The sequence below is a fragment of the Nocardia neocaledoniensis genome (genome assembly GCF_029868625.1).
Taxonomy (GTDB): domain Bacteria; phylum Actinomycetota; class Actinomycetes; order Mycobacteriales; family Mycobacteriaceae; genus Nocardia; species Nocardia neocaledoniensis_A.
Genome location: NZ_JARWOJ010000091.1, coordinates 1 through 57,671 on the forward strand (window position 1 = coordinate 1; position 57,671 = coordinate 57,671).

Below are 57,671 nucleotides of genomic sequence, written 5' to 3' on the forward strand. Positions count from 1 at the left end.
TCCACGGGGTTATTCGCCACACCCCGCGCCGGGCGCGCGGGGGGTTTGGTAACCCGCACCACCCGGGGGGCGGCGCCCGCCCAATCGCCGGCGGCCCCCACCGCCACTGCCAGCGACAGGCTCAACAGCCACGCGATGTCGGCCACCCAGCCCGGCTGCTGGAAGAAGTTGGCGACCGATCCGATCGTCACGTAGAGAGCTCCACCCGCGAGCGTGAGCGCGATCAGCAGATAGACCGGCCGCGGCCGCAGACCGAGAGCCGCGGCGTTATCGGGTGCGCGGGTGGCCGTGGTCATTCGTGCGACCGCGTGCCCGGCGATGCCTGCTCGTTTGGCACGCGAGGCCTCATCGCTGCTACGCAGGAGCTCGCGCAACTCGCTGGCCAGCCAGAACAACAGTCCCACGCTCATGATGGCGGGAACGAAGATGTGCAACCGATCGACGCCGAGCAGCGCGGCGCGCGCGCGGTCACGCGCTGAACTGGTCATCATCGGAAGGTCCTTCGTCGAGAAGTGTCACGGTCCCCGCGGTGCCGTCGACTTCCACGAGGCGGCCGTCGAGGGCGCGGGCGACGCCAGGGAGGTTGAACACGGCGGGCACGCCGAACTCACGCGCCAGGATGGCGGCGTGCGACAGAGGGCCGCCTTGCTCGATCACCATCGCGCCGCAGCGCATGAGCAACGGAGCCCAGGAGGGATCCGTCGTTGTCGCGAGAAGAACCTCGTCGGCGTTCAGCGGCTGATCCGGACGAGTCACGCGACGTGCGACACCACGGAACCGGCCGTTGCCCGCGGCCCAGCCGCGCAACTGACGCCCCGTCGCGGCCTCGGCGGGTGCGGCGCTGTCGGAGTCGCCACGGAAGCGCTGTGGCAGCGGGTCGAGCTGCTCCTGGCGGAGCACCCGGCGCCGTCGGCGATCCAGCACCGCGGGCACCGGCACCTGCTTGGTTCGCGCTGCCGCCCGGAACTCACCGGCGGTCAGCAATTCGACGTCCGAGGCCGACTCGAGTACACCGTCGCGCACCAGACGACGCCCGAGATCGAGATGAACACGGCGGATCTCCCCGCCCAGCAGCAGAATCGCGGCCTTGGCTCGTTCGCGGCGCTCGAACTGCGCACGAGCCTCGTGGGTGAGTCTTTCCACCTGACGCAGCCGCACCCAGCGACCGATGTCGGTCCTCGGGCGCCGCGGCCCCGCATCGATCATCTCCATGACAGTGTCGACCGCGGCCGACTCCACCGCATGCGGTGACCCGGTGGGCGGTTCCTGCCCGGACTCGGCCCAGGTCGGGCCGACTGGTATCGCCATGGATGCGCGCGGACTCGGGACGATGACCGACTCGGGGACCGTGGCTGCCGCAGCCAGACGTGCCGCGTCCTCGGCCGGGCCGAACCGGGCGAGGAGCAACCGTAGGCCTTCGTGAATGGCGCCCGCGTCCGCCGCGACGGTGATCTCGGCGGCCATCGCCCGGGTGGCCAGATCGATCAGCGCGAGATGGTAGCGGCACAGCTCGTCTTCGCCCAAATTCGCCAATATCGTTGCCGTGCGGTCGATTTCCTCCGCTGCGTGGATCGCGACGTCGGCATCGAAGACGGCGCGGCGACGGACACGCGCCGCGCGAGCTCGGTGACGTATGGTCGCGACGCGGTCGGTGAGTCCTCGCGACGCGGGATTGGGCGCGATCGCCGAGCCGGTGGCCCCGGCGTGCAGGGCCGCACGCCCGTGACGCCGAACCAGCAGGCGGTGCGGCGCGGTCATCGTGTCGAGCGGCCGCGTGCCGAGTCCGTCGAACATCGCCCGTAGCGCCTCCTCGACGACGAACGAACAGACGTCCCAGCGCAGCGGCGGCAGCACGCCGGGGAGCATTTCCGCGATGCCCTCGGTGGTGAAGTCGCTTCCCGTCAGGTCACGCGCGGCTGTATCGAACGGATCCTCATCTGCGGCGCGCACAGTGATCGGCCGGGCCTGGACGATCCACAGCCTGAGCCCGTCCCAGGCCCACTCGATATCCTGCGGGCACCCGGCACGCTGCTCGATCTCGCGCGCGACCGCGACCAGTTCAGTGGCTTCGGCCGGGGCTTCGGTCGGCACCTTCCCATCCGACACGAGCAGGACCCGCGGCGTCTGTTTGCCCGAGACCAGCGTCTCCGCCAAGCCGTGCACGGTCTCGATCCGCGCTGTCCCGGTGGCGCCGGTGGGGTCCTGGGTGAACAGGACCCCGGCGCGGACCGGCGGCACCATCGCCATGATCAGCGCGGCCATCGCCACATCCGCGTCGCCGATACCGAGTGCACGACGGTAGGCGCGGGGCGCCGGGTGATGCAACGAGGAGAAGACCGACAGCACAGCGCTCTCGACGGCCGCCCGGTCGGCGGGGTCGACATCGAGAACGGAGTGGTACTGACCGGCGAACGACGAAGCGTCCATGTCCTCCACCGTCGCCGAGGAGCGCACGGCGACGGGCTTGCCCGCCCCCACCCGCGCCGCGACCGCGCACACCTCGTCGAGGATGGTCCGGGGAAGCCCCGCGCGGGAGAACGCGGCATCGACCTCCGACGCGAGCGCCGATTCACCGCGCTCGAGACGCGTCAGCAATTCGGCCACCTCGGGTCGGCGGGCAACGACGCGGTAGGCCGCGGCCGTCACGCAGGCCGCCGCGGGAACCCGGACGCCCCAGCCGATCAGTCGGTCCAGCGCCGCGGCTTTGCCGCCGACGAGGCTGCCGCTCAGCCCGGTGCCCGACAGGATCAACACCTCGGCCCGGTCAGCCGACGCGGCGGCGCCCAGTGTGTCGACGCTCGTCATGCCGGATCCTTCTCACTGGTGAGACCGCTCCGGTAAGCGGCGACGGCACGATCGGCTACCCGCTCCACCGGTTCGTCGCCCGCGGCGGCACGATCTTCGAGCCATCGAGCCAGATCGTCACGGAGACCGATGGATCGGCGCGTGCCGGACAGCCGCAACGCCGCCGCGGCGGTGAGCACGATGCTCGCGCCGAAGACGACCACCAGATCCCAGTTGCGGCCGGTGGCGGCATCGATCAGCCCGATGAGAGAGATCACGCCGACCGTGATCATCAGTCCTCTCGCGTGGTCGCCGGCCCTCATCGCGCGGATCCCGGTCCGGTGCGAACATTCGTCATCATGATCTCCTCGAATCGGACGGGGGCGATCGGTCAGCTGCCGCCGCGCCGGCGTCGTTTCCCCAATTCGACCAATCCGCTGGTCATTTCGTTAGGGACCCTGGTCCTGGCCACAGATGCCTTTCGCCACCGGTGATCCCGGCATCCCGGCCCCGCCGTTGTCACCGGGTCAACGGCCGATGTCGCGATGCCGGACGCCCATCGCGGCGACACCGGTCGCGACGACCGTCACGGCGAACAGGACCGCCGTCGCCAGCGCGTCGGGACGGTGCAGCGGCACGAGCGGCAGGTGCCGCAACGGCGAAGCGCCGGCAAGCCATCCGGGCAGGTCGAACGCGTCGATGAACAGCAGAGCGACCACGACGTACCCGTAGTAGGTCCACCCGAGAAGCGACGCGATCCGCGGTGCCCAGCCGAGGAAGACCGCCGCCGCGGCGACGACGACCCAGACCGCCGGCAGGTACGCCAGCGCCGACGCCGCCAGCCGCAGTGCCTGGAAAGGTTCGCCGACGCGGAGGCCGTGGGCCAGGCCCTCACCGAACCCACCCGCGCCGAGCACCATCGCGCTGCCCGCCGCCGCGACCGTCACATAGCCCAGGAGCCAGCGGGCGCGGCCGACCGGTCCCGCCAGGATCAACTCCGATCGGCCCGTGTCCTCCTCCGACCGTGCGCGCAAGACGGCGGCCACGCCGCACGCGGCGGCCAGCAGCGCGCTGATCGTCAGTGTGAAGGCGAGATACGAATCGACCGCGTCGTCGACGGCTCCCCCGAGATAGGCCGCCAGTTCCGGGTTGTCGGCCAGGAACTGCTCGATGCTGTCGGCGAAGGAGCCGTAAGCACCGCCCAGCACCGCGGCCCCGAGGGCCCAGGAGAGGACGGCGCCTCGCTGTAAGCGCCAGACCAGACCGATGGGGGACCTCAGCAACGGCGAGGCCTTCGCACGTCCGGTTCGGTAGCCGAACAATCCGGCGCCGAAGTCGCGACGTCGCGACAACCAGAGCGCGGTGGCGCTCAAAGCCACCGAGGTCGCCGCGAACAACGCCAGCGGCCACCAGCGGTCGTCGACATAGGGGAACGTGCGCTGTCCCCATCCGATCGGTGAGATCCACGCGACCGCGTCCGTGCCGGTGTCGCCGACGGCCCGCGCCACGTACATTCCCGCGATCAGCGCGGTGACCGTGCCATAGACGCTGCGCGGGTTCTCGAAGATCTGCGCCGCGACCGCCGTGGCCGTGGCGACGGTGAAACCGATACCCGCGATCGAGATACCGACCAGCAGTGAACCCGACACCGGCAGGCCGCTCACCACCGCGGTGCCGAACACCACCACGGCCGCGACGGCGTCGACCGCGAGCGCGCCGAGGAGCGCGGCGACGAGGATGGCGCGCCGGCCCACCGGCGCCGACCGGATCAGCTCGGCGCGTCCGGTCTCCTCGTCCGAGCGGGTGTTGCGCCCGATGAGGAACATGTTCATCAGCGAGACGACGATCGCCAGATAGGCGAAGATCTCGAAGACGACCTCACCACCCACTGTTTCCAGCAGGCGGGTGGGGCCGCCCATCGCCACGACGGCCGCGTTGGCCTCCATCGTGGCGCGCAACTGCGCCAGCTTGGCGGGAGTGTCGTAGAAGTTCTGGCTGCTCACCGCTTGCAGACCCAGCAGGGCCGCCGTGCCGAGCAACCACCAGGGCAGGATCCGGCGTTCCCGCCGCATCGTGAAGCGGAGCAGGGTGCTGACGCCCGCTGTCCCGGGATCGGCGACCGCGGTGCTCACGACGCCCCCGCCGTGGCCGGGTCACCGGTGTAGTGACGCAGGAAGATGTCTTCCAACGTCGGCTTCGCACTGGTCAAAGAGACGACACCGAGCTCGGTCAGCGCGCGCAGCACACGCTCCAGGTCTGTGGCGTCGACGTCGAAGCGGGCGTGCCGGTTGTCGACCGTCAGATTTCGCACGCCGGCCACGCGCGCCAGCGCGGTGGCCGGCCGCTCGGTCTCGACGTTGATCGTGGTGCTGCGCAGATGTCGCAACTCGGCCAGCGTTCCTGTCTCCACGGTGTGGCCGCCGCGGACGATACTGACCCGATCGCACAGCGCCTCGACCTCGGCGAGCAGGTGACTCGACAGCAGCACCGTACGACCCTCACCGACCAGCTCGCGAACGCACAGCTGGAATTCCCTCTCCTTCAACGGGTCCAGGCCCGCGGTGGGTTCGTCGAAGAGGAACAGCTCCGCGTCCGAGGCCAGCGCCGCGACCAAGGCCACCTTCTGGCGATTCCCCTTCGAGTAAGCGCGCGCTTTGACCGCCGGGTCCAGCTCGAAACGGGCGAGCATCTCCGCGCGTTTGCGCGGGTCGATGCCGCCCCGCAGTTCGGCGAGCAGATCGATCGTCTCGCCGCCCGTGATTCCCGGCCACAGGGTGACCTCGCCGGGCACATAGGCCATCCGGCGGTGTACAGCCACCGCGTCGGTCCATGGATCCGAGCCGAACACGCGAACCGTTCCCGAGTCCGCGCGCAGCAGGCCGAGCAGGATCCGGATCGTCGTCGTCTTGCCCGCCCCGTTCGGCCCGAGGAAGCCGTGTATTTCGCCGCGGCACACGGTCAGGTCGAGCGCGTCCAATGCCACGGTCGGACCGAAGGACTTGCTCAGCCCCGAAATGCTGATGGCAGGATCGTGAGTCATCGTCTGATCGTCCCGCGCCGCCGGATCCCGGTGGAGTGCCGAAGGACCCGCCGCCGACCGCGTTGGTCACTGCCTGACGACCGCGTCGCGTCGGTGCCATTGGTCCCCGCAAGACAGGCATACCGGCTCTGCTCTGAGTCGGCCTGTCCGAGCGAAGCTGGCACCATGACTCCCACACCTTCACCCCATGTCGCGATCCTGTTCGCCACCGCGCAGGGCTCCACGCGAGACATCGCGGAGTTCATCTGCGAGGAACTGGTGTCCCGCGGCGCACACGTGGAACTGCGCGACATCGAGCACGCGCCGGACCTGACGGGCATCGGCACCGTCATCATCGGCAGCGCCATCCACGACATGGATCTGCTCCCCGAGGCCAATGCCTATATCCGGCACAACCTGCCCACCTTGACCGCGAGGGAGGTCTGGCTGTTCACGGTCGGACTCGGCCCTGCCCTTCGCGGGCCGGTCGGCCGGTGGGCGGGACGCCAGATTCCGCGCAAGGTCGGCGCCGCCATCAGCGCGCTGCACCCTCGCGAGTACGCCGCGTTCGCCGGGAAGTACGAACGCGAAGGAGTGTCCTGGCGCGCCCGCGCGATGTTCCGGCTGCTCGGCGGAACCCGCTACGGCGACCTACGTGACTGGGATGCCGTGCGGCGCTGGGCGGGCACCGTCGCCGACAGTCTGCAACTCCCCCAAGCCTCCGCCATCAACACCGCCCATCCCTGACCGTGCCACGCGATCGCACCGGTAGCGACGGTCCACTCGACCGGGCGCCGCCGGTGCGGACGGCGGTTCATCGCTCCCCGGACAACACGGGCGTGGCCAGGAGGGCGGCCAGGAACCAGCCGGTCACCGCCGCCATCACCGCCGCCATGAGGATTCCTCCCACGAGGCCGATGACGACGACGAGACCGAACGGCTGACCCGGCTGCCACAGCGGAGTGGTGAGGGCGAAGAACGCCGCCAACCCGCTCAACCAGGCCAGCGCGGTGCCCACGATCCAGCGATGCGCTCGCGCAACGAACCGCTTCAGCACGGCCCACTGCGCGACCCCGATCGACGACACCAACGCCGCCGCAGCCATCAGACTCAGCGCCGCCGACACCGCGACAGGCCAGCGCGCCACCGTAGCGCCGACCGCCACCGCGGTCAGCGCGATCGCCCAGGCCACCGTAGCGCCCAGGGCGGTCGCGGTCGTCCACACGCGCGCCCGCAGGCCAGGCACCACCCGCACCAGAACCCGCGCCTGCGCGACCCCGAGCACTGCGCCTTCCACGGTCCCCGCCGCGAGCAGCGCCACGATCGTGACACCGAGCGAGGCATCGCGCACCAGCGTTCCGACCACCGCGGGAGCCGCGAAACCCAGCGCCTCACCGACCGTCACCGAGGTCATCCAACGCCGCCAGAACGCGCTCGGCGTCCGCTCCGCCTGGGTATCACTGTGTCCGCGCCGGCGCCGGGGCAGCTCGATCACCACCAAAGGATCGTCCACCGGAACCGCACAGCGGGGGAAAGTCTGTTGATAATAGGCCGCCAGCTCCTCGTGCTCGAGCGAACCCGGGTGGGCGACATGCGCCACACCGTCCGCCCAGCGGCCGCGCAGCCGGATCGATACGGGGTGTGGCAGAGCGAAATTGCGCCACCAGGTCTTGGTCTCGGAGCGCCCCACCCGGACGACGGCGAGATCGCCCACCCGCGCGTACGCCACCGGTAGCGCGATGCGTCGTCCGGTACGCCGTCCCCGGTAACGCAACTCGGCCATGGTCGGCACGCACCGCGCGATCCACGGTATGCCGAGAGCCGAGACCAGGAACGAAGCCCCGATGCCAGGGGCGTGAAAGTTCGTCGAGACGCTCATGATCGGATCATCGCCTCGCCACCACGCGCGTCGCCAGAAGCCGAAGTCCCTGTCCCGAGGGCACTTCGGACGCTGAGCCCGCTCACACGCCCGTGTATCGAGCACCGTGGCGCCGGATGCCGAAGTTCGCACGACGGGACCGCATTCGTTCTCCCCGTGCTTCGATACCTGGCTCTCATTCCGAGGACCCGGCGGCATCATCGATGTCCAAGATGCTGTCGACAGGGCGCCGAGCGGTCCGCGGGGGCGGCGGCGTCCGGGCCCCGCCGATCCGGACCAGCACCTGCGGATGACGCTGCCCCACCAGCTCTGCCACCATCGCGCGCGACGACGGCAGCTCGGTCACGTGGGAGACGGTGCAGGTGGACAGGTCGTGCACCGTGCACTCGAGCAGTATCGCCGACAGCGTGTATCCACAATCCAAGACAGCCTCGGGCGAGTCGCTCTCGGTCGACAGCACGATCACCCTGGCCGCGTCGTCGGCGTCGGAATCCGGGGAAACGGCCGAACCGACGGGAAATTGCCGCCCCAGCGGAACGCGGCCACGGTCCGCCGCGGAGGGCAACGCGGCTGCGGGGACTCCCCCGCCACCCCGGTCTGGGCCCGAGGTCCACCAGCTCAGTTCGGCACCGTATTTCGGGTCGTATCGGCGTAGTCGCCCAGTCAGCTCCGAGATCCGGTGCAGCGCGCCGACACCGTCGCCGTCCAGGAAGGTCACCCTCGTGTGTGACCTGTCGCCGAGGAACTCCAGCACCTTCGGCGTAGTCACCCATTCGAGCGGCGGGTCCATGGGCATCCGGTCGCTGTATCGCCGGTCGATCGCCGCGGCGAGCTCCTGGTCGGCTTCTCGGGGCTCGTGCCGCGTCCTGGGTTCGATGGTCGCGACGTGGGCACGCACGGTCGGTGAGGGCATACGGGTGATCCGGGTATCCCAGCCCGCCGCCGCCCACGCGACCTCGCCGTGGTGCAGCATCACCCCGCAAGCGAGAATGCCTTCCCGGTTGAACGAGTCGGTGGCGGGCAGCAGCCGGTCCGGGTCCACGAGCAACGCGGCTCCGGTTCCGTCCCAGCGCCACCGCCAGGGTTGGCTGTTGTGCAGCGAGGGGGCTCGGGCTGCCCGCTCGTATACGGCGCGCACTGTCGCCAGGTCAGGTCTTCGCGCGATAGTCATCGAGAACCCCGTTTCGTTCCGCGCAGGTCAGAGGGGTACGCCCGCACCGAAGCCACTCGCGAGCAGGAGATCATGCGCACGGCGTGCGGATTCGGCGGTCCGCGTGGAGGCGTCGGCCTCGGTGGGCAATTGTTCGAGCCCGTGTGACAGTGCCATCACGGCCTCGGTGAGTGTCGTCACGTGCTGCTCGAGCCGCGTCAAACGATCCGGCTCGGGGCGTTCTTCCCCGTCGAGCGCGGGCACGTGCAGTTCGCCCGCGATATCGGTGGTCGCCCCGTACAGGAGGCGGAACAGCGTGATCGGCATCCCGGAGAACACGCGCGGGAGCAAGCCGGGCGAGAACTTCGCGTCCAGCGCGTAGGTCACCGCCGCCACCACGCCGGGAACGTCCGCCGGCTCGATCCCGGCTTCCCGGGCGAACTGCGAGCAGAACTCCCGCAGGCCGTGGCGCACCGGAAGGTGACTCGGTACCCAGTTCTCGAAGTACACCCCACGCAACAGTTCCGGCAGCTGCGCGGACAGATGCGCCGAACTGTCGATACCGACCCGATCGCGCACCGTGTGCAACCACGCACGCAGTGCTCGCAGGGCGAACCGGCGATCGTCGGTGTCGAGGCTCTCAGCGACGGCGCGGAGCCACACATGGGCCGTATGAACGGTCGGGGCCAGTGGATCGTGATGATTCGACATGGATTCTCCTGCTTGTCGACACGGGTGCGGCGCACGCGGCACCGGAAGTCGGCGCGATACCCCACGGAAGCCGTCTACATCAGGGGCTCGAGCCACACCGTCCACCACGCTGTGCCGGTGTGGCTGGGTGGGGACCTCGTTGTCACCCATCCCGGGGTCGTGCTCGATAGCTCCATCCTCGGCGCAGGGCCGAGCCGACCCCAGATCCGAAGGACACCGCCGTGAGGGCTGAAGGCCACCCGCGCCGGGGACTTCGCATCGCGCCGACCGGGACCCGGACGGGTAGTCCGTGTCCTGCTCCGGTTCCACCGAGGGACCAACGCCCGCACCCGCGCGGGACCTTCGACCGTATCGGGGCGATGTCGGTCCCAGCGAGGCTTGAACCGACATCGACACCGACCGGGAACGGGGACCGAGATGGGCGAATTCGTCGCAGATTTTCGGGAATTGCGGATGACGGACGCCGACCGCGCCGGCGGCAAGGGCGCGAACCTCGGCGAACTCGTCGCCGCGGACCTGCCGGTACCCGCCGGTTTCGTCGTACTGGCCGCCGCCTACGAACACGCGATCATCGACAGCCCTGTCGGAACAACTCTGGGGCAGCTACACGACCAGGCCCTGGCAGCGGTAAGCGACACCGCTCAGCTCGCCCACCTGTGCGAGAAGATGGCGGAGATCGTCCGCTCTGTCGACCTCGATGACGCGATCCGCGAGTCCGTCTCGACGGCCTATCGCGCGCTCGGCGATGAGATTCCGGTCGCTGTGCGCTCCTCGGCGATCGGCGAGGACAGCGCGGGCGCTTCCTTCGCGGGGATGAACGTGACCCGCACCAACATTCGCGGCCGGGACGCGCTACTGGCCGCCGTGGTCGACTGCTGGGCGTCGCTGTTCAGTCCGCGGGTGCTGACGTACCGGGCTCGTCGCGGGATGCGCGGCCGCCCGGCGATGGCTGTGGTCGTGCAACGGATGGTCGATGCCCGATCCGCCGGGGTCGCCTTCACCGCGGACCCCGCGACGCGGCGACGCGATCGCGTCGTCGTCGAAGCCGCGCGGGGGCTGGGCGAGGTCGTCGTCTCCGGAGCGGTCGAGCCCGACACCTACCTGCTCGACGCGACGGGCCCGACCCTGCTGCACACCAGGACCGGACAGCAGACCTATGCGATCGTCTCCGGTCCGCACGGTGACCGCCGGGTCGAACTGGATGCCACCGACGCCGCCTCTGCGGTCCTGACCGACGAGCAGGCCAGGGAGGTCGCCCGACTGGCGCTCTCGGTGCAGGCCCACCACGACGGCATCCCGCAGGACGTCGAGTGGGTCTTCGACGACACGGGTGCTCTCTGGATCGTGCAGGCGCGACCCATCACGACGCCGACCGAGAAGGCCGGCGAGCCGAGCGCGGGTCCCGCCGGCCACGCGGCGCTGGTCCAGGGCATCGGCGCGGCGCCCGGTATGGCGTCCGGGTTCGTTCGTGTGCTGGCCTCGCCGGAACTCGGGGAGCAGCTGCGCAAGGGCGAAGTCCTCGTGGCGCCGATGACGAATCCGGACTGGCTACCGACCTTGTCGCGTGCCGCGGCCGTGGTAACCGACAGCGGCGGCATGACCTGTCACGCCGCCATCGTGGCACGTGAACTGGGAATTCCCTGCATCGTCGGTGCCCGCACCGCAACGTCGACTCTCGTCGACGGCACCCGGGTGACGGTCGACGGTTCCACCGGGCGGGTCACAGCCGGCGCCACAGAGGTCCCGCTACGGCCTTCGGCCGCACACGTCGAACCGCGTAGATCCGCCACCGAGACCACCGCGACCAAAATCTACGTCAACCTGGCCACTCCCGATACCGCCGCGGCCGTCGCCGCGCAGGACGTGGACGGCGTCGGTCTGTTGCGCGCCGAAACCTTGCTGACCCGCGCGCTCGACGGCCGTCACCCCCGCGATCTCCTCGCACGGGGCGAACAGCAGCAGTTCATCGACCGGCTGGGTGAGTCACTGAGCCGAATCGCCGCGCCGTTCGGCGCTCGACCGGTGATCTATCGCACCACCGACTTCCGCAGCAACGAGTTCCGCGCGCTGCGCGGCGGCGAACGATACGAGCCTGTCGAACACAACCCGATGATCGGCTACCGCGGCTGCTATCGCTACGTCCGTGAGCCCGATCTGTTCGGCGCCGAACTCTCGGCGCTTGCCCGCGCCCGCCAGGACAACCCGAACCTGCACGTGATGATCCCGTTCGTGCGTACCCGCTGGGAACTGGAAGCGTGTCTGGAACTCATCGACGCCAGCGCTCTGGGACGGCACCGTGGCCTGCACCGCTGGGTGATGGCCGAGGTGCCCTCGGTGCTGCACTGGCTGCCCGAATATGTCGGCCTCGGCATCGACGGTGTCTCCATCGGCAGCAACGACCTGACTCAGCTGATGCTGGGTGTCGACCGCGACTCCGAAGACTGCGCCGAGCTGTTCGACGAATCGGATCCCGCGGTGCTGGACGCCATTTCCCGGATCGTCGGGACCGCACGGCGCCTGGGTATCACCTCGTCACTGTGCGGCCAGGCGCCCTCGAACCGGCCGGAGTTCGCCGAACACCTGGTGCGCATGGGCATCACCTCGGTGTCGGTGACGCCGGACGCGGTCGCCGCGACGCGCCGCGTCGTCGCGTCCGCCGAACGCCGAGTCCTTCTCGACAACGCGCTGGCCACTCCCACGGTTCGCCCACGCCCGGCCTGAGCACCCATCTTCGACAACCGACAGGAAAGGCTCGATCATCATGACCGATCTACACGGACGCAGCGTCGTCGTCACCGGCGGCGCGCGCGGCATCGGCGCGGCCGTAGCGCGTACCCTCGTCAAAGCAGGAGCGGGGGTCGTCGTCGCTGACCTGCTCGAACGAGAAGGACACGAGACCGCCGCCGCGCTCGGATCCCAGGCGATGTTCTGTCATCTCGACGTCACCGACGAGAGTGAATGGCGGCGGGTTCTCGACGATGCCGAAGCGAACTTCGGGCCGCTCGCGGTGCTGATCAACAATGCCGGCATTCTCGACTTCGGCGGTGTCGAGTCCGAATCGCCCTCCCGGTTCCGCCATGTTCTCGACGTGAATCTCGTCGGCTCCTGGCTCGGCATGCATCTGGCCGCACCGCGACTGCGCGCCGCCGGCGGCGGTGTGATCGTCAATGTCTCCTCCACCGCCGGTCTGATCGGGTATTCCGGAATCGCCGGCTATGTCGCGAGCAAGTGGGGGCTCCGGGGACTGACCAAAGCCGCCGCGCTCGAGCTCGGCGCGGCGGGCATCCGCGTCTGCTCGGTGCACCCGGGACCGATCCATACCCCGATGACCGCCGACATGGATCCCGGTGTTGCCGCGGGACAGCCGCTTCCACGCTTCGGCGAGCCGGAAGAGGTCGCCGCGATGGTCGGCTTCATCGTCACCGAGGCGACGTTCTCCACCGGCTCGGAATTCGTGCTCGACGGCGGCGCGACCGCGGGCGCCTCGCTGGTCCTTCCTTCATGAACCCCGCGCAGTGCGCTGCGGGGCCACCGCCGGCCCAGGTCTGTGAAACCCACACCGGTGTCGTCCTGCTGTGCGGCGAGCGGGCCTACAAGACGAAAAAGCCGCTGCGCACCGACTTCCTCGACTTCAGCACACCGGCACTGCGCGAACACGCCTGTGCCCGTGAACTGACGCTCAATGCGCGGCTCGCACCGGACGTCTATCTCGGGGTCGCGCATCTGAGCGACCCCGAGGGCGGCCCGGCCGAGCCCGTGCTGGTCATGCGCCGCATGCCCGCGCACCGGCGCTTGTCGGCACTGCTCGCCGCGGACGAGCTTCCCGCGGCGGATCTCACCGCGCTGGTCGACCTGCTGGCGGACTTCCACCGCACCGCGCGACGCGGCCACGACATCGACCGAGAAGGCACCGCGGACGCGCTGCGGGCCCGGTGGCGGGCCCTGCTGGATCCCCTGCGCTCCGGGCCCGCCGAACTGATCGAGCCGGACCTGCTCGACCGGATCGACCGGCGCGCGATGACCTACCTCGAGGGCCGGGCCGAACTGTTCGAGGACCGGATCGCGCAGGGGCGCATCGTCGATGGCCACGGTGACCTCCTGGCCGAGGACATCTTCGACCTCGACCACGGCTTCCAGGTCCTCGATTGCCTGGATTTCGACGATCGACTGCGCTACGTCGACGGCCTGGACGACATCGGGTTCCTCGCGATGGACTTCACCTATCTCGGCCGTCCCGAGCTGGCCGACGCGTTCGTCGCGAACTATCAACGCGCAGTGAATGATCCAGCGCCCGAGTCGCTGCGCGATCACTACATCGCCTATCGCGCCGCGGTACGTGCGAAGGTGGACCTCATCCGCGCCGGACAGGGCGATGCCACCGCAGGCGTTCGGCTGGGGCGGCATCTGCGCATCGCCGCGGAGCGACTCGACCAGAGTGCGGTGCGACTGGTCCTGGTCGGCGGGCTGCCGGGAACCGGAAAGACGACGGTCGCCACCCGCCTGGCCGAGCGGACCCGGGCGACGCTGCTCTCCAGCGACCACCTGCGCGCGGAGTTGGCGAGCACCGGGCAGATCGACGGCGGTATCGGCCGATTCGGAGCCGGGCGGTACTCCCCGGCCCACCGGGCCCGCGTCTACGACGAACTGCTCGACCGCGCACGCGGGCTGCTGGCCCGTGGCGTCTCGGTGATCCTCGACGCGAGCTGGACCGGACAGGAGGATCGCCGCCGCGCAGAGACGCTGGCCGGCGACGTCGCCGCCGAACTGATCGCGCTGCGATGCGCCTGCCCCCGAGACCTCGCCCACCAGCGCATCGGTGACCGACGCGGGAGCGAGTCGGACGCGACCGCCGAGATCGCCGACGCGATGGCGGCCTCCGACGTCGCCTGGCCCGGCGCCGGCACGCTGGACACCAGCGCACCACTGATCGAGACCGTCGCGGTCGCCGAGGAGGCCTGGCGCCGCGGCGCGACCTCGTCCACTCCCCCGGAGACCGCCCGCGCGACCGCAGACCACTCGGCGTGAACATCCCCGTACTCAGGAGACGACCATGACACAGCACACTGAGAGCCCGCATCAGATCGCCTCGGCCGCGATCGTCGTGGGAATCGATGGATCGGAAGGATCGATCAGCGCCGTTCGCTGGGCCGCACGCACGGCCGCGGATCGCGACCGTGCCCTGCGCATCGTGCACTGCGCCGAACCGATCGCCGATCGAACGCCGCGCAGTGCTTACGACGCCTTCATCTACGCCACCATGCAGGACATCCGACGCGCGGCCGAACAGATGCTCGCCGCCGCCGCCGACGAGGCGCGGGCCGCCGCGCCGACGGTGACTCTGACCACCGAACTCGCGACCGGACGGACCGCCCGAACGCTCATCGAGGCCTCGGCGCACGCGAATCTGGTCGTCCTCGGCGCGACTCGCACCGCGGGCGCGATCGCCCATCTGGGATCCACCCTGCTCGCGGTGACCGCACACGCCTATGGCTCCGTCGTCATCGTGCGCGGACCCGATCCCGAGCGCCAGGACGGTCCGGTGGTGGTCGGGGTCGACGGCAGCAGCGTCGGTGAACCCGCGATCGGCGCGGCGTTCGCCGAGGCCTCGCTGCGCGGCGGTGAACTCGTCGCGGTACACGCGTGGAGCGATCTGTCGGAGGGGCAGTTCGGCGGTGTCGACTACCTGGCGATGCCGGTCGACGACTTCGCCGTCGCCGAGGAGGCGCTACTGGCCGAACGACTGGCCGGTTGGTCCGAGCAGTTTCCCGATGTGGCGGTCCGGCGCGAGGTCGAGGTGTTCGGGCCGCGCGAGCGTCTGGCCCGGTGGTCACAGACCGCGCAACTGCTCGTCGTCGGTAGCCGAGGTCGTGGCGGTTTCCGCGGTCTGCTGCTCGGATCGACCAGCAACTGGCTGGTTCAACACGCCGAGTGCCCGGTCATGGTCGTGCATCACGACTGACCGGTGTGGGCGCGAGTCCTTCCCCTTCGGTTCGTCCACCGGGGATCTCGGGCCGGTGCGGGTACGTTCGGTCGACGCGGTCGCCGCGCGAAACGCCGCGACCGCCGTCGCCAGCGTCGGGAACAACCGTTCGGGACCGATCCGCTCGGTCAGCCCGCAGGCGTCGAGGTCGTCGCGCAGGTCCTTTTTGACCCGGGCCAGCGCGAAGACCACTCCGCGCCCGGACAATTCGGCGCGTACCTGCTCGACGGCGTCGAGCGCGGTCAGGTCCACCTCGACGTTCGCCTCGGCGCTGAGAACGAATTACCGCAGTTGCCCGCCGGCGGTTTCCGCCGCCGCGAGTGCTCGCTTGCGGAAGTCCTCCGCGTTGGCGAAGCACAACGGAGCGTCATAGCGGTAGATCACCAATCCCGCGATGCGGGTGGCGTCGGGGTAGTCGTCCACGTCGTGCATCCCCGCCAGGTGCGGGACGAAGCCGAGCACGGCGTCATGCGCGTGGGCGATGCGCCGCAGCAGGTCCGACACCGACAGGGCGATCGCGACGAGGACGCCGTAGAGGACGCCGAGAGCAAGGACCGCGACCACCGTCCCGACCGCGAGCAGGAGTTCGCTGCGGCGAAATCGCGCCAGCCGCACGAACTCCGACACCTCGATCAGCCGGAGCGCGGCGTAGATCACCAGCGCGCCCAGCGCGGCGACCGGGAATTGCGCCAGCAGGTCGGTCGCGCCGAACAGCACGGCCAGCACGACGGCACCGGTGACCATCGCGTAGAGCTGGGTTCTGGCACCGAGCAGGTCCGCGATGGTCGTCCGGCTGCCGCTGCAACTCACCGGAAAGCCGTGCGTCAGCGCCGTGGCCACGTTCGTCGCCCCCAGGGCCGCCAGCTCGACATTCGGTCGCACATGGTCGCCATGGCGCGCCGCGAACGCACGACCGGTCAGCGCGTTGTCGGAAAATCCCACCACCGCGATGCCGACGGCGGGAAGCAGCATCACCGAGACATCGGCGAAAGCGAGATCGGGCAGACCCGGCGCCGGTAGGCCGGTCGGAACGCTGCCGATCACCGCGATGCCGAAACGTTGCAGTGACAACACCGAAACCAGCGCGGCCGCTCCCATGACGGCGATCAACGGCCCCGGCGCGCGCGGCAGCCACCGGGCCATGGCGAGCAACGCCACGAGTACCGATCCTGCCAGCAGCGCCGTCGCCGGATGCCACTGCTCGATGTCGGACACCAGCGAGCGCAGTTGCGCGAGCACCGTGTCGCCTTCGACCGGCACTCCGGTGACCCTCCCCGACTGCCCGACGATCTTCAAGCCCGCGGTGCCGGCCAGATAGCCGACCAGAACCGGGTGCGACAACAGATCCGCCAGCACGCCCAGCCTCAGCAACGCACCGAGCAAGCACAACCCTCCGACCAGCAACGCCAGCAGCGCGGCGAGCGCGGCGTAAAACGGTCACCGCGGCGACCACGTCCGACGTAGCCAGGAACGCCGATAGCCCCGAAATTGCCGCAGACCCGGCAGCAGACCCGTCACCATCGCTCCAGTGTCGACGCGGCGGTCCCGGTCGCGGGATGGCCGAAGGTCATCGGATCGGGACGCTGGTCCTCCGCGCCCAGGACCTTCGGCCCTGATCTCGGCCACGGCGAACCGGCCATGCTCGACTCCATGATCTCGATGTATCTGCGGCGACTCGACCCTCGCCGATCCGTCCTGCGCCTGCTCGCCGGCCTGATGGCGACCTGGGCGTTCGCCGGGTCCTTCGGGCTGATCACCGGCGCGGTGCCGCTGACCCCGGCAACCCTCGACCGAATCCCCCTCCACAGCCCGATCCTGTCGGGCGTGGCACTGGCCCTCGTGGTCGGCCTGCCCATGACGGTCGTGGCGCTGACGGTCGACGACAACGACGCGCACAACGCGCAGACGACATTGGTTGCCGCTTCCGCGCTGATCGGCTGGATTCTGGTGCAGCTCGTAGTGCTGCGCGAGTTCAACTGGCTACAGCCGGTCTGTCTCGTCCTCGCCTTCGCCGTTGCCGCGCTCGGTACGCCGCCACTGCACGACCACACCGACATCCGACCGCGAAGCGAGATGAACTGATGCGTGCGCAGGTTGTCTACGAGTCCATGTTCGGTAACACCGCGGCAGTGGCCGAAGCGATCGCGACCGGTCTGCGGTCGCGGTTCGAGGTGACAGTCCTTCCTGTCACCGAGGCGGTGAATCACCCGGCACCACAGGTGGATCTGCTCGTCGTCGGCGGTCCGACCCACGCCTTCGGGCTCAGCCGCACCGCCACCCGCCAGGACGCGGCGGGCCAGACCGACGACCCCGTCGAGATCGAGATCGGAATTCGCGAATGGCTCGACGCGGCGCTGCCCGTGCCGTCGCCACGCTCGGCCGCCGCCTTCGGGACCAAAATCGCCCACCCGCCCTGGCTGCCCGGTTCGGCGGCGAAAGGCATCGCCAAGCGCCTTCGGCACCTGGGCTATCACCTCGTGGCCGCCCCCGCTGACTTCCTGGTCGAGGACATGACCGGTCCGCTTCGTTCCGGTGAGCTCGAGCGCGCTACCGCATGGGCGGCGCGGCTGGCCGCCACCCGATCGATCCTGCCGGACACGCGATGACCGGATCAGTCGCACACTGCCGCTGGTAGGTCGGCGCGATCACGGCATCAGCACGGCGGCACCGTCGAAGCGGCCGAGCGAGAGATCCCGCAAAGCGCGGTCGGCGTGTTCGAGCGGGTAGGGATGGGTCGAGACCTTCAACCGGTACCGCTGCGCCAAGGTGAGGAACTCTCTGGCCTGCAGCCTGGTATTGGATGTCACACTGCGGATCTGCCTCTCCCGGAACAGGTGTCGCTCATAGTTCAGCGGCGGGATGTCGGTGAGATGGATACCGGCGATGGCCAGCGTGCCGCCCGCGTCCAGGGCCGCCATGGCGGGCAGCACCAACTCGCCGACCGGGGCGAACAGGATCGCGGAATCCAGCGGCTCCGGTGGCGCGTCGGCGGCGCCCTGCACCGAATCCGCACCGAGCGCCGACGCCAGCTCCCTGGCAGCCGGATCCCTGGTCATCACATGGACACGTGCACCCCGCGCCAGCGCGATCTGCGCGGTGAGGTGGGCGCTACCGCCGAAGCCGTAGATACCGAGCACCCCCTTCTCCGGAACCTCGGCGCGTATCAGCGCGTGGTACCCGATGATCCCGGCGCACAGCAGCGGAGCCAACTCCTCGTCGGAGTAGCCGGCGGGCAACGGCAGCGCGAAGTCGGCGGGAACAGTGGCGAATTCGGCGTACCCTCCGTCGGCGTCCCACCCGGTGTAGCGGGAGCGTGGGCACAGATTCTCGGCCCCGCGCAGGCAGTATCGGCAGACCCCGCACGTGTGTCGCAGCCAGGGGATGCCCACCCGGTCGCCCACCGCCACATCGCCGTCTCCGTCCGGGACGGATACGACCTCCGCGACGACCTCGTGTCCCGGCGTCACCGCACGTCGGTGGACGGGCAGATCGCCTTCCACCACGTGCAGGTCGGTTCGGCACACGCCGCAGGCCAGCACCCTGACCAGTAGTTCGCCGGCCAGGGGCGACGGCATCGGCTCCGCGCCGAACCGCAGCGGGGCAGACGACCCGACCGGACCGGGACGGACCGCGCGCCACGCTCGCATCATCTCGCCGCTCCTTTCACGCTGTGCCGTTGGTGTCGTATCCAGCCTGGCACGAAGACACGCGGTCGGTGGGAAGGCCGTGCCCGTACTCCGCGTCTGCCACCGGATGGCTCTTCTCCACCGGCTCATCGGCGATCGACAACGCGGCGAGTCCTCCGTCGTAGCGCCGATACAGCAGGGCACCCCGTCCGGATCCAGGGTCGGTGTAGAAGAGAAAGGGGAGGCCATGGTCGCAGATCCTGGCGGTGGCCGCGTGTTCATCCAAGACCGGAGCCGGATGTACATGCAGGGTCGGCACGGCCGGCCCCGCCGCAGACAACGCGCCGGGTGGCCGGAGATCATGTTGCCGTGCCAGCCGTAGACCCCAGGGCCCGCCACGGTAGACGATCGAGTCCTCGCCGGTCTCGCTGTCGGTGAAAAGGTGCACGTCGTAGTCGAGTGCGTCCATCGTCCGAATGGCCGCGGCCGGCGACAACACTCGCGGCGTGATCGGCTTGCGCCGGGTGAGCGGGCCGGGAAAGAGGACCGACGGCCGCGTCGACCAGGTCGCCGGCCACGGTCGCGGTGACCATCGCCGGGCACCGACGATCTGCCTTCGCAGCCGCTTCGCCACCAGGACAGCGACCCGATCGGCGGGAGCTACGGTCTGCATCCGTACCGCCGTGCCATCCAGCGCGAGGTTCACCTGAACCAGCAACGGACCGCCGCCATCGCCCGAGTCGCTCACCCGGACGCGCACGGCACGGTCGGCTCCGAGTTCTCGCAGAGTCCGGCCGATGGCGGTGCCCAGTCGTTCGATCTCGGCGCCGGGCACCGCGCCCCGAATGCTCACCATCGCCTCGGGCACAAGCAGGAACCGCGACAAGAGATCCGACGAACCCACGACCACACCTGTCCTTTCCGCTCGCCTGGCCACGGCGGCATCGAGCGCCCCTACATTCATCGCCGGGCCCGCACTCCGGACAGAGCCGAAGGTCCTCGCCGAGACGGTCACTGGTCCCTGATCTGCGCGACTGCGCGAGATACCCGGTACGCGGGCACGGAATCACTGTGTCGCGGCGGAACGCAGAACGGCGAGCCGATCCGCGTATTCCTTCGCATCGATCTCACCCCGGGCGAACCGCTCCGCCAGCACATGCTCGGCGCCCGGCGGCACCGGGTGCTGGCGGCGCCCGTTGTCCAGCCGGAACAGGTATCGCAAGGCGAGCACGAAACCAGCGATCAACAGACCCCAGAACAACACCATTCCGAAACCCATCCAGACATAAGCCCAGCCACTGACATCATGGTCGTACCAGTACATTTCAGTCTCCTTCCGAGATCCGAACCGCGTGACACGACGGTTCGCCGGTAGTGCCACCATCGCCCTTCCCGGCACTGTGCGGTAAGGGCCGACAGACACCATTCGAGGAGTACCAATTCCTCCCAGATGACCTTGGTCGAAGCTGTTGGGGACCAACGCCTCTCACGAGGTGACCGGCGGCGGCGGGACAGTGTGGGGACGGACCGCGGAAACCGTGTCGCGGTCTGACGAAAGACATCGGAGGAATCATCGTGAGCGACAGCACCACCACCGCCGCGTACCACAGCAAGCCGGGCGAGAGCCTCGCCGATCCCTACAACATTCCCGGGATTCTGCTCTTCTTCATCGGGATCGTCGGGCTCGCCTCCACCTTGACGGCAGCAGGGTACGGGTTCGGCGGATGGACCACGCTCGGGGCGATCGCCACGGCCGCGAGCTTCACCGGGAGCATCGCCGTGTTCGTCCTCGAACACGAGCGTCTGCGCAGACTCGCCGCCCGACGCTGAGAAGGCTTCGTCGACCACCACCTCGCACGTCGAGAACGGAGAGCACCGCCATTGTCCGACCGTGAGACCGTTCCCCGCGCACCGACGAACCCGCCGTCATGAGCACGACCGCCGCGCACCTGCTCCTCGTGTTCGCCGTCGTGTTCGCGGTGAACCTCCTGCCGGCGTTCGGCCCGCCCAACGCGCTGCTCGTGGTGTTCTTCGCGGTCAACGGGAACTTCCATCCGGTCCCGCTCGTCGTCTGCGCCGCCGTCGCCTCGGGTGCGGGTCGGTATGTCCTCGCCGCCGCCACCCGTCGCGCCGGTGGCCATCTCGGCCCGCGACGCACCGCCAACCTCCGGGCCGCCAGCGACTATCTCACCGCTCGTCGCGGCCGCAGATTCACCACGATCGGGGTGTTCTTCGTCTCCCCGCTGCCGTCGGCGCAGATGTTCGAGGCGGCCGGGCTCCTCGGATTGCGCCTGCTTCCGCTGACCATCGCGCATGTCATAGGCAGAATGGTCAGTTTCTCGCTGTACCTCAGCGCGGCCGAGGTCGCCGAGCGCAGTCTCGGCGAGACTCTGACCTCCTCGTTCACCACACCCTATGGCATCGCCGTACAGCTCGTGCTCCTGGTCGGTGTCGTCATGCTCGCGCGGATCGACTGGACCGAGTATCTACCCCACCGGCTCAGCGCGCGTCCTCCGGGCGGCCACGACGATGGCCCGGATACCGCCGCGCGGCAGTGACTATTCCGCTGGCGCAGACCAGAATCACCGCGACGGCACCGATTCCGATGCCGATGTCGATGGCCTTGCCCACATCACCGCCCTCACCGCGTAGCCCGGCGAGGAAGTCCTCGGAGAAGTAGGGCCGGTGCACCAGAACAGCGGCCGCCGTGGCGATGGCCAGCAGATCGGCCACGATCGACAGGGCGGTGACCGGCCACGTCCAAGCACGCACGAGCAGCTGCGCACCGGCGACCGCGATCCACAACACGGCGACCACCACGACTGCCGGCAACAATCGCGTCACCACACCGGAATCCAGTCCTCCCACGACCTCCGCCAGAAACGGTGGAGCCAGCGCGGGAAATAGACACACGGCGACGATCAGGACTGTGAGCGCGAAAACAAGGTCTCCGACGGCGTCACCGAGCGAGATCTCCCGCTTGTGTGGCACCGGCGCCAGGTCGTCCGGCCGCCATTCGGGCACGACCGCGCCCGGCGCGACGCGTTCGATCGCCGCGAAAACGACTGTCACCCAAAATGCGGTATACACGGCACCGGCGAACGCGGACGTCAGCCCGTCGCGAAGAACGTCGAAGACGGTGGGCGCGGATTCTCCGCCGAGGGCGGCCGTCAGCAGACTCACGCCGCCCACGACAATCGCCATCGCCCGCACCGCGGGCCACAGGACCCGGAGGTAGGTGTCGTACAGATGTGGCCCGATCAGCTGACGCGGCGCGCCGCGAACCCGTCGAGCGCGATCATCGGCGGCCGAGCGAACGAGCGCTGACGATGAGGGCGGCGATGACGACAGCCCCGACCACGGCGACGAGCCTGTTCACATCGACCGCGGGCTGCCAGCGGACCTTTCCGTCACGGATGACGAAGGCACCGACGGGCTTCGCCCCGACACCGAATCCGGCACCGGAGCCCGCCTCGCCCTTCGATTCCGATCCGCCGCCCCCGGCGCCGCCGGAGACAGCGGCCACGCCGATCACCGTGGTGCCGTCGCGTTCGACCGGCTCGGCGTAGACACGTTCGACGGTCATCGCGTCCTTCGCGGCGCGGAAAGCGTCATCGATCCTCATGGTTGTGCTCCTCAGGGTGTTGTCCAGAATTCGAGGGCCGGGCATCGGCTCCGCCGGGCGAGGGTCTCACCACCGCGGAGGCACGACTGTCTAGTCGTCTTCCACCAACAACTCCGTGAGGGGGCGTCGTGGTGTTTCCGGCGGCTTCCCGGCGCTCGTCGGTGCCCAGCCCACGCGCAGAATGGCCTGCGGATAGGCGATATCGTCGAGCAATCGGCGACGTATCCGCACACGCTGCGCGGGGATCTCGAGCGGCTCGGTGAGCAGGCAGGTGGCGAGCCCGACGCCGGTCGCCGTCAGCAGGATGCTGCTGATCGCTTCTCCCGCACGCAGTCTCGACACCCGATCGTCGCCGGAGGTACCGATCACGAGCAGGTCGGCGTGATCGGGTTCCTCTGCCGGATCGGTGTATTCGGCTCCGGCGAACAGCCTGGCCGGTAGGTCGTCGTCCAGGCGCGGGCTCAGCGTGTTCCGCGCGGGCACCCCGTCGACACTGCCATGCCTGCCCGACCACATCGCGAGTTCGAACCGATACGCCTCGTCGCCGGCGTGAATTCCGCTGGCGGCACGGGCGGCGGACCGCACCGATTCCCGGTCATCGATCCGGCGCACCACGGCACCTTGCGCCGCTGCCCGTTCGGTGAACAGACCGAGGTAACCAGCCGGGATCGGCCACGACGTGTAGTGCCGTCGATCGGTCCTGCGGACGCTGATCGCCTTGCTCATCTCGATGTCGAGCGGGGCGGGTCGATGCGGTACGAGCGTCACCGCGGCGAGGTGATCCGGGTCGGCGGGATCGGGGACCCGGTGGATCACCGCGGCCCATCCCATCGCCGCCAACGCCACCGTCAGATGGTGCAGAGCCGCGCCGCAGCTGATCACGGTGTCGCGCTGGTCGGGATCGGTCGCGGGCAGAGCGCGTTGCCGGTCGAGGTAGAGGTGGATGCTGTGGTCGGCGATACGCCAGCGCCACGGCTGAATGTTGTGCACGGACGGCGCACGCCCGGCGAGCGTCAGCGCCGCCTTCACGGTGGTGTCATCGGGGAGTCCGCGCTTCATGCTGTCCGTCCTTCGTCGTTTCGTCGCTTCACCGTCCCACCTCGATGGGGACGGGGATAAGGGCACGATGTCCCCGCTCACAGGGACTTCGGGCAATCCGTGGGCCGGGCGGTCGCGGATCGGCCACTCGCCTCGACGGCACTACCCGGCGAGGCGGCCATGGTCTGCCGTGGCCGCCTCGACTCGTCGCTGCTACGTCCTGTCGCGGACTACGACCATCGGAAGCTCTACCGAATGCAACAGCGCGTTGCTGGTGGAGCCGAGCAGCATACTGGCGAATCCACCGCGACCATGGCTGCCCACGACCAGCAGTTGTGCCGACGCGGACTCCTCCAGCAGCGCGCGTACCGGGCGGTTGGCAACGACCACGCCGCGCACGGCCACGTCGGGATAGCGCTCGCCGTACCCGGCCAATGCCTCGGAGAGTTCGGCTTCCGCGGTCTGCCTGCCCATCTCCCAGCCGAGCAGGGGCAGATCGGCGCTGGCGTCGCTGAACGCGTGGACCGCGACGAGATCGACCTTGCGGCGCGAGGCCTCCTCGAACGCGAACTCCACGGCGCCGACACTGTTGTCGGACCCGTCCACGCCGACCAGTACCGGCAACCCGGCAGTAACCGGATCCGTGGCGACGATGCCCTGGACCACGGCGACCGGGCAGTGAGCGTGCCGTGTCACCGCGGTACTGACCGAGCCGAGCAGCCCTCGTTGGAAGGCCCCGATGCCACGGCTGCCGACGACGAGGATCTCCGCCGTGATCGACCGCTCGATCAGCAACGGCGAGGCCAGCTCGAACGCGACCTCGGTGGTGATCGTGAGGTCCTCGTCGGGCACCGCGGCGCGGGCGACCCGTGCCGCTTCGCCGACCACCCGCTCAGCATCCGCCCTGAGCCATTCCAGATCGGCCTCGCCCAGCGACATTCCCGGACCGAAGCCCGTCTGGATGGCGGCAGAGGTGAGGATGTGCAGCGGAAGGTGATGCAGCGCCGCTTCGGCGGCGGCCCATGCCGCGGCCTGATAGGAATTGGCGGATCCGTCGACCGCGGCCAGCACCGGCCGGGGTCGGTGTTCGGTGGGCCGCGCCGTCTTCTCGGTCATCGTCGTTGCCTTTCCTCGGGGTCACCAGCCCGTCGCCGGCGTCGACATCGAGCATTCCCGGGATCGGCCGGCCACGGGCAGGGGCCAAGGTCATCGTCGGGGCGGGCCGATCGGCCCGGATTTCGGTACGAGGTCCCCGGTTCGGCTGTCGCGCTCGTGCCGCATCACAGCGGGTCTGCCGGCTCGGCGAGCGGGAGTTCTGGGCGAGTGCTCGGCACAGCCTCAGCGGTGCTCGGGTACTTCCCGTTCCAGCAGGCGGATGCCGGTGACGATATCGGGGTCGATCGTGATGACGGCGTCCATCATGCCTTCCACCCAGGGCCGCAGCCGCCGCTCGTAGCTCGCGACGCGCCCGGGGTCGGAGACGGTGCGAGCAAGGCCGGTCACCGACACCGACCACCCGACCCGGCGCACCGGATCGATCTCATCGGCGCCATAGGTGACCACCACCGGTGCGGTGTGGGAGGCGAGCCCGGTGAGCGGGGAGTGCAGGCGCGTCCGGACGACGATCAACCCGTCCTCGTCGACGAGGTGGTTGACCGGTCGGATCGCCGGCAGCGCGTCGCGCGTGTAGACCACCCTGCCCATCGGCACGCTCGCCAGCAGCCGCAAGGCCTCGGCCCGTCCCAGCTCCAGCACCCTGCGCTGCCCGTCACCCTCGTTTCCCGAGTCGATCACGACGGAACTCCGGCCTGGGGCGAATCCCACATCTCGATCAGCCGCACAGATTTCGACCTCGCCTTCCGTTCGTCGTCCTGCGCCGAGGAGACCACACCGGCCGAACCGGGGCCCAGTGCCGGAAGCCCCTTCACGATGGGCCTTTCAGCCCTACGAGCCATTGACACCGCGGTGGTGATGTTGGGCGGCCGACGACCGAAGCGACCATCGTCGGTGTATCCGTCCCGATCCACAGCAGAAGGGCAGACGACCACAGTGCCTCGTGACCTGACACAACGTGAGATCCTCACCGAACTGGAACCGGTCGCCGAACGCTGTCTCAACAGCCATCTCGGCATGAGCAAGGACTGGCAGCCGCACGACTACATCCCCTGGGAGCGGGGGCGCAATTTCGCGATGCTCGGCGGGATCGATTGGGACGCCGAACAATCCACGCTCAGCGAGGTCGCCAAGGCCGCCATGATCACCAATCTGCTCACCGAGGACAACCTGCCGTCCTATCACCGCGAGATCTCCCGAAACTTCTCCCGCGACGGAGCCTGGGGCACCTGGGTGGGCCGGTGGACCGCGGAGGAGATGCGGCACAGCACCGTGATCCGCGACTACCTGGTGGTCACCCGAGGCGTCGACCCCGTCCGGCTCGAAGCGGCGCGAATGCAGCACATGACCAACGGTTTCGCGGCCGGGACCGGCGCGGGCGATTCCGACACGGGCGCCGGTCTGCTGTATTCCGTGGCCTATGTCAGCTTTCAGGAACTGGCCACTCGCGTCACCCACCGCAACACCGGCAAGGTCTGTGCCGACGACATCGCCGACAGAATGCTCCAGCGGATCGCCGCCGACGAGAATCTGCACATGATCTTCTACCGCAGCGTCTGCGCGGCGGCCTTGGACCTCGTACCCGATCAGGCGATCGAAGCGATCGACACCATCGTCTGCAACTTCCAGATGCCCGGCGCCGGCATGCCCGACTTCCGCCGCCACGGTGTGCTCATGGCCAAGCACGGCGTCTATGACCTCCGTCAGCACCTGGAAGAAGTATTGAATCCTGTGCTGCGACAGTGGAACATCTTCGAACGCGCGGACTTCACCGCGCGCGGGGAGCGGGCCAGGGAACATCTGGCCGGCTTCCTCGACGACCTGGCGACGGTGAAGATCCCCCGGTTCGAGGAACAACGCGACAGGGCGCTCGCCCGGGACCGAGCGCGGGCCTGACACCGGCCGGGCCCGGCAGCTGCGCGCTCGCCGTTCGAGACCACGGATACAGGCGACGAACGGCGCACCCGGCGAGGACGTTCGGCACTGCTGGACGGGCAACACCGCGACCATGCTGGCGTGATGGACCCCATGCGGCATCCGGTGCCGATCGCCACCTTCACCATCAATCCCACGGTGGATCTCTCCCTGGAGGTCACCGGCCTGCGACCGGAAGGAAAGTCGCGTGCGCGGCTACGTTCGGTTCGCGGTGGCGGCGGGGGCATCAATGTCGCGCGCGGCGTCCGGCGTCTGGGTGGCACGGCCCTCGCCGTGCACACCGCGGGCCGAGAAGTGGGCGCGCGGTTGAACCGGTTGCTCGACGACGAAGGCCTCGCGCACCTGCCCGTCGAGATCGACGAGGACACCCGTGAGGCGCTCGTCATCGCCGAACAGGAGTCGGGCGGGAGCTTCCACGTAGTTCCGGAAGGACCGACGTTGTCCGCCGCCGAGGAACGGCAGTGTCTCGATACGATCGCCCGAACCGCCGAGCACTGCGACCATTTCGTGCTCTCCGGCAGCGGGACGCCCGGTCTGAGCGCGGAATTCAGCGCCACCGTGGCACGCGCCGTGGCTGCGGCCGGCGCCGCGCTGATCGCCGACATCGCGCGCCCCCAGCTGACCACGATGCTGGCCGAACCCGTGTTTCTGTTGCGGCTCGACCGCGTCGAAGCCGCCGCCCTGATCGGCCGTCCGATCAGGGGATACGACGACGCGTGCGCGGCGAATGCTGTCCTGCTCGCGCGCGGCGCCTGCGAACACGCGATCACCACGGTCGGCGCGCTCGGCGCGGTGTGCTCCGACGGCGACGGCCATCGGGTGATAGCGGCGCCCGACCTGCCGACGCCGCCGCGCAGCGACGCGTGCGCGGGAGACAGCCTGGTCGCGGCACTCACCCACCAGCTGACCGAGGGCGCCGACGTGCCGAGGGCGTGTGAGTTCGGAGTGGCCGCCGCGGCGGCCACCGTCATGCTGGCCGGGACCGACATGTTCGAGTCCGCGACCGTGCGCACACTCGCGGCTCGGATCCGCGCGGTGCGAGCGACCGGCCCTGTCGCCGAATGACGGTGTCGTGCGATTCCGTATGCCCCGTGCCGAAGGTCCCGGTTGTTCGGGTACAGGTGCCCTGCCGGTCGCAGACTGTGCCAGCCACCCTGAAGGTATGAGTCAGATCACGACCGACGACACCGACCGACGACACACCGCCACATCGCCCGTGGTCGTCGGCGTCGACGATTCAGCCGCCGCAATCCGCGCGGCGCAGTGGGCCGCTGTCGTCGCCGACGCCCGGTGTGCACCGCTGCACCTGGTCCATGTCGCGCGACGGCATGTCGACACACCGGCGAGCGCGGAGATCCTCGACACCGCCCGACGCGCTGTGCGGCAACGGTGGGCACGCACGTCAGCGACCCTTCCGCCCGCGATCAACATGCTCGCGCTTCGTGGCGATCCGGCGACCCGGCTGATCGGCTTGTCCGCGGACGCTTGCGAAGTCGTTGTCGGCAGCGCGAGCCGAACCACCCGGTCGATGCTCGGGTCCGTGGCGACCACGCTGGCGGCCTCGGCTCACTGCCCGGTCGCGGTGATCCGGCCCCCGGCCAGCGGTGCCGCTGCCGTGGGCCCGGTGCTGGTGGTCACCACACCCACCGACAGCGGCGCGTCCCTGACACTGTCGGCCGCGCTGCGCGCCGCCACGGAGCGACGCAGCGAGCTGGTGGTCGTCACGATCGCCCGGCCGACAGCGCGTTCCTCGGCGCCTCGCGCCGAGCACGATATCGAGGCACTGCTGGCCGATCACGGACGCCGCTTCCCCACTGTCCGGACTCGACTGGTCACCTATTTCGGGCACACCCGTACCGCGATCGAGAAATTCTGCGCCACAGCGCAATTGGTGGTCACCACCCGGCAACGCAGACCGTTCTGGCCGCCACTGAGCGGGATGTCGTACCTCACCCTCCAGCACACTCGCTGCGCGGTCCTGGTCGTCCCCGAGCAGCCCGTACATCCGACCGCGATCGAACGCCTCGGCCTCCGCCGCACGGCAGACCAGATGATCGGCTGACTCCCGCGTCCGTGGGCAATCGACTCCGAAAGGACATGTCATGACGACGTCCGATATCGACCGTTCTTCACCCGCCGCACCGGTTGTGGTCGGTACCGACGGCTCGGCAGCCGCCGAGCGGGCGGTGCGGTGGGCGGCAGAGACCGCCGCCGCGCACGCACGGCCGCTGCGCATCGTGCACGCCGCCGATCTCACCGCGGCGCACATTCTGCTCGATCCCTACGAACTGCCGATGAGCTCGGTCGTCGACGCGATGCACGAATTCGGCGGCGAGTGCCTCAGCGCCGCAGCAGAGCAAGCGCGCGCCAGCGCTGACACGTCGACTGTCGAGACCGTGACCGTCGACGGCACAGCCGCCCGCGTGCTCATCGAGGAATCCGCCACCGCGCACCTGACCGTGGTCGGCGCGCTGGGCCTCAGCGGCGGCGGGCTCTTCGGATCGACCGTGCTCACCGTCGCCGCCCACGGCCACGGCCAGGTAGCCGTGGTACGTGGCGCCGGTTCCGAGCAACCGACACGAGCAGCCGGACCGGTCGTCGTCGGCGTCGACGACAGCGAATACAGCCGCGCCGCAGTGGCGGCGGCTTTCGCCGAGGCCGACCAACGGCACACCGGACTCGTCGTCGTGCACTGCTGGAGCGACCTGCGGTTCGGCTGGTTCGCCGGGCTACCGGACGTTCTGTCCGATGGCCGCGCCGAAGCCGACGCACAGGAGCTGATCAGCGAACAGCTCGCGGGGTGGCCGGAGAAGTACCCGGGCGTTGCGGTCACCCGGAAGACCTATGTGTCCGGACCGTCTCACCACCTGATCGAATGGTCCGCGTCAGCACAGCTCGTCGTCATGGGAAATCGCGGTCGCGGCGGCTTTCCCGGCTTGCGGCTCGGCTCCACCACCAACGCGCTGATCCAGTGCGCGCGCTGCCCAGTCGTGGTCGTCCATCCGCCCGGCGAGTGAGGGCCACCCTGATCACCCACCACGCGCCCTCGCGACCTTCCTGATGCCCGATGTTCGGGAGCGCGAGTCCGTCGCGGCGGCCCTGGTCTCACACCGGCGTCAGTCGCTCAGGTCGAGCATCAGGTCCTCGACCGGGCGACGCGGCGTCATGGTCGGCACCGCACCGGTACCCGGCGCCCATCCGACGCGCAGCAGAGCCTGGGGGAACGCGGTGCCACCCAGCGCTTCGGTCCGGAAGAAGTCCCGGCGCGACTCGAGTTGTCGGGTGAGCAGGCATGTGGCCAGCCCGATATTGGTGGCGGTCAGCAACACGGCGCTGATCGCCTCACCGGCACGCACCCGCGAGAGCGGATCGTCGGTGGGGGTACCGGCGACGAACAGCTCGGCGTGGTCGACGACCGCACCATCCGCACTTCCGGTCTCGCTCGGCGACCATCGCGGCGTGCTCCCGATGAGACCGTCGCCGAGCGTTCGCAGCTCGGACGGGGGCGCGAGCGCAGAACCGCTCGCGCAGGCCATCTTCGAGCGGGACGAACCCTCGTACGCCGCGAGGCACGCGCGGTCACTGTCGGAAACGAGACGCACGATGCCGCCCAACGCCGCCGCGCGCTCGCGGAACAAGCTCAGGTACCCGGCTGGGATGGGCAACGACTGGTAGGGACGATGATCGCTGCGCCGCTCGGTGATCGCCTCGCGCAGCGACGTCTCCAGCATCGTGGCGCGATGCGGAATCCATCGAAGCGATGCCAGCAGATCCGGTCGGGCGTCATCGGGCCGCCGCCGCACCACGGTGGCCCAGCCGGCCGCGGCGAAGGCCACAGTCAGGTGGTGCAGCGCGATGCCGCAGGCCAGCATCGCGTCGCGCGATTCCGGATCCGTCGCGATGGGCGACCACTGCGAATCGAGGTGGAGATCGACCCCGCGATCGGTCACCCGCCACCGCCACGGCTGCGTGTTGCGCCGGGACGGCGCACGCCCGGCGAGCGTCAATGCCGCCATGACTGTGCGGCGGTCGGGCATTCCGGGGTCCATGGGGTGTCGTCCTCTCGTCTGTGTCTCCTACGGTGCCACCGCGCCCGGGGCGCGGTTAGAGCACGAAGACACCGCCCGAGATGACTTCGGGGACACCCCGCCGCCGGGATTCGCCTCGGCACCGCGCCGGGCTGCTTGCGGTTTTCCGCTGCCGTCGCGAAAACCGCTCAGAGCCGAAAGACCTCAGGCGCCAGGGACCGAAGCCCTCGATGGAGTTGCCCTTCGGAGCGTTGGCACGACCAAATAAACATGCAACTCTCAGTAACACATATTCGCGGCCGCGGCCGCTCAGCCCTGGGAGTGAGATGACCAGCGAGCAGACTTTCGACGAAACCGTGACAACGCTGTCCGAGGCGTCGGTCACCGCGCACTTCGACGCCTTCACCGATATCGCCTGGGACGACCCCGACTACGAGATCTCTTGGAGCGACCCACGCTGGGTTCTGCCCGATGTGGATCCGCTGGGCAGGCACCCCTGGTACCGGAGCCTGCCCGTCGAGCGGCAGATCGAGATCGGCATCTGGCGCCAGGCCAACGTCTGCAAGGTCGGACGCACGTTCGAGGAGATCCTGATCGGCGGGATCATGGCCTTCGCGATCACACTGCCCAACGGCAGGCCGGAGTTTCGCTACATCACGCACGAGGCGACCGAAGAGTGTCATCACACGCAGATGTTCCAGGAGTTCGTCAATCGTTCGGGGGCCGATGTTCCCGGGGCACGGCCGCTGTTCCGTCGAGCGGGGCCGTTCATCTCGCTGGCGGGCCAATTCACACCGGCGCTGTTCTGGGCCGGAGTCCTGGCCGGCGAGGAGCCGATCGACCACATCCAAAAGGCCTACCTTCGGTCCGATGTCGAGCTGCATCCGCTGATCGAACGGATCATGCAGATCCATGTCGCCGAGGAAGCGCGTCACATCTCCTTCGCGCATCGCTACCTACGCGAGACGGTCGCCACCTACCGGCCCGTCCGCCGGCTGCTGCTCTCGCTGGCCTTTCCCCTCATCATGCGAGTGCTGTGTGATGTCATCGTGATCCCGCCGAGGGAGATGACCGATGCACTCGCCATCCCGAAAAGCGTGATCCGCGAAGCATTCTGGGACCACGCGGATTCCGCCAGGCAATTGCGGGATGTCTTCGCCGATGTCCGCGCCCTCGCGACGGAGGCCGGGCTGATGAATCCCGTCGCCCGGCAGATGTGGCGGTTGCTCGGGATCGACGGCCCGGCATCGCGCTACCGCAGCGAACCCGCGCGCCGATCGGCGCCCTGAGGCGCGACGCGGTCACCCAGCCGTTGCTTCGGCACGGCGCGGGCGCGCGACCACCGGCCGCGCGCCCGTCACACATCACACCTCCACAGGAAGTTGCACACCATGTTCAATGAGCCGGAACTTCGCCGTTCCCAGCATGATTCGGCAGTGGATCTCGACGTGCTCGTGGTCGGTGCCGGACTCTCCGGCATCGCCATGGGCCATTACTTGAAGACGCAGCTGCCGGGCAAGTCCTTCCTGCTGCTGGACGCGCGGGACAGGATCGGCGGCACCTGGGACCTGTTCCGCTACCCCGGCATCCGATCGGATTCCGACCTGCAGACATACGCCTACGAATTCAAGCCGTGGACCCACGACTCGGCGATCGCGGACGGTGCGGACATCCTCGAATATCTCGCCGAGGCCGTCGACGACGAACTGGCGCCGAACATCCGGTTCGGGCACAAGGTGCTCGGCGCGGACTTCTCGACCGAGCAGGCCCGCTGGACGGTGCGCGTACAGGTGGCAAACGAGCGGATCGTGACGATGACCAGCCGGTTCTTGTTCAGCGCGGCGGGCTACTACTCCTACGAACAGCCACACTCACCACATTTCGACGGTCAGGAAGACTTCGCGGGGCTGATCGTCCATCCGCAATTCTGGCCCGAGGACCTGGACTACCGGAATCGCCGGGTAGTGGTGATCGGCAGCGGCGCGACCGCGGTCACCCTGGTGCCCGCGATGGCCGCGACCGCGGCCCGGGTCGTCATGCTGCAACGTTCACCGAGCTATGTCCTGCCGCTGCCCGGGACCGACTATGCGGCGGTCGCGCTGCGGACTCTGCTGCCCGATGCCACGGCGTACCGCGTCGCCCGCAGGCTCAATATCGCGCGCCAGCGGCTCCTCTGGGAGTTGAGCAGGCGGCATCCGGCCGCGACCCGCCGGATGATCCGGGCGGTGAACAAGGCGCTGTTGCCGCGCGGGTACGAGGTGGACGTCCACTTCAACCCCCGCTACGACCCCTGGGACGAACGGCTGTGCGCGGTCCGGGACGGCGACCTGTTCACCGCCATCCGCGAGGGTCGAGCCGAGGTGGTCACCGGCGGCATCCTGCTGAGCAAGGACGGAGCGCCCATCGACGTCGGCCGGACCATGGCGTTCAAGGGAATGATGCTCAGCGGCGTACCGAACTTCGCCTACGCGATCGGCTACACCAATTCGTCGTGGACACTCAAACTGGATCTGGTGTGCGAGCACCTGTGCCGCTTGCTGCGGCTGCTCGACGAGCGCGGATACGACACCGTGGAACCGGTCGCCGACCGGTCTGTCGAGCATCGGCCGATGCTCGATTTCCATGCCGGATACGTGCGCAGAGCGGCGGACGCGCTCCCCGATCAGGGCACCTCCGGCCCATGGACCGTGACGATGACCTACGCCTCCGACCTCGCGCGCCTGCGCAAGGGCCCTGTCGACGACCCGGCCTTGAAATTCAGCCGGCGGAAAATGGAGTCGGCCGCTACCACGCAAGGGATTCGACCGTCCGCGCCCGATTTCATGATCACGCACGATGACGGGCAGCCATCAGCTCACAGGGTCTGAGCAGGGCCACCGCAGCGCCCAGCCGCCGTCAGCGCCGTGAGCGCCGCGCAACTCACCCATTCGTTCGGCAACCGGCGACTGGTCGGACCCCAACTGACCAGGGACGACCCGCCACCGGGGTGGGCGGAGCTGACGCGATAGAACTTGGCTTCCGCGGGAAAACCGCCATCGGGCAAGCGCTTCGCCTCGAGCGCGTCGAGAGCCTCGGCGCAGCGTGGGTCACCGATCAGCTCGGCCTCGGCACTGACAACGCGAACAGGATGTCGTAGTGCCAATAGCACGGAAAGTGCAGCGCGAGAAAGGACCGTTCGATAACGGAGCCGTCGGTGCGGCGGCGGAACAGGCGACGGCCGAGGAACAGCTCGGCGGCGCGCAGGACCGCCGCCCGAGCTTCGGGGTCTCCGGTGGTGCGGGCATAGGCGTTCAAAGCCCGCAGCGGCACGAGGCTCTCACCGAAGGACGACACGCGACCGGTCGCTCGCCGATCACAGTTCCAGCCGCCGTCGGGCCATTGCGCGCGGAGCAGCCGAGCGACAAGGCGGTCGACCCGTTCGTCGGCCAATCCCAACCGCGGCAGCGCCCAGACCAGGTTTCCCTCGATGGAGGCGTGCAACGTCGGCAGCTCCCGACCCCGAACGCGGCCGATGTGGCGCCGCTCGTACTCCGGTGACAGCACCCAGTCCAGGGCCTGTTCGCGCAAGGGCACCAACGAGTCATCACCTGCCGGGTATCCGAGTTCGGCCAACGCGACCAGCACCCAGTGGGCCCCTCGCCACTTCGCGCTGTAGGGGTGGAAAGGCAGCGTGCCGTCGGTGAGTCGTTCCGACAGCAGACACCGCACGCGCTCGTTGCCGGGGACCGCCGCGGCAGCCGCGGCGACCGCGGGATCCGCGGCCGCGAGTCCGAGCACACCGAGCAAAGTGCGCCAGCGGACCGACGGCTCCTCGGAGCGGAGCAGCCGTGCCACGACCGGGTCCGGCTCGGTCGGCATTCTCAACTCCTTCGCCCGCCGGTGCTCCCAGCCGTTTCCGCTGGGGCGCTCAGACGCTCGGTGAACCACACCGCCGCCGAATACGCTGCCCGCCAGGACAACTGACCGGCACACGACGACCGCCCCGGCATGGTCAGCTCCGTGATCCGGACCTCGCCACCCAATGAGTCCGCCGCGTCGAGGTTTCCCGCACGCACCCGCGGATCCACGCCGCCGACCAGCAGCAGCGTAGGCGCGAAGATCCGGGACAACCGCTCGCCCGCCAGATCGGGCCGACCACCGCGCACCGCGGTCGCCCGGACACCCGAGCCAGGTTCGGCCGCCGCCCACAAGATCGAGTACCGCGCCCCGTCCGACATCACGATCTCGCGTTCCCGCATTGTCGGTGTCGCTCTCGCCGCGAGGTCAGTCACGACGCTCCTCGATGATCGGCGGCGTGCACCATGCCGGTGGTCCGCATCTACACCGCCGCGGGTGTGAGCAGGCCGTAGTGCCCGTCGTAGCGGTGGTACAGCACCTGGCCTCGGCCCCGCTCAGGGTCACGGAAGAACACGAACGGCCATCCCGTCACCTCCAGCCGGTCGACCGCGGCGTCCACACCGAGCTCGGGTGCGCGCGCGGAACTGATCGAGACGGCTTCTCTGCCCGCGCTCACCTGATCAGGTCGCGGGTCGAGCTGGGCCAGCCGAAGTCCCGTGGGGCCCGACCGGTACAGGACGCTGTCGACACCACTTCCGGATTCGGTGAACAAGTGGAAGTCGTAGTCCAGCAACGCCATATCGAAGGCCGCTTCGTCGCAGGTCTCCTCCGCGAGAGCGAACGACTTGCGCCGCACGATCTCTCGTTCTTCCAAGGGGCGGGGGAAGTAGGGCAGCCGTTGCCGTGGCACTGCCCCGTGGTGCCAGCCCGTCGCGTCCGCGGACAGGTGGGCACCACCGCGCTGGACTTCCCAGCGCCGCGACATGCGCTCCAACCGCACACGTAACCGGTCCGCCAGCGCATCGACGGCTTCGCGCGTGGTCGGGGCCGTCACCTGGGCACGCGCCGCGACTCCGGCCATGTTGACATTCGCTTGCGCCATGATCGGCTCCACGACCGCCGGGTCCGCGTGACCCACGAGCCGAACCCGCACCGACAGCACCGGTTCCGACGCGTACCGCAATGCCGAGCCGATCTTCTCGCGGGCGTACTCCGTCGCGGCGGCGGAAACATGCCGCCCCACCGAGATCCGAACAACCGAGTCCAACGGTTCCGCGCTCTGCAACATGGTGTTCTCCTTTTGGCTCACCTGATCAGACTCGCCGACCCGGGCGCGCTCGGGCAGGGCCCCAATACCGGCCGGTTCGGCACATTGGGCACAGGTCCAAAGGACTTTCGTCCCTCCCGTTCGGCGCGTACCCCACATCCGGCTTCACTGCCGGTGGTGCAGCCTCCCGGAGTAGGCCATATCGCGTCGATCCGCGACCGCGGGCGTTCGACAGAATCGGAACCCGGCCAGGCACAGGAAGGGCCGTGCGGCCCGGCGGGCGCGGACTTCCGGCACTTCTCGTGTTTCCCGCGACATTCCAGACTGAGACAACGGCCCAGTCCCCGAGGAGGTATCCATGTCGCTCGTGCCCGGCGAAGACCCCACTCCCCCGCTGCTCCACGACCGCACCGGATCAGCGACGGCGGTGAGGTGGCCCGAACCGAGTCCCCTCCAGGGATGGTGGGACGAGGTGATGAGTTCGGCCGGACGGGTCCCGAGGCGACCGCCCGAATGGACATGACGGAACCCGCGCGGACCGCCAATGGCTACCGCGCGGTCGTCTTCGACATGGACGGTGTGGTCACCGATACCGCGACGGTGCACGCGACCGCGTGGAAGGCGCTGTTCGACGAGGCCTTGCCCGCGCTCGGCGACGGTGAACTGCCGCCGTTCGATCCCGATCGCGACTATCACAACTTGGTCGACGGTCGCAGCCGTGAGGAGGGCGTCCGGAAATTCCTGACGGCGCGTGGGATCGACCTGGCGCCCGGGACGCCCGACGACGGACCTGAACAGCTGACGGTCTGCGGCCTCGCCGCGCGCAAGCAGTCGTTGTTCACCGAGGCCCTGGCTCGCTCCGGAGTTCGTGTCTTCACCGACGCCAGGCGACTGCTCACGGGCCTGCGTGCGGCGGGCGTGCCGACAGCACTGGTGACCGCGAGCCGCAACAGCTCCGCTGTCCTCACCGCAGGCGGCGTCGCCGACGCCTTCACCGTCGTCGTCGACGGCGGCGACGCCGTGCGTCTCGGCTTGGCGAGTAAACCCGACCCCGCGATGTTCCTGGAAGCCGCGCGCCGCCTCGGCGTTGACCCGAACGAGATCGTGGTGCTCGAAGACGCCACCGCCGGCGTCCAAGCGGCCGATACGGGCGGATTCGGGCTCGTCATCGGCGTCGACCGCACCGGCTCCGGCGCGGCGCTCAACGCGGCGGGGGCCGATGTCGTCGTCACCGATCTGGCCGATCTCCCTTTGATTCCCAGCCCCGGCTATCCAGCGGCACCCCCACCGCGATGGTGCGGCGGCGCCACGACCGCCGAACCCGGCGGCTGGAATCTGTTCTACGACGACTACGACCCGACCCAGGAAGGTACCCGGGAAGCGCTGTGTACCACCGGAAACGGGTACTGGGCTTCGCGCGGGTCCCTCGCGGGCACCACCGTGGACGGCGTCCACTACCCGGGCACCTATCTCGCCGGCGTCTACAACCGCACCGTTTCGCGGATCGCTGGTCAGCCGACGGAAACCGAGCATCTCGTCAACGCCCCCGACTGGACCTATCTCGCGGTCAGGACCGCGGACGGAACGGTGCTGACACCCGGGGCGCCACAATCGCTGAGCCACCATCAGAATCTCGATCTTCGAGCGGGAGTGCTGACCACCATCGACCGCTACCGCGACGACGCGGGCAGGCTCACCCGGATCACCAGCCGACGGTTTCATTCGGTGGTCGACAAGCACTTGGCCGCGGTCGAACTCACCATCGAAGCCGAGAACTGGTCCGGGACGGTGGTTGTCAGCTCCGCGATCAACGGCCACGTCGGCAATCGCAATGTGGCGGCGGACCGGGCGCTCGTCCCCGACCACCTGGTACCGGGCACGCGCCGAGAGCTCGACCCCGAAACCGTGCTCTACGAAGCGATCACCACGCAATCCCGCGTCACGATCGCCACAGCGATCCGGACTCGCGTCGGCGTTCCCGCCGAGATAGAACGCACGGCACTCACCGACGACCATCTGCTCGGTCACGAGCTCGTCGTGCCGCTCCGGCCGGCGGTCGCGGTGACGGTCGAGAAGATCGCGGCGGTGGCCACCTCACGGGACCGCGCGTTGTCGACCCCGGCTGACGAGGCCGCCGCACTGATCGCCCGAGCGCCGGACCTGGCCACCTTGCTGGCGAAACACGTCGGAGGCTGGGCGCAGCTGTGGGACCGCTTCGGTATCGACCTCGGCGACGGCCAGGACGACCGGCTCGCGTTGAACCTGCATGTCTTCCATGTCCTGCAGGCGACCATCGCCGCCCATCCCGACACCGACGCGGGCCTGCCCGCCCGCGGACTCCACGGGGAGGCCTATCGAGGGCACATCTTCTGGGACGAACTATTCGTCTATCCGATGCTCACCCTGCGCCGTCCCGAACTCACCCGCGCCTTCCTGCAGTACCGGCATCGCAGGCTCGACCGCGCCCGCGACGCCGCCCGCGCGGCAGGGCTTCCCGGCGCTTTGTATCCCTGGCAGAGCGGTAGTGACGGCCGCGAGGAAACACCGACAACGCTATTCAATCCCCGGAACGACCGGTGGATGCCGGACAACTCGCGTCGGCAGTGGCATGTCGGCCTCGCGATCGCCTACAGCGTCTGGCAGTACTACCAGACCACCGCCGATCTCCGATTCCTGATCGACCACGGCGCGGAGATGCTGATCGAGGTCGCACGGCTGTTCAGCGCGCTCGCGGTCCACGACTCCGACGACGACCGTTTCGACATCGATGGCGTCATGGGACCCGACGAATTCCACGACGGGTACCCCGACGCTCCTGGACAAGGGATCCGCAACAACACCTATACGAATGTGCTCGCCTCCTGGGTGCTGCGACGCGCTCGTGAGGTTCTCGCTCTGCTCGACGGTGTGGATTGCGGACCCTTGTGGGAGCGGTTGCAGCTCACCGCCGAGGAGCCGGTGCGCTGGGATCGGGTCAGCCGCCGCCTCCGCGTGCCGTTCCATCATGACGGCGTCATCAGTCAGTTCCAGGGCTATGAGGATCTGCACGAATTCGATTGGGACGCTTACCGCGCGGCTTACGGCCACATCGAACGGCTGGACCTGATACTGCACGCGGAAGGCGACACGACCAACCGCTACAAGGTGTCGAAGCAGGCCGACGTTCTCATGCTGTTCTACCTGTTCTCCGCTGAGGAGCTGCGCGAAGTGTTCGAACACCTCGGCTACGCGTTACCGCCAGAGCTCATCCCCCGCACCGTCGACTACTACATCGCCCGCACCAGCCACGGCTCCACCCTGAGCCGCCTCGCACACGCCTGGGTACTCGCTCGCACCGATCGCACGAGATCATGGGGGCTGTTCGCGCAGGCCCTGCGCGCTGATCTGGCTGACACACAACGAGGCACCACCCGCGAGGGCGTGCACATCGGCGCCATGGCGGGCACCGCCGACATGGTGCTGCGTTGCTACAGCGGCATCGAAACCCGCCACGACACACTGCGGCTGCACCCGGTCCTGCCCGCCGAGCTCGCCAGCACCGAGTTCACGGTCTCCTACCGGGGACAACCGATCACCATCACCGTCACACACAGCCGGATCACGCTGCGTCTGCACCCCAGCGCCGCGCCGCCCATCCGCCTGTACGTCGAGGATGAGGAGCGCACCCTGGGGCCCGGGCAGAGCTGGGACATGGGGCTGTCCTGCGACGCCGCGGTCCACGCCGGCGACTGACGAGCACGGACGCGGCGATCACTCGGGCTCGATCTTCGGAACAGTCCACGCGGCGAGTTCTGCCGACCGCGGCCGGTAGAGCCGGATCAACAGGTTCCAGCCTTCGGGAGTGGGGACCGCGTTGGGCACCGACGCGTCGTACTCGCCGAGATGAATCGTGGTCGCGCCATCCTCGTCGGGGACCGCGAACACCGAGTTCACATTGGTGACCCCGCTCGGGCCGGGTTCGAAGTAGCCGTCCGCGTTGTAGACACTGAGCGACCAGAACGCATCAGCGGGAACATTCCGAAAGGTCATGCGATAGCGGCCGACCGGCAGATCCGGCTCGATATTGATGTAGGCCGCTTCCGCATCCGGCAAACCGCCCCACCCCGACGCGGTGGCGATCAGATGATGGACCGGGTCGACCTCCTCGGCACTGCCGAACGATCTGGTGAAGCCCTTCATCGTTCGGCCCAGGACGAGCAGCGCGTCACGAACCTGTCGATGGCTGTCTCGGTCGTACTCGGGGTACTCGAAATCACGCTGCACTCCGGCGTCCAGGGCCAGACCGTCCTGGAGCCGGTGCACTTCGGCCAGGTCTCGCGGGTCGTCGGGATCGAAGAGGATGCGCGCGGCGATGACGAGATAGTCGGTGCCGAATTCGCTGCGGTTCAATGCATAAGTGCCCGCACGGTGTATCACCCTGTTGATGTAATGGTCCTGGTTGATCACCATCACCGACAGATAGCGCTTCCCGGAATCGGGAACCACCAGCGCCGCACCACCCTCCGCGATCGAGACGACCGCGACCGAGTACAGCGTGTCCCGGTTCTGGCGGATCACCGGTTGCTCGTCGAGCGGAGCCAGGGCACGGTCGTGATGGAACACGCCGAGCCCGCCGATGATGGGCAACATGTTCATGATCATCGTGTCCGTCTCGACCCTGGTGAAATTGTCGACATCGACCACTGTGCTCATCGGAGGCTCCTCGCTCGGCCGGACTGATACACGCAGGATCGCACTCCCGCGCGCCGTGCCCCTCACCCGAAAGGGGTGAACGCCGGCGGCGGGGGTCGTAGAGCCGGGCGCTACCACCCCCGCCGTCGAGGACGGGAGCCCACGAGTTGATCGGCCGCGGGGGCCTCACGGCTGCGGTAGACGATGTAGGGACGGAAAAGGTAGCCGATCGGCGCGCTGAACGCATGCACCAGCCGGGTGAACGGCCACAGGGCGAACAGTGCCAGCGCGATCAACACATGCACCTGGAACGACGCGGGTGCTTGCACCATCAGATCGCCGCGGGGCTGCAGGATCCAGACGGACCGGAACCACGGCGACACCGTCTCCCGGTAGTTGTGTTCCTCCCCCACCACCCCCGAGCCCATCATGGTGGTCGCCAGTCCTGCCACCAGAGCGGCGACCAGGACGAGGTACATGATCTTGTCGTTGATGGTGGTCGCGAGGAAGACCGGGCCCTGTGTCCGCCTGCGGTAGATCAACAGCACGATCCCCGACAAGGTGGTGACGCCGGCGATCGTGCCGAGCGTGATCGCTTGCACGTGGTAGGCGTGCTGGCTCAATCCCATGGCGTCGGTCCACGATTGCGGGATGATCAGACCGATGACATGGCCGAAGATCACCACCAGGATACCGAAGTGGAACATCGGACTCGCGATACGCAGCAGCCGGCTTTCGTACAGCTGCGTGGACCGGGTCGTCCAGCCGAACTTGTCGTAGCGGTACCGCCACCAGCTGCCGACGACGACGATCGCCAGCGTCACGTATGGGGCGATGTCCCAGAACATCTCACCGAACGACATCATCGGGCTCCTTCGGCTCGGCGATCCGCGGAGGAGTCGGCGCGGCGCGGCGGTACGGTCAGCGTGAACGGCTGCAGCCCGATCGCCTCCGCCGCCGGTCCGGTCTCGGCGAGACGGCGCGCGCGGCGAAGCTCCTGGTCGGTGACCGGCGGTAGTGTCGCGCACACCGCGCCGACGGTCGGTGCGTACAGTGATCCGCTCTCGGTCAGAGCGCCGTGCAGGATGTCGAGTGCGACGCGGTGTTCGGTGAGTAACCGTTCCCCGGCCGCGGGATCGACCGTCGCGGCGAATTCGAGTACGACAGTCAGGTGATCAGGCGCCTCGGCGCCCGGCGCTCGGTGTCCGGCCCGGCCATAAGCCTGCGCGAAGGCATGCATGGCCGACCCGCGGTTTCGGGTATCGCCCGCCGTCCAGTACGTGAGATACAGGGTCGTGCCACGACTCAGATCGAAGGTGGCCACATATTCTGATTGCGCCGCAAAGGCGTCCAAGCCACGCAGCGCCTCCACGGTGCCGGTCAGCATCCGGCGCGGTTCGCCGGTGACATGATCGAGTAGCGAATCCACCAGATCGAGTCGGTCGCTCAGCCGGTCGCCGGGGTAGGACAGGACCAGCGAGGCAGCCTGCCGTATCAGCCTGTACTGCAGGTGGTTGCGATCCTGTCCGGTGAACCACGCCCTCATCGGTCCCCGCCGCGATCATCGGTGGCAGCCCCGGGAAACATGCCTTCCGGCACTCCTTTGCCGTCCCAGTTGAGCAGATTGACCCGCGACGGCCGGGTACTGTTCGCTGCCAGGCCTTCGGTGGTCTGCCGCTGTTTCAGCGCGTGGAAGGTCTCGACCGCCACGGGTACGGGCCGCCCGCTCGCTTCGCCGAACGGCCCCGATTCGTACATGCCAGGTCCACCGTCGAAGGACAGCGCGCATTCGGTGGCCGTCTCTTCGAGTCGATGCGCTTCCTCGGCGTACACGGTCGGGATCACGTAGCGCTCGTCGTACTTGGCCAGAGCGAGCAACCGGTACATCTCGTACATCTGCTCCTCGGTCATACCGACCGCTTCCGGGATACGCGGTTGCGTCGCACGGCCGAGATTGATGTCTCGCATATACGACCGCATGGCCGCCAATCGTCGCAGGACATCAGCGACGACCTCGGTATCACCGGCGGTGAACAGTTCGGCCAGATACCGGATCGGTATCCGCAGCGCGTCGAGCGCTCCGAACAGGTTGCCGAGATCCTCACCGTCGTGGCCATCGCGGCTCACGGCATCGACGACCGGCGACAACGGCGGGACGTACCAGACCATCGGCAAAGTGCGGTATTCCGGGTGCAGGGGTAGGGCGACTCGGTAGGTATGGATGAGCGCGTATATCGGGGACCGTTGCGCCGCCTGGATCCATTCCTGGGATATCCCCGCGGCGCGCGCACCGGCGACGACCTCGCCATCATGGGGGTCGAGCAAGATATCGCGTTGTGCCGCGTACAGATCGGTATCGTTTTCGACCGACGCCGCGTCGGTGACACGGTCCAGGTCGTAGAGAACGAGACCGATGTAGCGAAGACGTCCGACGCAGGTCTCCGAACAGACTGTCGGTAAACCCACCTCGACCCTGGGGTAGCAGAACGTGCACTTCTCCGCCTTGCCGGTCTTGTGATTGAAGTACACCTTCTTGTAGGGGCAACCGGACACACACATCCGCCAGCCACGGCAACGATCCTGATCGACCAGCACGATGCCGTCCTCGGTGCGCTTGTACATGGCGCCGGACGGGCACGACGCGACGCACGAAGGATTGAGGCAGTGTTCACAGATACGTGGCAGGTAGAACATGAATGTCTGTTCGAGTTCCAGCCGTACCTGCTCGCCCACCTTCTGCAGGATCGGGTCCTCGGGCAGGATCTCCGGCGACCCGCCCAGATCGTCGTCCCAGTTCGCCGACCAGGCGACCTTCATCGGTTTGCCGCTGATCAGACTTCGCGGTGGCGCGACAGGCATGTGTTCACCGGCTGGGGCCGCGATCAGGTTGTCGTAGTCATAAGTCCACGGCTCGTAATAGTCCGCGAGTGCGGGCATTTTCGGATTGGCGAAGATTCGGGCGAGTTTGCTCAGCCGTCCCCCGTCGCGCAGACGCAGCCGACCGCGCCGGTCACGAATCCATCCGCCGCGCCATCGCTGTTGATCTTCGTATGTGCGTGGATATCCCTGGCCCGGCCGCGTCTCGACGTTGTTGAGCCACACATATTCGGTACCGGGTCGATTGGTCCATGTCTGCTTGCAGGTCACCGAGCAGGTGTGGCACCCGATGCACTTATCGAGGTTCATGACCATCGCCAGCTGCGCCATCACCTTCATGAAGCGATCACCCGCTTCCCACCGCCGTGCCGCGTCGTCGACGTCATCAGTAGCTCACTTCCTGGGACCGGCGACGCACCACGGTGACTTCGTCGCGTTGGTTCCCGGTGGGCCCGAGATAATTGAAGGCGTACGCGATCTGGGCGTAACCGCCCGCCAGATGACTCGGTTTGACCAGCAGCCTGGTCAGCGAGTTGTGGATGCCGCCACGCCTGCCGGTGGTTTCGCTCAATGGCACATCGATCAACCGATCCTGGGCGTGATAGACGAACACGACACCCTCAGGGATCCGGTGCGAGACCGTGGCGCGGCACACCAGCACGCCGTTACGGTTCACGGCTTCGACCCACTCGTTGTCCCGCACCGCCAACTTCGCCGCGTCCGCCATGCTCATCCACATGGTCGGGCCGCCTCGCGACAGCGAGAGCATGAACAGGTTGTCCTGGTACTCCGAGTGGATCGACCATTTCGAATGCGGCGTGAGATACCGAACGGTCAACCCGACACCCTCGCGGCCTTGCGCGCCGAGGGCTGTTTCGTCGAACAGGCGGGCCATATCCAGCGGCGGCCGGTAGGTCGGCAGCTGTTCCCCCAGTTCCTCCACCCAGTCGTGGTCGACGTAGAAGTGCATCCGGCCGGTGAGCGTGTGGAACGGTTTGAGCTCTTCGATATTCACAGTGAAAGGCGCATACCGGCGGCCGCCTGTCTCGCTACCCGACCACTCCGGACTCGTGATGACTGGAACCGGTCGAGCCTGGGTGTCGGCGTAGGTGATACGGCGCTCCTCGCTGCCTTCGGCCAGATGGACCAGCGGACGACCGGTCCGTTTCTCCAGCTCACGAAATCCCTCGACGGCCAGGCGGCCGTTCGAGGTTCCCGAGAGCGCCAGAATCGTGTCGGCCATCCGCTCAGCGGTAGTGACAGCGGGTCTTCCCTCCGCCGGACCTGAGTCCAGCACTCCGAACTTCTGGGCGAGCTCGCGTACTTCCTGGATCGGTTTCGTCACGACCCCTTTGGTGTTCAATCCCAGCGAGTCCACAAGTGGGCCGAGCGCGGCCCACTTGTCGGCGATCGCGGCGTAGTCGCGCTCGACGACCGTCAACGGGCCCATCGTCTTTCCCGGCACCGGGACTTCGCCGGTGCGCCGCCAATCGCGTTCGGTACCGTTCGGATACGCCATGGCCGCCGCGGTGTCGTGTTGCAGGGTCGTCATGACCACGTCGGTACGGATACCCAGGTGGCTGCCGGCGAGCGCGCTGAACGCGCGCGCGATCGCGCCGAATGCCTCGTAGTCCGAGCGAGTCTCCCAGGGTGGATCGATCGCCGCCGTGAACGCGTGCAGATAGGGGTGCATGTCCGTGCTCGACAGATCGGCCTTCTCGTACCACGTCGCCGCGGGCAGCACGACGTCGGACAGCAACGTGGTCGACGTCATCCGGAAGTCGATCGACATGAGCAGATCGAGTTTGCCCTCCGGCACCGGGCGCGACGTCTCTACCTCGCGCGGATGCATTTCCGTACCGGCCGGTCGCGCCTGCAGATTCGACGAAGTCCCCAGCAGATGCTGCAGAAAGTACTCGTTCCCTTTGCTGGACGATCCGAGCAGGTTGGCCCGCCACACGCTCAGTACACGAGGCCAGTTCCGTGGGTCGTCAGGATCGGTGACGGCGAGCTTCACACTGCCGTCGGCCAGTCCCTCGGCGACATAGCGCGGAATCTCCTTCCCCGCCGCGCGCGCTTCCTCGGCGAGCTCGAGGCTCGAACGGTCGAACTGGGGGTAGAACGGCGTCCACCCCATGGCCACCGCGGAAACCAGCACATCCATCGTGTGCTTGTCCCGGAATCGGCCGCGCCCCAGCGGACTCGCCAGTGCATCGGCGCGGTACCCGTCGTAGCGCCACTGGTCGGTGTGGACATACCAGTACGACGTACCCGCCATCTGCCGAGGCGGACGTGCCCAGTCCGTCGCCATCGCCATCGCGGCCCACCCGGTGACCGGACGGCACTTCTCCTGCCCGACGTAGTGCGCCCAACCGCCGCCGTTGCGCCCCATCGATCCGGTGAGGATGAGCAATGCCAGCACCGCGCGGTAGGTGGCGTCCCCATGGAACCACTGGCAGATGCCCGCTCCCATGATGATCATCGAGCGCCCACCGGATTCCTCGGCGTTGCCAGCGAATTCCCGCGCGATGCGAATCGCCTGTTCGGCGGAAACTCCGGTGATGGGTTCCTGCCACGCGGGGGTGTAGGCCGAAGTCGGGTCGTCGTAGCCGGACGGCCACCGTCCCGGCAAGCCGGGCCGCGCCACACCGTACTGAGCCAGCATGAGATCGAAGACGGTACACACCCGATGCTCGCCGACCCGGCGAACGGGAACACCACGGACGATGCTCGTACCGCGACCGTCCACCGTGTCGAAGCTCGGTAGGTGGATCGTCGCGGTGTCCTCGGTGCCCGGCTCCGCACGTCGCACCGTCAGCGCTGGTTCGAGGTCGCCGAGGTCGAGGTTCCATTTCCCGACGCCGGCTTCCCCATAGCGAAATCCGAGCGACCCGTGCGGTGCGACGACGGTGTCTGTGGCGCTGTCGAGCAGTACCGGCTTGAACGCGGCGTTGTCCACCGCGTGCCCGAGATCCGCGGCAGTGAGGTTCTTCCCTGGGACCAGCATGTCGCCGCGTTCCTCGAGGGTGATCAGGAACGGTAAATCGGTGTAACGGCGGACGTAATCGACGAAGAACGGAACACGTTTGCGCACAAAGCATTCAGTGAGGAGGACGTGTCCCATCGCCATCGCCAGCGCGCCATCGGTCCCCGCAGCGCACGGCATCCACTCGTCGGCGAATTTGGTGTTGTCCGCGTAATCGGGGCTGATGCTGACCACTTTGGCACCGCGGTAGCGGACCTCGGCCATCCAATGGGCGTCCGGTGTTCGGGTGACCGGCACATTGGAACCCCACATCATCAGATACGACGCGTCCCACCAGTCGCCTGATTCGGGCACATCGGTCTGGTCCCCGAACACTTGCGGCGAGGCGACCGGAAGATCGGCGTACCAATCGTAGAACGAGGTCATCACGCCACCGATGAGCTCGATGAACCGTGAACCGGCCGCGAAGGACACCATCGACATCGCCGGGATCGGGGAGAAACCCGCGACGCGGTCGGGTCCGAACTCCTTGATCGTGTGGACATGGGCCGCGGCGATGATCTCGGCCGCTTCGGTCCAGCTGATTCTGACGAGACCGCCTTTGCCCCTGGCCTGTTGATATCGGGTGCGCCGCCGCGGGTCGTTCTGGATGTCGGCCCAAGCCAGCACCGGATCGCCCAGGCGCTCTTTCGCCGCGCGATACATCTCGACGAGAACTCCGCGTGCGTACGGGTAACGCACGCGAGTCGGTGAGTAGGTGTACCAGGAGAAGGCCGCTCCGCGAGGGCAACCACGGGGTTCGTATTCCGGCCGGTCGGGTCCGACGCTCGGGTAGTCGGTCTCCTGGGTCTCCCAGGTGATGATGCCGTCCTTGACGTAGATCTTCCAGGAACACGAGCCGGTGCAATTGACGCCGTGCGTCGAACGCACCACCTTGTCGTGACTCCAGCGCTCGCGATAGAAGACATCGCCCGCACGACCACCTTCGCGAGTCACGACGCGCCCGTCCGCGGACGCGGTACCGCGGAGGAAATACCGGGCGCTGCTGACCAACAGCTCTTCGATCGGGCCACCGGTGTGATGTGTGGTCACAGAGAACTCCTTCGAATGCGGTCAGGCCTCGGCCGGCGAAACCGGCTCCCGCGCATGCAGTTTGATCGTGGTGAAGACCAGCGCGAGCATCGCGGTCACGACGAGGAGCAGCAGGCCGATGGTGTAGTCGTTGCCGACGGGGTCGTAGGTGGCCCCCATGACCAGCGGTGGAAAGTAGCCACCGAGGCCACCGGCGGCGGCGACGACACCGGTGACCGAGCCGACGGACCGGGCCGGGGCCCGCCGAGCCACCCAGGCGAACACGCCGCCGGTACCCACTCCCAGGAATACGGCGAGCAGAATGAACGTGGCGGCCGACCACACATCGGGTGGCGGCTGCGCGATGGCGACCCCCGCCATCGCCGCCGTGCCGGCCAGCGAGGCCAGGACGACGTATTTCGGTGGGATGCGGTCGGCCAGGGCGCCGCCGATCGGCCGAGCGATGACCGCCGCGAGCGCGAAGGCCGCTGTCCGTGCCCCGGCGTCGACGGCGGCGAATCCGTAGATCGTCTTGATGTAGGTGGGGAGATAGTTGCTGAACGCGACGAATCCGCCGAAGACGACGGCGTAGAGAAACGCCATCTCCCACGTCACTCGCAGCTTCACCGCGGCAACCAGTTTCGGCACGACGGGATCGGTACTCGGATGGAAATCCGAGGAGTCATGCATCATCAGAACGCACACGATGGCAGTGACCGCGAGGGCGATGGCGACGATCGCGTGTGTGGCGAACAAGCCGAACCAGTTCACGAACCGTGGTGTGAAAAATGCGGAGAGCGCGGTGCCGACCATTCCTGCCCCGAAAACTCCGGTCGCGAATCCGCGCCGCGAGGGTTCGAACCAATTGTTGGCGAACGGGATACCCACTGCGAAAACCGTGCCGGCGATGCCGAGCAGGAAACCGAAAACCAACAGCAGCGGATAGGAACCAGCGGTACCCGCCGCGCCCACGGCGAGAACCGGCGGAATCGAAGCCAGACAGACGGCGATGAACATGATTCGTCCACCGAATCGGTCGGTCAGCGCACCGACTCCGATCCGACCCAACGAGCCAACCAGAATCGGCGTGGCGACCAGCAGCGAAGTTTCGGCGCTACTCAGCGACAAGTCACCCGCGTACGTGGTCGACAAGGGGCCGATCATATTCCAGGCCCAGAAGTTGATCGCCGAAACCCAGGTCGCCAGTGCGAGATTGAATCCACGGCGCCGTCCGGAGCCTGGAGGCGAATCGGTCGGGAGGACATTGCTGCCCATGGTGCCGCCACGGCGGGCCGAAGGCGCCTCGTCGGATTCCCTGTGCATGTGCGCCTCCTGACCGGACCGGGTCGACACCGGCAATCCTCGTCACCTGGCACCTTCGCGCCCAGGGCCCTTCGGCCCGGCGCGAGAGGGTCCTCTGTCACCCCGACCGAGTTCGAACAGCCGCCGATGAACGGCCGGAATCAGATTGCCGTTCTCCACCTCCCGAGTTCAGCGGGTATCGGTTGACGACCGAGCGGCCCGCAACAACGGCCCGGGACCACACCTGGCGATTATATTTCTCGGGCGAGCCGGGACAAGGTCTCCGGTCGGGACGGCGAGTCGACGCCGGGCGATGCCGAAGTCAGGCCTCCGCCGCTGCCAGGTGATCGATCCACGCGTTGTAACCCCCGACCAGGTCGCTGACCTGGTCGACGCCCAGTGATCGGAGCAGCGACGCGGCGACGCTCGAGCGCCAGCCGCCCGCGCAGTGCACCACGATCGGCACACCCGCGGGCAGCTCCGCGATCCTGGACCGCAACTGCGCCAACGGAATCGAGGTCGCTTCGGGAATGTATCCGAACTCCCGCTCGCCGGGGTTTCGGACGTCGACGAGGGCGACCCGGCCGGCGTCGAGCAGCTGTCGCAACTGCTCGACGGTCGTCCTCGGCGCCGCTTGCACGAGATCCGTCAGGTCTGCCGGAAAGACACCGTCGTGGTCCACGGTGAAGTACCCGACCGCTTCGTCGGACCCGATTCGCGCCAGTCGCAGCGCGGCGTCCTGTTCTTCGCCGGGGTAGGCGATCAACACGATGCGGTCACCGATCTCGGCCACCATGCCGCCGGTTTCGGCGAAGCGGCCGTCGAAGCCGACGTTCACCGATCCGCGCAGGTGCCCGGCGGCGAAATCCTCGGGAGTACGGGCATCGAGAACGATCGTTCCGGAAGTCAATTCGTCGCGAACCTGCCGCGCGGTGCAGGACGGGATGGCGCGGCTCGGATCCAGCACAGCCCGGTTGCCCTTGTTGAGGGCGGCGTCGACATGGAAGTACTCCGGGACCGCCGGCTGACCGTGGGTGATCAAAGCGACGAAGGACTCCTCACTCATCGGCCGCACCGACGGATTGGTTCTGCGCTGCTCCCCGATCGTCGAGGTCAGCTCCGCGGAGAGATTCTTTCCACACGAGGAACCCGCGCCGTGCGCGGGCATGACGATCACCGAATCCGGCAGCGTCAGCAGTGTTTCGTGGATGGTGCGGTACATCGCCCTGGCGAGGTCGGCGGTGGAGCCGTCACCGAGGTTGACCAGGTCGGGTCGGCCCACATCCCCGATGAAGAGAGAGTCACCGGTCAGCACCGCCGTCGGCCGGGCCGTCGGGTTGTCGCGCACCAACAGGCTGATCGATTCCCAGGTGTGCCCGGGAGTCGACAACACCTCCAACTCGACCTCGCCCAGCGAGACACGTTCGCCGTGCGCGAGCCGGCGAATCGGGTAGGCGGTCTCGGCCGCGGCACCGAATCCGATCCACGCACCGGTCGCCTCGAGCAGCTCGAGATGCCCGGAGACGAAGTCCGCATGGAAATGCGTGTTGATCACGCCTTCGATCGTCAGCCCGAATCGCCGCGCGTCGTCGAGATACTCGGTGACGTCGCGCCGCGGATCGACGACGACGGCCCGTCCGGTGCTCTCGTCGCCGATCAGGTACGAGGCATGGGACAGGCATTCGAGGTAGTACTGCTCGAGAATCATCACGCTTCCTCCATTTCGCGACGACATGTTTCTCACTGCCGCTGTGGACAGGTTGCCATATACCCCCTAGGGTATGCAAGTACCCCCCGGGGTATCTTGATTTCAGATCTCCACATCTCCGAGGAGGAGCTCATGTGCTACCCAGTCACCTGCTCGACCTGCAAGAAGACCACATGGGACGGCTGCGGATCGCACGTCGCCAGCGTGATGAATTCAGTGCCCCCATCGCGGCGGTGCACCTGCGAGACACACACCGACCGCGCCGGTAACCGCGGAATCCTCGGCCGCATCCTGGGCCGCTGAACACCCGAACCGGGCGCGCGATGAGCCGCCGGGCCGAGTGACGACCGGCGGCACCGCTCGACCTGCCGCCTCGCAGTCGATTCCCCACTCCGCAGGGGCGGATCTCGCCCGGAAATATACCCCCTCCCGTATAAGGAACCTCGCATTGAGCAACAACACCACATACCTCGGCGAACAGTCGCCGACGCCATCGAAACCCGAGCACGGATCCGCACCGCCGGGAATCCCAGGCGGGGCGCTGGCCCGCTGGGGAGCGCGGATGGCCACGCACCCGAAATGGGTTTTCGGTGTGTGGTTGATCGCGCTGGTCGCTCTCGGCGCCGCGGCGCCGGGCGTGTTCAACTCCCTGGCGGGCGCCGGCTGGCAGGCCAACGGCTCGGAGTCGGTGCGCGTCCGCGAGCTGGCACAGCAGCACTTCGGCGGGAATTCCTCCGCCGCGGTGCAGGTGGTCGTGCACTCGGACTCCGCACCCGTGACCGATCCGGCGGTGCAGCAGGTCATCACCGGGGTCATCGCCCAGTTCCAGGCCGATGACCGCTTCGGCGACGTCATCGTTCCCCAACCCGGGATGACGATCAGCCCGGACGGTCATACCGGCGTCCTGATCGCCGGCGCCGCCGCGAGCACCGACGAGATGGTCAAGGCGGTCGACGACCTCGGGAGCGAGTTGACCGCGCTGTCGACGACGGACATCGAGGTGTATCCCACCGGCGCGTCCGCACTGTGGAGCGAGTTCAACGAGGCCAACCACGACGCCATGATCAAGGCGGAGATGCTCTCCTGGCCCGTCACACTGGCGATCATGGTGCTCGCGTTCGGCTCGCTGGTCGCGGCGGGCCTGCCACTGCTGCTGACCCTCGCAGGTCTGGTGGCCTCCGCGGGCGGCCTGGTGCTGCTCAACTCCGCCACCCCGATCTCGGTGTGGGCGATGAATTTCGCCATGATGTTCGCCCTGGCACTCGGCATCGACTACGCCCTCTTCATCGTCGCGAGGTTCCGCGATGCACTGCGAAAGGCCGCAGGTACCCCTGACGCCGTCGCCGAGACGATGGACACCGCGGGCAAGGCGGTCGTCCTGTCCGGCGTGACCGTGCTGGTGAGTCTGTCCGCCGTGTTGCTCGTTCCCGCGCCCGCGGTACGGACCATGGCCGTGGGCATCATGCTCGCCGTGGCATTCGTGCTCGCCGCGACGCTGACCCTGCTCCCGGCGGCACTGGGCGCGCTCGGCCCCAAGATCAACGCCGGATCGCTGCCCTACGCCACCCGCCAGCAGCACCGGTCGCCCCGGTTCGAGTCCTGGGGCAATCTGCTGCACAGGCATCCCTGGCCCTTCGCCATCGGCTCCCTGCTGGTGCTGACGGCGTTGGCGCTGCCGGTACTCGGCCTGAAGGTGGCCATGCCCTCGATACAGGTCGTGCCCGCCGAATCTTCGGTGCGACAGGGTTACGAACTGATCCAGGAGCAGATGAGCGAGGGGGCGCCCGGCATGTTCCAGATCATCACCCCCACGGCCGATGCCGAGGCCACCGCCACCACAGCCAGGACGACCGAGGGCATCGCCATGGTCACCCCGCCGATGCCGAGCGCCGACGGCTCCGACCATGTGATGCTGCAGGCGATCCCGGCCGTCGACCCGTCGGATGTGGCGATGGCCGCGATCCTCGATCGCCTGCGCGCCGATCTACCCCCGCAGGCGCTGGTCGGCGGCGCACCGGCGGAAAACCTCGACCTTCAGCAAGCCCTCGACGACTACCTGCCGGTGATCATCGGCGTCATCCTCGTGCTCGGCTTCGCGCTGTTGCTGGTCGCGCTCCAGGCTCCGCTCATCGCCGTTCTCGGGACCGTGGTGAGCCTGCTCTCTACCGCGGCGGCGTTCGGCGTGGCCAAGCTGATCTTCCAGGACGGCCACGGCGCGAGCCTGCTCGGATTCACCCCGCAGGGCTTTCTGGACGGCTGGGGGCCGGTGTTCTTCTTCGCGATGATCTTCGCCATCGCGATGGACTACACGGTCTTCCTGCTCGCGACCGCCAAGGAGCACTATGAGGAATCCGGCGATCCGAACGTCGCGCATGTCCTGGGCCTGGCCCATGCGGGCCGCATCATCGCGGCCGCCGCGGCGGTGATGGTCGCGGTGTTCTTCACCTTCGCGCTCGCGGAGCCGTTGCCACCCAAGGAGATGGGAATCATCCTCGGCGTCGCCGTGCTGCTGGACGCGGTGTTCATCCGCCTGATCCTGCTGCCGGTGTTGCTGCGCTTGACCGGCCATGCCGCCTGGTGGTCACCCGCCTGGTTACGCCGCGCCCTACCGAATGTCACCTTCTCGCACGGCTGAGGTGACGGAGGTATGTGTGGTGCGTGCTACAGCCCCACACATACCCCCTAGGGTATAGTTGGGGGCAGGTCCGAGAAAGGAATCGCCATGGTCGGAAATGACGAGAGCATCGCGCTGGTACTCAACCGGCTGCGCCGCGCGCACGGGCAGCTCGCCGGGGTGATCTCGATGATCGAGAACGGACGCGACTGCAAGGATGTCGTCACGCAGCTCGCGGCCGTGTCACGCGCACTGGACAAGGCGGGATTCAAGATCGTCGCCAGCGGACTGCGCGAATGCCTGGCAGGCGACGCCGCCGACGGCAAGGAACCCATGAGCGAAGCCGAGCTCGAAAAGCTCTTCCTCGCCCTCGCCTGACACCAGCCGTGGACTCCCCCACCACCATCCTCGACCGAGGAGAACCACCGATGAACTTCGCATTATCCACCACACTGACGCTCTCGTTCGACGACGCCGTCGCTCGGACCCGAACCGCGTTACAGGAACAAGGTTTCGGAGTACTCACCGAGATCGACATGCAGGCCACCATGAAGGCCAAACTCGACGCCGACATGGAGCGGTACCTGATCCTCGGCGCCTGCAATCCGCCGCTCGCACAGCGCGCGGTGGAGGTGAACCGGCAGATCGGATTACTGCTGCCGTGCAACGTCATCGTGCGCGAAGACCCTGCCGCTCCGGGCACGGTTCGCGTGGAGGCGATGAATCCGCAACTGCTCGTGCAGGTCACCGACGAACCCGCGCTCGCCCCGATCGCCGATGACGCGGGCCGTCGCCTGCAGTCCGCGATCGATGCACTGTCCGCCGGCGACTGACCGCGAGAGTGCGGAGTCCGGGGGGAGTCACCGATGACGATCCTCACCTCCGTGCTGCTGGGTGCTGTCATCGGAATCCTGCTCGGTCTGCTCGGCGGCGGTGGATCGATCCTCGCCGTACCCGGGCTCGTCTACGGACTCGGGCTCCCGCTCGGACAGGCAGTTCCGATGTCGCTGCTGGTGGTGGGCGTCGCCGCAATGGTGGGCGCCGTCCCCAAGATGCGATCCGGCCTGGTCCAGTGGCGGATCGCGGGCGTGTTCGCCGTGACCGGACTGCCTGCCGCGTTCGCCGGGAGCGCGGCGAACCGCTTCCTGCCACCGTCGCTGACCCTCGCCGGGTTCGCCGTCGTCATGGTCGCCGCGGGAGCTCGAATGCTCGCGAGTGAGGACGGCATCGGCACCGCGTGCCGAGCGGACGGATCGACCGTCAACTGGCGTCGATGCACCTCGCGCGCAGTTCCGGTCGGGCTCGGTGTCGGTTTTCTGACCGGCCTGTTCGGGGTCGGCGGTGGTTTTCTCATCGTCCCCGCCCTCGTCCTGCTGCTCGGCATCGAGATGTCGGTGGCTATCGGCACATCCCTGGTGATCGTCACCGCCAACTCGGCCTCGGGACTCCTCGCCTACCTTGGTGATCTCAGTCTCGACTGGCGGGCCACCGCGGCCTTCGCCGCGACGGCCGTCGGCGGATCGCTCGTCGCGGGCCGCTACGGGCAACGCGTCGACGTCGCGCGGTCGCAGAGGTGGTTCGCCTTCTTGATCTTCGCGGTGGCGGCCTTCGTCCTCGTCGACGTCATCGTCGTGCGCTGACGGCCCGGACGCGCCTCACGGAGTCTGTCGCGGAGAGGCGTCCTCGGTGTTCGAGTGGATGTCGGCCATGACCCGGGCCCCGCGTAATGATCGCCAGTATGTGCCGGGCAGTGTCTCGGCGAGCTCAGCGGTGCGATCGACCTCGCGCTGCAGTAGCAGCCCGTAGGTGAAGGTGGACTCCCCCGCGTTCTCGGCTTCCCGCGTGATCTGGATCAGATGATGCTTGGCGACCACCGCGTCCTGGTACTCGCCGAGCAGATCCTGCACAGCGACCAGCCCGGCTATGGTCTGGTCGCTTCGTGCGGGATCCAGATCGCGCACCGACTCCACGTAGTACCGGGTGCGCCGCACCGATTTCCGGAGATCGTGCATCGCGGCATCGGTGGCGTCCTCATCCCTGGCCGAGCCGATCTTGCGCATCCGTCGCCGGACCCGGCCGAGCAGCGCGTCGAGGACCAGGGTGTTGTCCGGGTCGTCGATCCCGGGCACCACACCGGTCTGCAGCAATCGTTCCTCGGCCATCAGGTCCTCGATGACGGACGCGAAGCGGGGCGAGGCGAGCAGGTCCCGCGCCGCGATCCAGGCCGGACGAACACGGACGTCGAAATAGTCGGCCATCCTGTCTCGCACCGGGCCTCGGACATATCGCGGGCGCAGCACATCCACCGCCGCGTGCAGTCGCGCCGACTGGGCTCGCAGATCATGCGCGGCACCGGTGGTGATACCCAGCCACCGCAATTCCTCGATGAGCCGACGGACCTCCGACTGCCTGCGGACTGCCTTCGGGTGCGCGCTCAGCGCGCAGCGGGCCCGGCGCGCCGCCTTCACCATGCCCACCACCGAGTCCGGATCGTCATGGCCCGCGGCGATCTGCCCATCCATGATGGTTTCCCGCTGCGCGTGCAGGTAGGCGGCCAGCATCCGACTGACCTTCGCTCGCTCTCTCACGGGCACTGCCTGGGCGTCCGTTCGAGTCTCGATGGTCATCACGATCTCCTCCATGTGTCCGGTGGCGGTCACTCTCCGCGCCTTTCACCATCGCGCCCCCGGCCCCCGCGGCACAGTGCCGTTCGCCCGTCACGGTCCTCGCTCGAAAGCCCCGATCGCCATGACGAAAGACCTGCCGACGCGGGCCTCGGGACTCTGCCCTCGCTCGCTGTGACCGGCGAGATGGTCGACGTGCCGACACCACTGGCCGCTCCGAGGGCATTTGGTCCTCACCACACGGGCGCAATGGCCGTCTCGGTGGGCCGCCTGTCCCGAGCACACTGGCTGATATGAGCAATGATCCAGCCCCCGTGGCCCCTCACCGTTCGGTGGTCCGAACAGGGATTCAGCTGGCGTGCCGCGCTCCGTCGATCCACAACACACAGCCGTGGCGATGGGACTTCGACGGTACGCGGCTGTCTCTGCGACGCGACCTCGACAGGCAGTTGTCCGCCGTCGACCCGCACGGACGCCAGGCCGTGATCAGTTGTGGCGCCGCACTGCAGCACGCCCGCACCGCCTTCGCGTCACTACGTTGGCACGCAGATGTCGAGCGATTCCCCGACCCCGCCCAGCCCGACCTGCTCGCGACCCTCGATTTCCGCCCCTGGCACGACCCGCCCACGGCAGTACTCCGGCGAGCCGAGGCGATCGAGTACCGGTACACCGACCGGTTGCCCATGGCCGAGCCGAGCGGCTGGGCCTCGGTGCGCTTGGCGCTGGAAGAACTCGTCAGCAAGCACGGCCTCACGCTCGACATCCTCGACGAGGACGCACGGGCACGACTGTCGCTCGCCTCGGAACACTCCGAGGCACTGCGCCGGTACGACATGGAGTATCAGGCCGAAATCCGTTGGTGGTCGGGACATTCTCCGGTCGCGGAGGGTGTGCCGGCCTCGGCGTTGGTGTCGGAGTCGGAAGCGGGCCGCGTCGGCGTCGTTCGTGACTTCCCACATCCGAAGGTTCCCGCCCGCCGAGGTGAGCTGCGCGATCACGCGCATCTGGCCGTGCTCACCGCGACGGACGAGGCGCCGGAGACGTGGCTGCGTACCGGCGAGGCGCTGTCGGCGGCGCTGCTCGAGTGCACGGCGTCCGGCTTGTCGACCTGTGCGCTGACCCATATCACCGAACTGTCCGCGGGACGGCGCCTGCTCAGCAGTCTGATCGGTCATCCGGGGGTACCGCAGGTCGTCCTGCGCATCGGCCTCGCCCCCGACGACCGCCGGCCGCCGCCCACGCCTCGCCGACCTCTGCCCGACGTGCTCGGCTGGGGCCGATAGCTCACCAGGAGTCACACCATGTCCACTTTCGAACAACGCAAGACTCGCCGTGCTCTGCGCGCGGGTCTGGTCGGCAGTGCCGGATTCGTCGCCCTGTGGGCCTTCGTGGGCGCTGTGGGTCTCGTCGGCGGCGGCGCCGACCTCGGCGCCGAGATCACCGCACGCCTCCCGTTCACCAGTCCGGTCCTGGCCGGCCTGCTGTTGGCGACGATCGTCGGCGCGCCGATGGCGGCCACCGCGGTCCTCACCGTCCGCGCCGACCCGATCGCGCCGATGGTGGGCGTCGGCAGCGGCGTCCTGCTGGTGGGTTGGGTCACGGTCCAGCCGTTCGTGATCGGTCGGTTCAACTGGCTGCAGCCAGTCTTCGGGCTGCTCGGACTGGCGGTGTGCCTGCTGGCCTACCGGCTCCGCCGCCCAGGCTTGCACACCGGCTCCGCGGCGGTGCCGTTCAGATCGTCACCGGCATGACCACACACCGCCGTCGCCGCTGCTCGACCTGGGGTGCTACCACGGCTGAGGCCGCCGCGCCGATGTACGGAGACG

At 68.3% G+C, this 57,671-nt stretch carries 51 protein-coding genes and 1 pseudogene (1 of these 52 running past the window's edge); 23 read left to right on the forward strand and 29 right to left on the reverse strand.

The genetic code is table 11. From position 1 onward, the window contains the following. From QH270_RS05990 to QH270_RS06010, 5 genes are all read right to left on the reverse strand, one after another. The coding region (locus QH270_RS05990; protein ID WP_280339388.1) for a hypothetical protein at window positions 1-491 on the reverse strand (491 nt) is incomplete at its 3' end. Continuing rightward, window positions 469-2,805 (reverse strand): PEP/pyruvate-binding domain-containing protein, encoded by a 2,337-nt coding sequence (locus QH270_RS05995; RefSeq protein ID WP_280339389.1) that lies wholly within the window; start codon window positions 2,803-2,805, stop codon window positions 469-471. The genes QH270_RS05995 and QH270_RS05990, both read right to left, overlap by 23 nt. Beyond that, window positions 2,802-3,077: a hypothetical protein gene (locus tag QH270_RS06000; RefSeq protein WP_280339390.1), complete on the reverse strand. Its 276-nt coding sequence runs from the start codon at window positions 3,075-3,077 to the stop codon at window positions 2,802-2,804. The genes QH270_RS05995 and QH270_RS06000 overlap by 4 nt, the downstream gene beginning before the upstream one ends. A gap of 234 nt (window positions 3,078-3,311) precedes the next feature. Then, window positions 3,312-4,916 (reverse strand): ABC transporter permease, encoded by a 1,605-nt coding sequence (locus tag QH270_RS06005; RefSeq protein WP_280339391.1) that lies wholly within the window; start codon window positions 4,914-4,916, stop codon window positions 3,312-3,314. Continuing rightward, window positions 4,913-5,824 carry an ABC transporter ATP-binding protein gene (locus QH270_RS06010; protein ID WP_280339393.1) on the reverse strand — a complete coding sequence of 304 codons (912 nt, stop codon included), beginning with the start codon at window positions 5,822-5,824 and terminating at the stop codon, window positions 4,913-4,915. The genes QH270_RS06005 and QH270_RS06010 overlap by 4 nt, the downstream gene beginning before the upstream one ends. Window positions 5,825-5,989: 165 nt before the next feature. Between QH270_RS06010 and QH270_RS06015 the strand changes: the two genes are divergently transcribed. Next, window positions 5,990-6,550, forward strand: a complete 561-nt coding sequence (locus QH270_RS06015; protein ID WP_280339394.1) for a flavodoxin domain-containing protein — start codon at window positions 5,990-5,992, stop codon at window positions 6,548-6,550. A gap of 67 nt (window positions 6,551-6,617) precedes the next feature. Here QH270_RS06015 and QH270_RS06020 read toward each other — a convergent pair whose 3' ends face one another. The 3 genes from QH270_RS06020 to QH270_RS06030 all read right to left on the reverse strand — a co-directional run bounded on the left by QH270_RS06020 (window position 6,618) and on the right by QH270_RS06030 (window position 9,543). Beyond that, on the reverse strand, window positions 6,618-7,682 hold the full coding sequence (locus QH270_RS06020) for a hypothetical protein (protein ID WP_280339396.1): 1,065 nt from the start codon (window positions 7,680-7,682) through the stop codon (window positions 6,618-6,620). A 175-nt stretch (window positions 7,683-7,857) separates the two neighbouring features. Further along, a complete protein-coding gene (locus QH270_RS06025; protein WP_280339397.1) occupies window positions 7,858-8,853 on the reverse strand; it encodes an Acg family FMN-binding oxidoreductase in 996 nt (331 codons plus the stop codon). A gap of 27 nt (window positions 8,854-8,880) precedes the next feature. Continuing rightward, window positions 8,881-9,543 carry a DUF2267 domain-containing protein gene (locus QH270_RS06030; protein ID WP_280339398.1) on the reverse strand — a complete coding sequence of 221 codons (663 nt, stop codon included), beginning with the start codon at window positions 9,541-9,543 and terminating at the stop codon, window positions 8,881-8,883. A 417-nt stretch (window positions 9,544-9,960) separates the two neighbouring features. On the opposite strand from QH270_RS06030, the gene ppsA reads away from it, so the two are divergent. Genes ppsA through QH270_RS06050 form a run of 4 tightly spaced genes read left to right on the forward strand, consistent with a single transcriptional unit; the run spans window position 9,961 to window position 15,502 of the window. Beyond that, window positions 9,961-12,264: a phosphoenolpyruvate synthase gene (gene ppsA / locus QH270_RS06035; RefSeq protein ID WP_280339399.1), complete on the forward strand. Its 2,304-nt coding sequence runs from the start codon at window positions 9,961-9,963 to the stop codon at window positions 12,262-12,264. Window positions 12,265-12,304: 40 nt separating this feature from the next. Then, on the forward strand, window positions 12,305-13,048 hold the full coding sequence (locus QH270_RS06040; protein WP_280339400.1) for an SDR family NAD(P)-dependent oxidoreductase: 744 nt from the start codon (window positions 12,305-12,307) through the stop codon (window positions 13,046-13,048). Further along, on the forward strand, window positions 13,045-14,568 hold the full coding sequence (locus QH270_RS06045) for an AAA family ATPase (RefSeq protein WP_280339402.1): 1,524 nt from the start codon (window positions 13,045-13,047) through the stop codon (window positions 14,566-14,568). Before QH270_RS06040 ends, QH270_RS06045 begins: the two co-directional genes overlap by 4 nt. Window positions 14,569-14,593: 25 nt before the next feature. Then, window positions 14,594-15,502 (forward strand): universal stress protein, encoded by a 909-nt coding sequence (locus QH270_RS06050; RefSeq protein ID WP_280339403.1) that lies wholly within the window; start codon window positions 14,594-14,596, stop codon window positions 15,500-15,502. Window positions 15,503-15,589: 87 nt separating this feature from the next. On the opposite strand, the pseudogene QH270_RS06060 reads toward QH270_RS06050, so the two are convergent. Next, window positions 15,590-16,954, reverse strand: a pseudogene (locus QH270_RS06060) (SulP family inorganic anion transporter); the annotation flags it as partial. A 57-nt stretch (window positions 16,955-17,011) separates the two neighbouring features. Between QH270_RS06060 and QH270_RS06065 the strand changes: the two are divergent. Further along, the gene (locus QH270_RS06065) at window positions 17,012-17,605 is read left to right on the forward strand and encodes a hypothetical protein (protein WP_280339405.1); all 594 of its coding nucleotides are present in this window, start codon (window positions 17,012-17,014) and stop codon (window positions 17,603-17,605) included. Beyond that, complete coding sequence (locus QH270_RS06070) at window positions 17,605-18,129, forward strand: flavodoxin family protein (RefSeq protein ID WP_280339407.1); 525 nt, start codon at window positions 17,605-17,607, stop codon at window positions 18,127-18,129. Before QH270_RS06065 ends, QH270_RS06070 begins: the two co-directional genes overlap by 1 nt. 39 nt (window positions 18,130-18,168) lie before the next feature. On the opposite strand, the gene QH270_RS06075 is transcribed toward QH270_RS06070, so the two are convergent. From QH270_RS06075 to QH270_RS06085, 3 genes are read right to left on the reverse strand one after another with little or no spacing between them, the layout of a single operon-like run. Beyond that, a complete protein-coding gene (locus QH270_RS06075) occupies window positions 18,169-19,170 on the reverse strand; it encodes a zinc-binding alcohol dehydrogenase family protein (RefSeq protein ID WP_280339450.1) in 1,002 nt (333 codons plus the stop codon). Window positions 19,171-19,186: 16 nt separating this feature from the next. Beyond that, entirely contained in the window at window positions 19,187-20,164 is a 978-nt protein-coding gene (locus tag QH270_RS06080) for a sigma 54 modulation/S30EA ribosomal C-terminal domain-containing protein (RefSeq protein ID WP_280339409.1), read from the reverse strand. Between the two features lie 51 nt (window positions 20,165-20,215). Next, window positions 20,216-20,473, reverse strand: a complete 258-nt coding sequence (locus QH270_RS06085; protein ID WP_280339410.1) for an SHOCT domain-containing protein — start codon at window positions 20,471-20,473, stop codon at window positions 20,216-20,218. A gap of 251 nt (window positions 20,474-20,724) precedes the next feature. On the opposite strand from QH270_RS06085, the gene QH270_RS06090 reads away from it, so the two are divergent. Together QH270_RS06090 and QH270_RS06095 are read left to right on the forward strand one after the other, a co-directional pair. Beyond that, window positions 20,725-20,979, forward strand: a complete 255-nt coding sequence (locus QH270_RS06090) for a hypothetical protein (protein ID WP_280339411.1) — start codon at window positions 20,725-20,727, stop codon at window positions 20,977-20,979. Between the two features lie 98 nt (window positions 20,980-21,077). Further along, on the forward strand, window positions 21,078-21,707 hold the full coding sequence (locus QH270_RS06095; RefSeq protein ID WP_280339413.1) for a hypothetical protein: 630 nt from the start codon (window positions 21,078-21,080) through the stop codon (window positions 21,705-21,707). Here the strand turns inward: QH270_RS06095 and QH270_RS06100 are convergent. From QH270_RS06100 to QH270_RS06120, 5 genes are all read right to left on the reverse strand, one after another. Continuing rightward, the gene (locus tag QH270_RS06100; RefSeq protein WP_280339415.1) at window positions 21,649-22,353 is read right to left on the reverse strand and encodes a hypothetical protein; all 705 of its coding nucleotides are present in this window, start codon (window positions 22,351-22,353) and stop codon (window positions 21,649-21,651) included. The two genes, QH270_RS06095 and QH270_RS06100, sit on opposite strands and share 59 nt — an antisense overlap. Window positions 22,354-22,447: 94 nt before the next feature. Beyond that, window positions 22,448-22,774, reverse strand: a complete 327-nt coding sequence (locus tag QH270_RS06105; protein ID WP_280339417.1) for a spore germination protein GerW family protein — start codon at window positions 22,772-22,774, stop codon at window positions 22,448-22,450. A 90-nt stretch (window positions 22,775-22,864) separates the two neighbouring features. Next, a complete protein-coding gene (locus tag QH270_RS06110; RefSeq protein WP_280339418.1) occupies window positions 22,865-23,833 on the reverse strand; it encodes an Acg family FMN-binding oxidoreductase in 969 nt (322 codons plus the stop codon). 192 nt (window positions 23,834-24,025) lie between these two features. Next, complete coding sequence (locus QH270_RS06115) at window positions 24,026-24,928, reverse strand: universal stress protein (RefSeq protein ID WP_280339420.1); 903 nt, start codon at window positions 24,926-24,928, stop codon at window positions 24,026-24,028. A 222-nt stretch (window positions 24,929-25,150) separates the two neighbouring features. Next, window positions 25,151-25,606 (reverse strand): pyridoxamine 5'-phosphate oxidase family protein, encoded by a 456-nt coding sequence (locus QH270_RS06120; protein ID WP_280339422.1) that lies wholly within the window; start codon window positions 25,604-25,606, stop codon window positions 25,151-25,153. 255 nt (window positions 25,607-25,861) lie between these two features. Here QH270_RS06120 and QH270_RS06125 point away from each other — a divergent pair, with 255 nt between their 5' ends. From QH270_RS06125 to QH270_RS06140, 4 genes are all read left to right on the forward strand, one after another. Further along, window positions 25,862-26,821 (forward strand): acyl-ACP desaturase, encoded by a 960-nt coding sequence (locus QH270_RS06125; RefSeq protein ID WP_280339423.1) that lies wholly within the window; start codon window positions 25,862-25,864, stop codon window positions 26,819-26,821. Between the two features lie 123 nt (window positions 26,822-26,944). Then, window positions 26,945-27,925 carry a 1-phosphofructokinase family hexose kinase gene (locus tag QH270_RS06130; RefSeq protein ID WP_280339451.1) on the forward strand — a complete coding sequence of 327 codons (981 nt, stop codon included), beginning with the start codon at window positions 26,945-26,947 and terminating at the stop codon, window positions 27,923-27,925. A 97-nt stretch (window positions 27,926-28,022) separates the two neighbouring features. After that, a complete protein-coding gene (locus QH270_RS06135; RefSeq protein ID WP_280339424.1) occupies window positions 28,023-28,922 on the forward strand; it encodes a universal stress protein in 900 nt (299 codons plus the stop codon). A gap of 40 nt (window positions 28,923-28,962) precedes the next feature. Continuing rightward, window positions 28,963-29,877 (forward strand): universal stress protein, encoded by a 915-nt coding sequence (locus QH270_RS06140; RefSeq protein ID WP_280339425.1) that lies wholly within the window; start codon window positions 28,963-28,965, stop codon window positions 29,875-29,877. Between the two features lie 99 nt (window positions 29,878-29,976). Here QH270_RS06140 and QH270_RS06145 read toward each other — a convergent pair whose 3' ends face one another. Then, window positions 29,977-30,909, reverse strand: a complete 933-nt coding sequence (locus tag QH270_RS06145; RefSeq protein ID WP_280339426.1) for an NAD(P)H nitroreductase — start codon at window positions 30,907-30,909, stop codon at window positions 29,977-29,979. Window positions 30,910-31,118: 209 nt separating this feature from the next. On the opposite strand from QH270_RS06145, the gene QH270_RS06150 reads away from it, so the two are divergent. Together QH270_RS06150 and QH270_RS06155 are read left to right on the forward strand one after the other, a co-directional pair. After that, on the forward strand, window positions 31,119-32,177 hold the full coding sequence (locus tag QH270_RS06150) for an AurF N-oxygenase family protein (protein WP_280339427.1): 1,059 nt from the start codon (window positions 31,119-31,121) through the stop codon (window positions 32,175-32,177). 147 nt (window positions 32,178-32,324) lie between these two features. Further along, window positions 32,325-33,755, forward strand: a complete 1,431-nt coding sequence (locus QH270_RS06155) for a flavin-containing monooxygenase (protein ID WP_432420303.1) — start codon at window positions 32,325-32,327, stop codon at window positions 33,753-33,755. 226 nt (window positions 33,756-33,981) lie between these two features. Here the strand turns inward: QH270_RS06155 and QH270_RS06160 are convergent, their stop codons facing one another. Genes QH270_RS06160 through QH270_RS06170 form a run of 3 tightly spaced genes read right to left on the reverse strand, consistent with a single transcriptional unit; the run spans window position 33,982 to window position 36,013 of the window. Continuing rightward, a complete protein-coding gene (locus QH270_RS06160; protein ID WP_280339429.1) occupies window positions 33,982-34,746 on the reverse strand; it encodes a hypothetical protein in 765 nt (254 codons plus the stop codon). A 2-nt stretch (window positions 34,747-34,748) separates the two neighbouring features. Then, entirely contained in the window at window positions 34,749-35,159 is a 411-nt protein-coding gene (locus tag QH270_RS06165) for a hypothetical protein (protein WP_280339430.1), read from the reverse strand. 47 nt (window positions 35,160-35,206) lie between these two features. Continuing rightward, window positions 35,207-36,013 (reverse strand): ribosome hibernation promotion factor, encoded by an 807-nt coding sequence (locus QH270_RS06170; protein WP_280339431.1) that lies wholly within the window; start codon window positions 36,011-36,013, stop codon window positions 35,207-35,209. Between the two features lie 492 nt (window positions 36,014-36,505). Here QH270_RS06170 and QH270_RS06175 point away from each other — a divergent pair, with 492 nt between their 5' ends. Next, window positions 36,506-39,724, forward strand: coding sequence for a beta-phosphoglucomutase family hydrolase (locus QH270_RS06175; protein WP_280339432.1), 3,219 nt, complete (start codon window positions 36,506-36,508; stop codon window positions 39,722-39,724). Between the two features lie 18 nt (window positions 39,725-39,742). On the opposite strand, the gene QH270_RS06180 is transcribed toward QH270_RS06175, so the two are convergent. From QH270_RS06180 to QH270_RS06210, 7 genes are all read right to left on the reverse strand, one after another. Beyond that, window positions 39,743-40,684 (reverse strand): DUF1214 domain-containing protein, encoded by a 942-nt coding sequence (locus tag QH270_RS06180; protein WP_280339433.1) that lies wholly within the window; start codon window positions 40,682-40,684, stop codon window positions 39,743-39,745. Window positions 40,685-40,794: 110 nt separating this feature from the next. Next, the gene (gene narI / locus QH270_RS06185; RefSeq protein ID WP_280339452.1) at window positions 40,795-41,526 is read right to left on the reverse strand and encodes a respiratory nitrate reductase subunit gamma; all 732 of its coding nucleotides are present in this window, start codon (window positions 41,524-41,526) and stop codon (window positions 40,795-40,797) included. Continuing rightward, the gene (gene narJ / locus QH270_RS06190) at window positions 41,526-42,209 is read right to left on the reverse strand and encodes a nitrate reductase molybdenum cofactor assembly chaperone (protein ID WP_280339434.1); all 684 of its coding nucleotides are present in this window, start codon (window positions 42,207-42,209) and stop codon (window positions 41,526-41,528) included. The genes narI and narJ overlap by 1 nt, the downstream gene beginning before the upstream one ends. After that, window positions 42,206-43,879 (reverse strand): nitrate reductase subunit beta, encoded by a 1,674-nt coding sequence (gene narH / locus QH270_RS06195; protein WP_280339435.1) that lies wholly within the window; start codon window positions 43,877-43,879, stop codon window positions 42,206-42,208. Before narH ends, narJ begins: the two co-directional genes overlap by 4 nt. Before the next feature lie 46 nt (window positions 43,880-43,925). After that, window positions 43,926-47,618, reverse strand: a complete 3,693-nt coding sequence (locus QH270_RS06200; RefSeq protein ID WP_280339436.1) for a nitrate reductase subunit alpha — start codon at window positions 47,616-47,618, stop codon at window positions 43,926-43,928. A gap of 21 nt (window positions 47,619-47,639) precedes the next feature. Then, a complete protein-coding gene (locus QH270_RS06205; RefSeq protein WP_280339454.1) occupies window positions 47,640-48,872 on the reverse strand; it encodes an MFS transporter in 1,233 nt (410 codons plus the stop codon). A gap of 349 nt (window positions 48,873-49,221) precedes the next feature. Beyond that, window positions 49,222-50,607, reverse strand: a complete 1,386-nt coding sequence (locus QH270_RS06210) for an MBL fold metallo-hydrolase (RefSeq protein ID WP_280339455.1) — start codon at window positions 50,605-50,607, stop codon at window positions 49,222-49,224. A gap of 448 nt (window positions 50,608-51,055) precedes the next feature. Between QH270_RS06210 and QH270_RS06215 the strand changes: the two genes are divergently transcribed. The 4 genes from QH270_RS06215 (at window position 51,056) to QH270_RS06230 (ending at window position 54,861) form a co-directional block, all read left to right on the forward strand. Next, window positions 51,056-53,242, forward strand: coding sequence for an MMPL family transporter (locus QH270_RS06215; protein WP_432420304.1), 2,187 nt, complete (start codon window positions 51,056-51,058; stop codon window positions 53,240-53,242). An 87-nt stretch (window positions 53,243-53,329) separates the two neighbouring features. Further along, window positions 53,330-53,599, forward strand: coding sequence for a metal-sensitive transcriptional regulator (locus QH270_RS06220; protein ID WP_067487809.1), 270 nt, complete (start codon window positions 53,330-53,332; stop codon window positions 53,597-53,599). 50 nt (window positions 53,600-53,649) lie between these two features. Further along, window positions 53,650-54,054, forward strand: coding sequence for a DUF302 domain-containing protein (locus QH270_RS06225; protein ID WP_280339437.1), 405 nt, complete (start codon window positions 53,650-53,652; stop codon window positions 54,052-54,054). Window positions 54,055-54,087: 33 nt separating this feature from the next. Then, a complete protein-coding gene (locus QH270_RS06230) occupies window positions 54,088-54,861 on the forward strand; it encodes a sulfite exporter TauE/SafE family protein (RefSeq protein WP_280339438.1) in 774 nt (257 codons plus the stop codon). A gap of 15 nt (window positions 54,862-54,876) precedes the next feature. Here QH270_RS06230 and QH270_RS06235 read toward each other — a convergent pair whose 3' ends face one another. Next, complete coding sequence (locus QH270_RS06235; RefSeq protein ID WP_280339440.1) at window positions 54,877-55,881, reverse strand: CHAD domain-containing protein; 1,005 nt, start codon at window positions 55,879-55,881, stop codon at window positions 54,877-54,879. A 257-nt stretch (window positions 55,882-56,138) separates the two neighbouring features. Between QH270_RS06235 and QH270_RS06240 the strand changes: the two genes are divergently transcribed. The 3 genes in view from QH270_RS06240 to QH270_RS06250 are tightly spaced (at most 18 nt apart) and all read left to right on the forward strand, a layout consistent with a single transcriptional unit that may run on beyond the window. Beyond that, window positions 56,139-57,128 (forward strand): Acg family FMN-binding oxidoreductase, encoded by a 990-nt coding sequence (locus QH270_RS06240; protein WP_280339441.1) that lies wholly within the window; start codon window positions 56,139-56,141, stop codon window positions 57,126-57,128. 18 nt (window positions 57,129-57,146) lie between these two features. After that, a complete protein-coding gene (locus QH270_RS06245; RefSeq protein ID WP_280339442.1) occupies window positions 57,147-57,596 on the forward strand; it encodes a hypothetical protein in 450 nt (149 codons plus the stop codon). Continuing rightward, a protein-coding gene (locus tag QH270_RS06250) for an SRPBCC family protein (protein WP_280339443.1) crosses the window boundary here: on the forward strand, window positions 57,593-57,671 show its 5' end (the start). Its footprint extends 515 nt past the window's final position; only the first 79 of its 594 coding nucleotides appear in the window; the start codon lies at window positions 57,593-57,595; its stop codon lies beyond the right edge, outside the window. Before QH270_RS06245 ends, QH270_RS06250 begins: the two co-directional genes overlap by 4 nt.

Bases quoted from the DNA above. Each gene is read 5' to 3' on its own strand.
- QH270_RS05995 (WP_280339389.1), bottom strand. From the start codon at position 2,805: ATGACGAGCGTCGACACACTGGGCGCCGCCGCGTCGGCTGACCGGGCC.
- QH270_RS06000 (WP_280339390.1), bottom strand. From the start codon at position 3,077: ATGATCACGGTCGGCGTGATCTCTCTCATCGGGCTGATCGATGCCGCC.
- QH270_RS06010 (WP_280339393.1), bottom strand. From the start codon at position 5,824: ATGACTCACGATCCTGCCATCAGCATTTCGGGGCTGAGCAAGTCCTTC.
- QH270_RS06015 (WP_280339394.1), top strand. From the start codon at position 5,990: ATGACTCCCACACCTTCACCCCATGTCGCGATCCTGTTCGCCACCGCG.
- QH270_RS06020 (WP_280339396.1), bottom strand. From the start codon at position 7,682: ATGAGCGTCTCGACGAACTTTCACGCCCCTGGCATCGGGGCTTCGTTC.
- QH270_RS06025 (WP_280339397.1), bottom strand. From the start codon at position 8,853: ATGACTATCGCGCGAAGACCTGACCTGGCGACAGTGCGCGCCGTATAC.
- QH270_RS06030 (WP_280339398.1), bottom strand. From the start codon at position 9,543: ATGTCGAATCATCACGATCCACTGGCCCCGACCGTTCATACGGCCCAT.
- ppsA (WP_280339399.1), top strand. From the start codon at position 9,961: ATGGGCGAATTCGTCGCAGATTTTCGGGAATTGCGGATGACGGACGCC.
- QH270_RS06040 (WP_280339400.1), top strand. From the start codon at position 12,305: ATGACCGATCTACACGGACGCAGCGTCGTCGTCACCGGCGGCGCGCGC.
- QH270_RS06045 (WP_280339402.1), top strand. From the start codon at position 13,045: ATGAACCCCGCGCAGTGCGCTGCGGGGCCACCGCCGGCCCAGGTCTGT.
- QH270_RS06050 (WP_280339403.1), top strand. From the start codon at position 14,594: ATGACACAGCACACTGAGAGCCCGCATCAGATCGCCTCGGCCGCGATC.
- QH270_RS06070 (WP_280339407.1), top strand. From the start codon at position 17,605: ATGCGTGCGCAGGTTGTCTACGAGTCCATGTTCGGTAACACCGCGGCA.
- QH270_RS06075 (WP_280339450.1), bottom strand. From the start codon at position 19,170: ATGCGAGCGTGGCGCGCGGTCCGTCCCGGTCCGGTCGGGTCGTCTGCC.
- QH270_RS06085 (WP_280339410.1), bottom strand. From the start codon at position 20,473: ATGTACTGGTACGACCATGATGTCAGTGGCTGGGCTTATGTCTGGATG.
- QH270_RS06095 (WP_280339413.1), top strand. From the start codon at position 21,078: ATGAGCACGACCGCCGCGCACCTGCTCCTCGTGTTCGCCGTCGTGTTC.
- QH270_RS06100 (WP_280339415.1), bottom strand. From the start codon at position 22,353: ATGGCGATTGTCGTGGGCGGCGTGAGTCTGCTGACGGCCGCCCTCGGC.
- QH270_RS06105 (WP_280339417.1), bottom strand. From the start codon at position 22,774: ATGAGGATCGATGACGCTTTCCGCGCCGCGAAGGACGCGATGACCGTC.
- QH270_RS06110 (WP_280339418.1), bottom strand. From the start codon at position 23,833: ATGAAGCGCGGACTCCCCGATGACACCACCGTGAAGGCGGCGCTGACG.
- QH270_RS06115 (WP_280339420.1), bottom strand. From the start codon at position 24,928: ATGACCGAGAAGACGGCGCGGCCCACCGAACACCGACCCCGGCCGGTG.
- QH270_RS06130 (WP_280339451.1), top strand. From the start codon at position 26,945: ATGGACCCCATGCGGCATCCGGTGCCGATCGCCACCTTCACCATCAAT.
- QH270_RS06135 (WP_280339424.1), top strand. From the start codon at position 28,023: ATGAGTCAGATCACGACCGACGACACCGACCGACGACACACCGCCACA.
- QH270_RS06140 (WP_280339425.1), top strand. From the start codon at position 28,963: ATGACGACGTCCGATATCGACCGTTCTTCACCCGCCGCACCGGTTGTG.
- QH270_RS06145 (WP_280339426.1), bottom strand. From the start codon at position 30,909: ATGGACCCCGGAATGCCCGACCGCCGCACAGTCATGGCGGCATTGACG.
- QH270_RS06150 (WP_280339427.1), top strand. From the start codon at position 31,119: ATGGAGTTGCCCTTCGGAGCGTTGGCACGACCAAATAAACATGCAACT.
- QH270_RS06160 (WP_280339429.1), bottom strand. From the start codon at position 34,746: ATGCCGACCGAGCCGGACCCGGTCGTGGCACGGCTGCTCCGCTCCGAG.
- QH270_RS06170 (WP_280339431.1), bottom strand. From the start codon at position 36,013: ATGTTGCAGAGCGCGGAACCGTTGGACTCGGTTGTTCGGATCTCGGTG.
- QH270_RS06175 (WP_280339432.1), top strand. From the start codon at position 36,506: ATGGACATGACGGAACCCGCGCGGACCGCCAATGGCTACCGCGCGGTC.
- QH270_RS06180 (WP_280339433.1), bottom strand. From the start codon at position 40,684: ATGAGCACAGTGGTCGATGTCGACAATTTCACCAGGGTCGAGACGGAC.
- narI (WP_280339452.1), bottom strand. From the start codon at position 41,526: ATGTCGTTCGGTGAGATGTTCTGGGACATCGCCCCATACGTGACGCTG.
- narJ (WP_280339434.1), bottom strand. From the start codon at position 42,209: ATGAGGGCGTGGTTCACCGGACAGGATCGCAACCACCTGCAGTACAGG.
- narH (WP_280339435.1), bottom strand. From the start codon at position 43,879: ATGAAGGTGATGGCGCAGCTGGCGATGGTCATGAACCTCGATAAGTGC.
- QH270_RS06205 (WP_280339454.1), bottom strand. From the start codon at position 48,872: ATGGGCAGCAATGTCCTCCCGACCGATTCGCCTCCAGGCTCCGGACGG.
- QH270_RS06210 (WP_280339455.1), bottom strand. From the start codon at position 50,607: ATGATTCTCGAGCAGTACTACCTCGAATGCCTGTCCCATGCCTCGTAC.
- QH270_RS06220 (WP_067487809.1), top strand. From the start codon at position 53,330: ATGGTCGGAAATGACGAGAGCATCGCGCTGGTACTCAACCGGCTGCGC.
- QH270_RS06225 (WP_280339437.1), top strand. From the start codon at position 53,650: ATGAACTTCGCATTATCCACCACACTGACGCTCTCGTTCGACGACGCC.
- QH270_RS06230 (WP_280339438.1), top strand. From the start codon at position 54,088: ATGACGATCCTCACCTCCGTGCTGCTGGGTGCTGTCATCGGAATCCTG.
- QH270_RS06240 (WP_280339441.1), top strand. From the start codon at position 56,139: ATGAGCAATGATCCAGCCCCCGTGGCCCCTCACCGTTCGGTGGTCCGA.
- QH270_RS06245 (WP_280339442.1), top strand. From the start codon at position 57,147: ATGTCCACTTTCGAACAACGCAAGACTCGCCGTGCTCTGCGCGCGGGT.